At 57.1% G+C, this 57,671-nt stretch carries 49 protein-coding genes and 1 riboswitch (1 of these 50 running past the window's edge); of the genes, 35 read left to right on the forward strand and 14 right to left on the reverse strand.

The window, feature by feature from the left end; all coding sequences use genetic code 11:
• Nucleotides 1-182: 182 nt before the first annotated feature.
• The 5 genes from RQI55_RS14110 (at nucleotide 183) to RQI55_RS14130 (ending at nucleotide 7,887) form a co-directional block, all read left to right on the forward strand.
• Nucleotides 183-1,133 (forward strand): phosphoribosylaminoimidazolesuccinocarboxamide synthase, encoded by a 951-nt coding sequence (locus RQI55_RS14110; RefSeq protein WP_243257981.1) that lies wholly within the window; start codon nucleotides 183-185, stop codon nucleotides 1,131-1,133.
• Nucleotides 1,134-1,243: 110 nt separating this feature from the next.
• A complete protein-coding gene (locus tag RQI55_RS14115; protein WP_243258185.1) occupies nucleotides 1,244-1,795 on the forward strand; it encodes a TetR family transcriptional regulator in 552 nt (183 codons plus the stop codon).
• Nucleotides 1,796-1,940: 145 nt separating this feature from the next.
• Nucleotides 1,941-3,161: an efflux RND transporter periplasmic adaptor subunit gene (locus RQI55_RS14120; protein WP_243257982.1), complete on the forward strand. Its 1,221-nt coding sequence runs from the start codon at nucleotides 1,941-1,943 to the stop codon at nucleotides 3,159-3,161.
• Between the two features lie 43 nt (nucleotides 3,162-3,204).
• Complete coding sequence (locus tag RQI55_RS14125) at nucleotides 3,205-6,294, forward strand: efflux RND transporter permease subunit (RefSeq protein ID WP_042620120.1); 3,090 nt, start codon at nucleotides 3,205-3,207, stop codon at nucleotides 6,292-6,294.
• A gap of 141 nt (nucleotides 6,295-6,435) precedes the next feature.
• Nucleotides 6,436-7,887 carry an efflux transporter outer membrane subunit gene (locus RQI55_RS14130; RefSeq protein ID WP_243257983.1) on the forward strand — a complete coding sequence of 484 codons (1,452 nt, stop codon included), beginning with the start codon at nucleotides 6,436-6,438 and terminating at the stop codon, nucleotides 7,885-7,887.
• 130 nt (nucleotides 7,888-8,017) lie between these two features.
• Here the strand turns inward: RQI55_RS14130 and efp are convergent, their stop codons facing one another.
• Complete coding sequence (gene efp / locus RQI55_RS14135) at nucleotides 8,018-8,587, reverse strand: elongation factor P (protein ID WP_042620118.1); 570 nt, start codon at nucleotides 8,585-8,587, stop codon at nucleotides 8,018-8,020.
• A 248-nt stretch (nucleotides 8,588-8,835) separates the two neighbouring features.
• Here efp and epmA point away from each other — a divergent pair, with 248 nt between their 5' ends.
• The 3 genes from epmA to RQI55_RS14150 all read left to right on the forward strand — a co-directional run bounded on the left by epmA (nucleotide 8,836) and on the right by RQI55_RS14150 (nucleotide 11,521).
• Nucleotides 8,836-9,900 carry an EF-P lysine aminoacylase EpmA gene (epmA, locus tag RQI55_RS14140; RefSeq protein ID WP_243257984.1) on the forward strand — a complete coding sequence of 355 codons (1,065 nt, stop codon included), beginning with the start codon at nucleotides 8,836-8,838 and terminating at the stop codon, nucleotides 9,898-9,900.
• The gene (locus tag RQI55_RS14145; protein ID WP_243257985.1) at nucleotides 9,897-10,949 is read left to right on the forward strand and encodes a lysine-2,3-aminomutase-like protein; all 1,053 of its coding nucleotides are present in this window, start codon (nucleotides 9,897-9,899) and stop codon (nucleotides 10,947-10,949) included. Before epmA ends, RQI55_RS14145 begins: the two co-directional genes overlap by 4 nt.
• A 380-nt stretch (nucleotides 10,950-11,329) precedes the next feature.
• The gene (locus tag RQI55_RS14150; protein ID WP_243257986.1) at nucleotides 11,330-11,521 is read left to right on the forward strand and encodes a hypothetical protein; all 192 of its coding nucleotides are present in this window, start codon (nucleotides 11,330-11,332) and stop codon (nucleotides 11,519-11,521) included.
• Between the two features lie 65 nt (nucleotides 11,522-11,586).
• Here the strand turns inward: RQI55_RS14150 and RQI55_RS14155 are convergent, their stop codons facing one another.
• Nucleotides 11,587-11,823, reverse strand: coding sequence for an Lrp/AsnC ligand binding domain-containing protein (locus tag RQI55_RS14155; RefSeq protein WP_042620128.1), 237 nt, complete (start codon nucleotides 11,821-11,823; stop codon nucleotides 11,587-11,589).
• A 238-nt stretch (nucleotides 11,824-12,061) separates the two neighbouring features.
• Between RQI55_RS14155 and RQI55_RS14160 the strand changes: the two genes are divergently transcribed.
• The 4 genes from RQI55_RS14160 (at nucleotide 12,062) to modC (ending at nucleotide 16,091) form a co-directional block, all read left to right on the forward strand.
• Nucleotides 12,062-13,345 carry an FAD-binding oxidoreductase gene (locus RQI55_RS14160; protein WP_243257987.1) on the forward strand — a complete coding sequence of 428 codons (1,284 nt, stop codon included), beginning with the start codon at nucleotides 12,062-12,064 and terminating at the stop codon, nucleotides 13,343-13,345.
• 128 nt (nucleotides 13,346-13,473) lie between these two features.
• On the forward strand, nucleotides 13,474-14,262 hold the full coding sequence (gene modA / locus RQI55_RS14165) for a molybdate ABC transporter substrate-binding protein (protein WP_279290553.1): 789 nt from the start codon (nucleotides 13,474-13,476) through the stop codon (nucleotides 14,260-14,262).
• Between the two features lie 54 nt (nucleotides 14,263-14,316).
• Nucleotides 14,317-15,018, forward strand: a complete 702-nt coding sequence (modB, locus tag RQI55_RS14170) for a molybdate ABC transporter permease subunit (RefSeq protein ID WP_311273106.1) — start codon at nucleotides 14,317-14,319, stop codon at nucleotides 15,016-15,018.
• A complete protein-coding gene (gene modC, locus RQI55_RS14175; RefSeq protein ID WP_311273107.1) occupies nucleotides 15,015-16,091 on the forward strand; it encodes a molybdenum ABC transporter ATP-binding protein in 1,077 nt (358 codons plus the stop codon). The genes modB and modC overlap by 4 nt, the downstream gene beginning before the upstream one ends.
• On the opposite strand, the gene RQI55_RS14180 is transcribed toward modC, so the two are convergent.
• The 6 genes from RQI55_RS14180 to thiC are packed head-to-tail and all read right to left on the reverse strand — an operon-like array spanning nucleotide 16,085 to nucleotide 21,267.
• Complete coding sequence (locus RQI55_RS14180) at nucleotides 16,085-16,450, reverse strand: winged helix-turn-helix domain-containing protein (RefSeq protein ID WP_311273108.1); 366 nt, start codon at nucleotides 16,448-16,450, stop codon at nucleotides 16,085-16,087. The two genes, modC and RQI55_RS14180, sit on opposite strands and share 7 nt — an antisense overlap.
• The gene (locus RQI55_RS14185) at nucleotides 16,447-17,460 is read right to left on the reverse strand and encodes a P1 family peptidase (RefSeq protein ID WP_311273109.1); all 1,014 of its coding nucleotides are present in this window, start codon (nucleotides 17,458-17,460) and stop codon (nucleotides 16,447-16,449) included. The genes RQI55_RS14180 and RQI55_RS14185 overlap by 4 nt, the downstream gene beginning before the upstream one ends.
• Nucleotides 17,461-17,503: 43 nt before the next feature.
• The gene (locus tag RQI55_RS14190) at nucleotides 17,504-18,277 is read right to left on the reverse strand and encodes a thiazole synthase (RefSeq protein WP_311273110.1); all 774 of its coding nucleotides are present in this window, start codon (nucleotides 18,275-18,277) and stop codon (nucleotides 17,504-17,506) included.
• A 3-nt stretch (nucleotides 18,278-18,280) separates the two neighbouring features.
• Nucleotides 18,281-18,478, reverse strand: coding sequence for a sulfur carrier protein ThiS (gene thiS, locus RQI55_RS14195; protein WP_311273111.1), 198 nt, complete (start codon nucleotides 18,476-18,478; stop codon nucleotides 18,281-18,283).
• On the reverse strand, nucleotides 18,447-19,442 hold the full coding sequence (gene thiO / locus RQI55_RS14200) for a glycine oxidase ThiO (protein ID WP_311273112.1): 996 nt from the start codon (nucleotides 19,440-19,442) through the stop codon (nucleotides 18,447-18,449). The genes thiS and thiO overlap by 32 nt, the downstream gene beginning before the upstream one ends.
• 1 nt (nucleotide 19,443) lies before the next feature.
• Nucleotides 19,444-21,267, reverse strand: coding sequence for a phosphomethylpyrimidine synthase ThiC (gene thiC / locus RQI55_RS14205; protein ID WP_311273113.1), 1,824 nt, complete (start codon nucleotides 21,265-21,267; stop codon nucleotides 19,444-19,446).
• Nucleotides 21,268-21,371: 104 nt separating this feature from the next.
• A riboswitch (TPP riboswitch) is annotated at nucleotides 21,372-21,483 on the reverse strand.
• Nucleotides 21,484-21,650: 167 nt separating this feature from the next.
• Here thiC and RQI55_RS14210 point away from each other — a divergent pair.
• The 9 genes from RQI55_RS14210 to RQI55_RS14250 all read left to right on the forward strand — a co-directional run bounded on the left by RQI55_RS14210 (nucleotide 21,651) and on the right by RQI55_RS14250 (nucleotide 33,662).
• Nucleotides 21,651-21,902, forward strand: a complete 252-nt coding sequence (locus RQI55_RS14210) for an acyl carrier protein (protein ID WP_042620105.1) — start codon at nucleotides 21,651-21,653, stop codon at nucleotides 21,900-21,902.
• Nucleotides 21,902-23,083, forward strand: a complete 1,182-nt coding sequence (locus RQI55_RS14215; protein ID WP_311273114.1) for an acyl-CoA dehydrogenase family protein — start codon at nucleotides 21,902-21,904, stop codon at nucleotides 23,081-23,083. Before RQI55_RS14210 ends, RQI55_RS14215 begins: the two co-directional genes overlap by 1 nt.
• Before the next feature lie 4 nt (nucleotides 23,084-23,087).
• On the forward strand, nucleotides 23,088-23,996 hold the full coding sequence (locus RQI55_RS14220) for an amino acid--[acyl-carrier-protein] ligase (RefSeq protein ID WP_243257995.1): 909 nt from the start codon (nucleotides 23,088-23,090) through the stop codon (nucleotides 23,994-23,996).
• A gap of 7 nt (nucleotides 23,997-24,003) precedes the next feature.
• Nucleotides 24,004-24,990, forward strand: coding sequence for a DUF1839 family protein (locus RQI55_RS14225; RefSeq protein WP_243257996.1), 987 nt, complete (start codon nucleotides 24,004-24,006; stop codon nucleotides 24,988-24,990).
• Between the two features lie 14 nt (nucleotides 24,991-25,004).
• Complete coding sequence (locus RQI55_RS14230) at nucleotides 25,005-27,452, forward strand: glycoside hydrolase family 2 protein (RefSeq protein WP_243258187.1); 2,448 nt, start codon at nucleotides 25,005-25,007, stop codon at nucleotides 27,450-27,452.
• A gap of 200 nt (nucleotides 27,453-27,652) precedes the next feature.
• Complete coding sequence (locus tag RQI55_RS14235; protein ID WP_243257997.1) at nucleotides 27,653-30,370, forward strand: ABC transporter transmembrane domain-containing protein; 2,718 nt, start codon at nucleotides 27,653-27,655, stop codon at nucleotides 30,368-30,370.
• Between the two features lie 42 nt (nucleotides 30,371-30,412).
• Nucleotides 30,413-30,868 (forward strand): cyclic nucleotide-binding domain-containing protein, encoded by a 456-nt coding sequence (locus tag RQI55_RS14240; RefSeq protein ID WP_042620125.1) that lies wholly within the window; start codon nucleotides 30,413-30,415, stop codon nucleotides 30,866-30,868.
• A 190-nt stretch (nucleotides 30,869-31,058) separates the two neighbouring features.
• Nucleotides 31,059-31,919: an MBL fold metallo-hydrolase gene (locus RQI55_RS14245; protein ID WP_409233735.1), complete on the forward strand. Its 861-nt coding sequence runs from the start codon at nucleotides 31,059-31,061 to the stop codon at nucleotides 31,917-31,919.
• An 84-nt stretch (nucleotides 31,920-32,003) separates the two neighbouring features.
• Complete coding sequence (locus RQI55_RS14250) at nucleotides 32,004-33,662, forward strand: adenylate/guanylate cyclase domain-containing protein (protein ID WP_311273115.1); 1,659 nt, start codon at nucleotides 32,004-32,006, stop codon at nucleotides 33,660-33,662.
• Between the two features lie 3 nt (nucleotides 33,663-33,665).
• Here the strand turns inward: RQI55_RS14250 and RQI55_RS14255 are convergent, their stop codons facing one another.
• Both RQI55_RS14255 and RQI55_RS14260 read right to left on the reverse strand, forming a co-directional pair.
• Nucleotides 33,666-34,145 (reverse strand): class I SAM-dependent methyltransferase, encoded by a 480-nt coding sequence (locus RQI55_RS14255; RefSeq protein WP_192065434.1) that lies wholly within the window; start codon nucleotides 34,143-34,145, stop codon nucleotides 33,666-33,668.
• A 13-nt stretch (nucleotides 34,146-34,158) separates the two neighbouring features.
• On the reverse strand, nucleotides 34,159-35,499 hold the full coding sequence (locus RQI55_RS14260) for a nucleotide sugar dehydrogenase (protein ID WP_311273116.1): 1,341 nt from the start codon (nucleotides 35,497-35,499) through the stop codon (nucleotides 34,159-34,161).
• Between the two features lie 127 nt (nucleotides 35,500-35,626).
• Between RQI55_RS14260 and RQI55_RS14265 the strand changes: the two genes are divergently transcribed.
• Nucleotides 35,627-36,718 (forward strand): glycosyltransferase family 4 protein, encoded by a 1,092-nt coding sequence (locus RQI55_RS14265; protein ID WP_311273117.1) that lies wholly within the window; start codon nucleotides 35,627-35,629, stop codon nucleotides 36,716-36,718.
• Nucleotides 36,715-37,455, forward strand: a complete 741-nt coding sequence (locus RQI55_RS14270; protein ID WP_311273118.1) for a polysaccharide deacetylase family protein — start codon at nucleotides 36,715-36,717, stop codon at nucleotides 37,453-37,455. Before RQI55_RS14265 ends, RQI55_RS14270 begins: the two co-directional genes overlap by 4 nt.
• Here RQI55_RS14270 and RQI55_RS14275 read toward each other — a convergent pair.
• The gene (locus tag RQI55_RS14275) at nucleotides 37,447-38,409 is read right to left on the reverse strand and encodes a glycosyltransferase (RefSeq protein WP_311273119.1); all 963 of its coding nucleotides are present in this window, start codon (nucleotides 38,407-38,409) and stop codon (nucleotides 37,447-37,449) included. The two genes, RQI55_RS14270 and RQI55_RS14275, sit on opposite strands and share 9 nt — an antisense overlap.
• Before the next feature lie 195 nt (nucleotides 38,410-38,604).
• Here RQI55_RS14275 and RQI55_RS14280 point away from each other — a divergent pair, with 195 nt between their 5' ends.
• From RQI55_RS14280 to RQI55_RS14310, 7 genes are all read left to right on the forward strand, one after another.
• The gene (locus RQI55_RS14280; RefSeq protein ID WP_243258004.1) at nucleotides 38,605-40,497 is read left to right on the forward strand and encodes an ABC transporter ATP-binding protein; all 1,893 of its coding nucleotides are present in this window, start codon (nucleotides 38,605-38,607) and stop codon (nucleotides 40,495-40,497) included.
• Entirely contained in the window at nucleotides 40,494-42,395 is a 1,902-nt protein-coding gene (locus RQI55_RS14285; protein WP_243258005.1) for an ABC transporter substrate-binding protein, read from the forward strand. The genes RQI55_RS14280 and RQI55_RS14285 overlap by 4 nt, the downstream gene beginning before the upstream one ends.
• 1 nt (nucleotide 42,396) lies before the next feature.
• Nucleotides 42,397-43,395: an ABC transporter permease gene (locus tag RQI55_RS14290; RefSeq protein ID WP_192065422.1), complete on the forward strand. Its 999-nt coding sequence runs from the start codon at nucleotides 42,397-42,399 to the stop codon at nucleotides 43,393-43,395.
• Nucleotides 43,392-44,567 carry an ABC transporter permease gene (locus tag RQI55_RS14295; protein ID WP_243258006.1) on the forward strand — a complete coding sequence of 392 codons (1,176 nt, stop codon included), beginning with the start codon at nucleotides 43,392-43,394 and terminating at the stop codon, nucleotides 44,565-44,567. The genes RQI55_RS14290 and RQI55_RS14295 overlap by 4 nt, the downstream gene beginning before the upstream one ends.
• A gap of 70 nt (nucleotides 44,568-44,637) precedes the next feature.
• Nucleotides 44,638-45,840, forward strand: coding sequence for a glycosyltransferase family protein (locus tag RQI55_RS14300; RefSeq protein ID WP_311273120.1), 1,203 nt, complete (start codon nucleotides 44,638-44,640; stop codon nucleotides 45,838-45,840).
• 35 nt (nucleotides 45,841-45,875) lie between these two features.
• Nucleotides 45,876-47,123 (forward strand): glycosyltransferase, encoded by a 1,248-nt coding sequence (locus RQI55_RS14305; protein ID WP_243258008.1) that lies wholly within the window; start codon nucleotides 45,876-45,878, stop codon nucleotides 47,121-47,123.
• Complete coding sequence (locus RQI55_RS14310) at nucleotides 47,105-48,292, forward strand: glycosyltransferase family protein (protein ID WP_409233736.1); 1,188 nt, start codon at nucleotides 47,105-47,107, stop codon at nucleotides 48,290-48,292. The genes RQI55_RS14305 and RQI55_RS14310 overlap by 19 nt, the downstream gene beginning before the upstream one ends.
• Here RQI55_RS14310 and RQI55_RS14315 read toward each other — a convergent pair.
• Both RQI55_RS14315 and RQI55_RS14320 read right to left on the reverse strand, forming a co-directional pair.
• Entirely contained in the window at nucleotides 48,282-49,514 is a 1,233-nt protein-coding gene (locus RQI55_RS14315) for an FAD-dependent oxidoreductase (RefSeq protein WP_243258010.1), read from the reverse strand. The genes RQI55_RS14310 and RQI55_RS14315 overlap by 11 nt on opposite strands.
• Nucleotides 49,515-49,532: 18 nt before the next feature.
• On the reverse strand, nucleotides 49,533-50,225 hold the full coding sequence (locus RQI55_RS14320) for a phosphatase PAP2 family protein (protein WP_243258011.1): 693 nt from the start codon (nucleotides 50,223-50,225) through the stop codon (nucleotides 49,533-49,535).
• Nucleotides 50,226-50,359: 134 nt separating this feature from the next.
• On the opposite strand from RQI55_RS14320, the gene dxr reads away from it, so the two are divergent.
• A complete protein-coding gene (gene dxr, locus RQI55_RS14325) occupies nucleotides 50,360-51,559 on the forward strand; it encodes a 1-deoxy-D-xylulose-5-phosphate reductoisomerase (protein ID WP_311273121.1) in 1,200 nt (399 codons plus the stop codon).
• Between the two features lie 183 nt (nucleotides 51,560-51,742).
• Nucleotides 51,743-52,399: a metal-binding protein ZinT gene (locus RQI55_RS14330; protein ID WP_243258013.1), complete on the forward strand. Its 657-nt coding sequence runs from the start codon at nucleotides 51,743-51,745 to the stop codon at nucleotides 52,397-52,399.
• 70 nt (nucleotides 52,400-52,469) lie between these two features.
• Here the strand turns inward: RQI55_RS14330 and hemA are convergent, their stop codons facing one another.
• Nucleotides 52,470-53,687, reverse strand: coding sequence for a 5-aminolevulinate synthase (gene hemA / locus RQI55_RS14335; protein WP_192065407.1), 1,218 nt, complete (start codon nucleotides 53,685-53,687; stop codon nucleotides 52,470-52,472).
• Between the two features lie 375 nt (nucleotides 53,688-54,062).
• Between hemA and RQI55_RS14340 the strand changes: the two genes are divergently transcribed.
• The 3 genes from RQI55_RS14340 to RQI55_RS14350 all read left to right on the forward strand — a co-directional run.
• Nucleotides 54,063-54,314, forward strand: coding sequence for a YMGG-like glycine zipper-containing protein (locus RQI55_RS14340; protein WP_042620082.1), 252 nt, complete (start codon nucleotides 54,063-54,065; stop codon nucleotides 54,312-54,314).
• A 172-nt stretch (nucleotides 54,315-54,486) separates the two neighbouring features.
• Nucleotides 54,487-56,412, forward strand: coding sequence for an autotransporter assembly complex family protein (locus RQI55_RS14345; RefSeq protein WP_243258014.1), 1,926 nt, complete (start codon nucleotides 54,487-54,489; stop codon nucleotides 56,410-56,412).
• A gap of 40 nt (nucleotides 56,413-56,452) precedes the next feature.
• Nucleotides 56,453-57,671: the 5' end (the start) of a translocation/assembly module TamB domain-containing protein gene (locus RQI55_RS14350; RefSeq protein WP_311273122.1), read on the forward strand. It continues 2,942 nt past the right edge of the window; the window shows 1,219 of its 4,161 coding nt (coding positions 1-1,219); it begins with the start codon at nucleotides 56,453-56,455; the stop codon falls past the right edge of the window.

The following is a 57,671-nucleotide window of genomic DNA, read 5'->3' on the forward strand; positions in this document are numbered from 1 at the left end:
TACAGAAAAGTGGTAAGTGTCTGTTTTAATAAGATTATTTGATATCGTTTGGCTGACCGCCCCTCGAAACCCACAAAAAGCCAATACTGGTCCTTCCCTCTAAAACATGCGATAGGGTGATCCACGCTCTCAGGCTCGCCTGAGATAGTTATCGCCCTTATATAGAGAGATTGGACAATCCCGTGCGTGTTCTTGCCGAAGCCGTCATTTCCGAACTTCCCCAATATTACCGAGGCAAGGTGCGCGAGAATTACGACCTGCCAGATGGCAACCGCATCATTATATCCACCGATCGTCTCAGCGCCTTTGACCGCATTCTCACTTGCATACCATATAAGGGACAGGTTCTGACCCAGACGGCACGCTACTGGTTCGAACACACAGGCGATATCTGCCCCAACCATGTCGTCTCCTATCCTGACCCCAATGTGGTAGTCGGCAAGCGGCTCGACATTCTGCCTGTTGAGATCGTTGTGCGCGGATATCTGGCAGGCACCACCGGCACCTCCATTCTCACACTCTATAAGAAGGGCGTGCGGGACATGTATGGCGTGACCTTCCCTGAAGGCATGAAAGACAATCAGGCTTTGCCGACGCCGATCATCACGCCGACCAGCAAAGAGTTCGATGGCGGCCATGACGAACCACTGACGCCAGCCGAAATTATTGAGAAGGGACTGCTGACGCCGGATCAATGGGAGACCCTGTCACGATACGCTCTGGCCCTGTTCCAGCGCGGGCAGGAGATGGCTGCCAAGCATGGGCTTATTCTGGTCGATACAAAATATGAGTTCGGTACCGATGAAAACGGGACCATCATTCTTGCCGACGAAATCCACACACCAGACAGCAGCCGCTATTGGATGGCTGACACCTATGAGCAGGCCTTCCAAGAAGGCAGCCGCCCCCATAGCTTCGACAAGGACTTTGTCCGCTCCTGGGTGGCAGAACGCTGCGACCCCTATGCGGACAATATTCCAGAAATTCCTGAAGAGCTGCGGCTGCAGACCTCGAAGGTGTATATAGAGGCATATGAACGCATCACCGGTCACACATTCGTTCCCGATGATAGCGGCGCAACTCCCTTTGAGCGCGTGCGGCAGAACCTCCAGCGCTATATTCAGGAAACATGAGCGTGACGAAAGCGAGCGTCCCGACCTCATCAACGGTCAAAAACGAAACGACCGGTCGTAAAGCACGACCGCGTCGTTCAGCTGAAGAGACACGACGCGATATTCTCGCCATGACGGAGACATTGTTTCGCGACCGTGGCTTCGGCGCGGTCTCGATTGCGGATATCGCAGCGGCGCTCGGCATGTCGCCTGCCAATGTATTCAAGCATTTTCACTCGAAGAATGCATTGGTGGACGCAATATTCGTTCAGCAGATCCGACTGCTTGAACAAAAGATCCATCTGCTGGACGCCAGCCACGCGCCGATTGAACGCCTGCAGCATCTTGCACGCAAGCTTATGGAAAATCATAGGGGTGACCTGAATGATAATCCCTACATATTCGAAATGGTGTTGATGACTGCCAAGCGGGAGCTTGCATGTGGCCGCTATTATGAGAAAGTGGTCACTCAGAAGCTTGCAGACATTATCAACGACGGCGTTAATGCCGGTGTATATCAGCAGACCGACATCGAACATTCGGCCAGAACCGCTCTTTACGCCCTGACATGCGTATTGCACCCGGCTCTGATCGCCCAGGAAGATGTCGACATTTTAGCAACACGTTGTGAAGAACTCGTCAGATTTATTGATAGCGCCTTGAGATACGGGATTGCTAGGTGACGATAGGCTCTATACGTCACTTACCTATTCTATTTGTATCGTGGCTTCGCCATGAAAACCTTATACGCCTGATCGCACCACATTTTAGGTGCTTGCCTTCGACATCGGACAAACCGGGATTCGACCGCTGAACATGAGAAAAACGATGAAAAGACGTCTAGCCCCTCTATTCACCATCATGCTCATGGCAGGCGTCGTGGTCGGCTGCAGCGACAGTGAGGAAGCCAAGAAGGCTCCTGCACAGGGCGCGCAGCGTCCCCCTGCCCCGGTGAGCGTCGTTTCCATGAAAAAGAGCGACTATCCGCTGACTACATTGCTCGCGGGCCGGGCCGAAGCGTTCCAGAGAGCCGACATTCGCCCACGTGTAGGCGGCATCATCAAGCAGATTGCCTTCAAGGAAGGCAGCTTCGTAAAGTCCGGCGATATCCTCTACAAAATCGACGACGACACCTATCAGGCATCCTTCGCGGAAGCGCAGGCCGCGCTAGACCGCGCAGAGGTCAGTGTCCCGGCGGCTGAAGCGAATTTGCAGCGCTATGAGCGCCTTGCCAACAGCGGCGCATCCCAGAAAGAATTTGAAGATGCGCGCACCACATTGCTGCAGGCAAGAGCCTCCGTTGCACAGGCGCGTGCCACCTTGCAGACCGCGCAGATCAATCTGTCGCTGACGGAAGTTCGTGCCCCCTTCGACGGCGTGACCTCCGCCACCAACTTTTCAATAGGAAACGTGGTCACGGCCAGTCAGGCAGATTCGCTCGTCACCCTGCGCCAGATCAACCCAATCTACATTCAGCTGAACGAATCCAGCGTCAACCTGCTGCGCCTGCAGTCTGCGATCAAGGCCGGCAAGCTGGAGCGCAGCGACAATAGCGAAACGACGGATATTCGTCTGACGCTGGAAGACGGGTCCGAGTACCCCGGCGTGGGCAAGCTCGACATGTCGGAAATGGCCGTCAGCACAACGACAGGCACCGTTTCCATCCGCACCCTGTTCGACAATCCTGACAACGTCATTCTTCCGGGCATGTATGTGCGTGCCACGATCACGGTGGGTAAGGAAATCGGCTACCTTATTCCCCAGCGCGCGGCTGGCCGCAACGCCAATGGCGAGCTGACTGCAAAGTTCGTGACCGGTGAAAACAAGGTTGAGACCCGGACATTCACCACAAGCCAGCTCTCTGGAAACAACTGGCTTGTGACGGACAATGTTGCGGATGGCGACAAGCTGATTGCTGACGGTTTTCAATGGATAACAGACAATGCCGTGGTCGATCCCATACCGGTCGAGATCGATGAAAAGGGCTCCATCGTAGAAAAGCAGGCGGCACAGCCTGCCCCGGCTCCAGCTCCGGCGCCGAAATCATGATGTCTGAAGACATGCTCGGCAACATCGTGATCAGGAACTAGATATGTCAAAATTTTTCATTCGGCGACCGATCTTTGCTTGGGTCATCTCCATTGTCATCATGCTGGGTGGCGCGCTGGCCATCAGCACCTTGTCAATCTCGCAATATCCGGAAATTGCGCCGCCAACGATCCGGATCAGCGCAACGTACACCGGCGCCAGTGCCGATACGGTCCGCAAGACCGTCACGCAGATCATCGAAGACGGGATGACCGGTCTTGACGGCCTGACCTACATGAACTCGTCGTCCACCACAGGATCGGCAAGCATCACCCTGACATTCGATAACAGCGTCAATGGCGACATTGCCCAGGTTCAGGTCCAGAACAAGCTCCAGCTTGTGACCTCGCAGCTGCCGGCAGTGGTTCAAAATCTGGGTATCCAGGTCACCAAGTCGACGTCGAGTATCCTGCTCGTTGGTGCCCTTGTGTCTACGGATGGCAAGCGCTCTTCGGCTGATCTCGGCGACATTTTTTCGACGCAGATATCAGATCAGGTGAAGCGCCTGGAAGGCGTCGGCAATATCAATGCCTTCGGCTCCGCTTATTCGATGCGCATCTGGCTCGACCCTTTCAAGCTGAAGAAATTCCAGCTGACACCAGCTGATGTCACCTCGGCCATTCAATCACAAAACACGCAGGTGTCGGTCGGCTCGGTTGGCGGACTGCCTTCCGTTGAAGGTCAGCAGATCAACGTGACGATGACGGCCCAAAGCCAGTTGACGACCGTTTCCGATTTCGAGCGGATCATCCTCAAAGTCGACACGACAGCTGCCAATGTCCGCCTGAGTGACGTGGCCCGGGTTGAAATCGGCCAGGAAAGCTATTCCTCCACTTCACGCTCGAACCGCCAGCCCGCGTCCGGCTTTGCGGTCAACCTTGCCACCGGCGCCAATGCGCTGGATACCGCAGCTCTCGTCAAAGCCAAGCTGGCGCAGATTGCACCTGCCCTGCCGCAAAACGTCAAGGTCATCTACCCTTACGACACCACGCCGTTCGTTTCGCTCTCCATCGAGAAAGTCGTTCACACGCTGATCGAAGCCATCGTACTGGTCTTCGTTGTTCTCCTGGTCTTCTTGCAGAACCTGCGTGCCACATTCATTCCGATGATTGCTGTTCCCGTGGTGCTTCTGGGCACCTTCGGCATTCTTGCGCTCACCGGGTATTCGATCAATACGCTGACGATGTTTGCCATGGTTCTTGCCATCGGTCTGCTTGTCGATGATGCGATCGTGGTTGTTGAAAACGTTGAGCGCATCATGACCGAGGAGGGCTTGAGCCCGCTGGAAGCCACGGAGAAATCCATGGGCGAAATCACCGGCGCCATTGTCGGCATCGCCCTTGTGCTGACGGCTGTGTTCATTCCCATGGCGTTCTTCGGTGGCTCGACAGGCATCATCTACCGTCAGTTCTCCGTCACCATCGTGTCTGCCATGCTGCTCTCGGCCGTCGTCGCCATCGTGCTGACACCGGCACTTTGCGCCACGATGCTGAAGCCGGTTGATCATCATAAGAAGACCCGTGGTCCCGGCGCATGGTTCAACCGCAACTTCGACCGGACAACCACGGGATATGTGAATTCCGTAGGCTATCTGCTGAAGCGGCCATTGCGCGTGCTTCTCATGTTCGCAATCATCATCGGTGGTTGTGCATGGTTCTTCACACGGCTGCCATCGTCCTTCCTGCCTCAGGAAGACCAGGGCGTTCTGATGACGATCATTCAGTTGCCAAACGGCTCGACGAGCGCGCAGACCGCAAAGGTCATCGAAAAAGTCGAGAACTTTTATCTCGACAAGGAAAAAGACACGATCGACAGCATTTTTGCTGTGAACGGCTTCAGCTTCACCGGTAGCGGACAAAGCTATGCTCTCGTCTTTGCCAAGCTGAAGGACTTCGATCAGCGTACAGCGCCAAACATGGCCGCCTCTGCCATCGTGCAACGCGCAATGGGAACCTTCATGACTTTCCGCGAAGCGCAGGTCTTCCCGATCCTGCCTCCCGCCATTCAGGGTCTGGGCAATTCCAGCGGCTTCTCCATGTACCTTGTCGATAGTGGTAACCGGGGTTCGGAAGCACTGGTCAACGCGTCGAAACAGTTGATCCAGACCGCCAATGCCAGCGGCAAGGTCACAGCGATGCGCGCCAATGACCGCGATCAGGAAAGCCAGGTCAAGCTTGAGCTTGATCAGGAGAAGCTGGGCTCGATGGGCCTCAACGTTGCCGAAGTCAACACCATGCTGACGACGATCTTTGCGGGCAGCCGGGTCAATGACTTCACGCTGAACAACAAGATCAAGAAGGTCTATGTGCAGTCGGACGCGCCATACCGCATGCAGGCAGAAGACCTGAAATACTGGAATGCGCGCAATTCGAGCAATGAGATGGTGCCGTTCACCGCGTTCACCACTGCAAAATGGGTCAATGGTCTGCCATCCGTTTCCGCTTACAACGCTGCCAGTGCATTCTCGCTGGAAGGCGCCGCCCCTCCTGGCCTCAGCTCGGGCGATGCCTTGAACGAGGTGGAACGAATCGTATCTGAAATGGACGGCGGATATTCGGTGGCCTGGACGGGACTTTCCTATCAGGAACGGCTATCGGGATCACAGGCACCACTTCTCTACGGTCTTTCTGTTCTGATCGTCTTCCTGTGCCTTTCAGCCCTGTATGAAAGCTGGTCGATCCCCTTCTCCGTCATCATGGCCGTGCCGGTCGGTGTGCTCGGCGCCTTGCTGGCGGCACACTTCTTTGGTCAATCGAACGACGTCTACTTCAAGGTAGGCCTGTTGACGACGATTGGCCTTGCCGCGAAAAACGCGATCCTGATCGTGGAGTTCGCTAAAGAGCGTCAGGAGCACGGATTGTCTCTGCTCGACGCAACACTGGAGGCCGCAAAGCTCAGATTGCGTCCCATCATCATGACCTCGCTTGCCTTCATTCTGGGTGTCGTGCCGCTTGCAATCGCCAGTGGTGCAGGCTCCGCAGCGCAGAATGCAATCGGTATCGGCGTTCTGGGTGGTATGCTTTCTGCAACACTGCTGGGAATTTTCTTCATTCCATCGTTCTTCGTCATCATAAGGCGAATATCTAATCGTTAACAAACCAAAAATAGGCTAGCAAAGCAGGAATAGGCTGTTAGGAATATTGCTTATTATAAGCCGCATTTTCTCTGCCAATAACTGCGCTACGCTCGTTTCGACTAAGGTGCCGTGTGCGCCGAAATAAATTGGGATCACTCCATGCTGTCCATTCGCGCTACCCTTCCTCTGACCTTGCTCCTTCTGTCCGGCTGTGTTGTCGGGCCAGACCACAAGGCACCAGAGGTTCAGCTTCCTGCCAAATTCGCCGAGGGCGGAAAAGCCAGCAATGGCGATGTCGCAACCGTGGCATGGTGGAATGCATTCAACGACAGCCGTCTCAATGGATATGTCGCAACAGGCATGGCGCAGAACCTGACCGTTCTCCAGGCCATCGAACGAATCAATCAGGCAGAGTCCCAGATCACCGTCGCCGGTGCTGGCGCTCTTCCAAGCCTGACAGGCTCCGCCAACCATATCACGTCGCAGACCAAGGGCAGCTTCCCGTCCACCAGTTCGTCTGTACGCAACAGCACGGCTGGTGCTCTTGACGCATCCTGGCTGCTGGATCTTTTTGGCCAGTACCGTCGCTCCAAGGAAAGCGCGAGTGCTTCTCTGGATGCAGCCTATTCAACGGCTGACGTTCAGCGCCTGACGCTGATCTCATCTGTTGTCGCAGCCTATATCGATGTTCGTTATTATCAGGAACGTCTGGCCATCGCCCGCGCCAACCTGAAGTCCCGCCGCGAAACGCTTGACCTGACGAAGCTTCAGCTTGAAGCCGGTGCTGCGTCGCGTCTCGACGTCGTTCAGTCCGAAGGTCTGGTCAACTCGACAATTGCAGACATGCCGGGTCTCGAAACTGCCTTCCGCCAGGCGGCACACCGCATTGCAACCCTGCTCGGCATGCCGGCATCGTCGCTGGTTGTCGAATTGCAGCGCGGCGCGCGTCAGCCTGTCGCCCGCAAGGCACCGCTCACCGGTATCCCGGCTGACCTGATCCGCAACCGTCCCGATATCCGCGTTGCAGAGCGCAATCTCGCCGCGGCCGTTGCACAGATCGGCGTCGCCGAATCGCGCCTCTATCCAAGCATCACGCTGAGCGGCTCCATTTCTCCAAGCCTCGTGAACATTGCCAACAATGGCGCGCGCGGAACTTCGAACTCATGGTCCTTCGGACCAAGCCTCAACCTTCCGATCTTCGACGGTGGCAGCCTGCGCGCCAATGTCGACATCGCCAATTCGTCGGCCCGCGAGCAGTATCTCGTATGGAAGGCGACCGTGCTGAACGGTATCGAGGAAGTTGAAAACGCCCTTGCCGCCGTAACCCGCGACAAGCAGACGGAAGATGCCCTGCGCAAGACCGTCAACTCCTATCAGGAAGCTCTGTCGCTCGCGACCGCAAGCTACCGCGATGGTGCTTCGTCTCTGCTCGACGTTCTGGATGCGCAGCGTCAGGTTTCGACAGCCCAGGCAAACCTGGCAACAGCCGTTCAGAAAACCGCTCAGGACTATGTATCGCTCAGCGTTGCATTGGGTGGCGGTTACGCGGTCGGCGCGCCAACCACGTCTTCTAACGCACGCATTGCAGCCACCACTCCAAAGGGAATGTAAAGGCAGCAAACTGCGTCTGGTCACCATCAATCCCGTAACGAAAGTTGCGGGATTTTTTGTGCGCCATACAACAACAAAAAGCCCCGGATCGCTCCGGGGCTTTTGTAGAACAGAGTGATTGCTGCGAAGATCAGTTCTTCGCGCGCTCGACGTAGGAATTGTCTTCAGTCGCGATGACAACGCGAATGCCAGCGTCGATATGCGGTGGCACCATGGTGCGGATGCCGTTGGACAGCATGGCGGGCTTGTAGGACGACGATGCCGTCTGGCCCTTGACAACAGGTTCGGTCTCCATGATTTCAAGCGTCACGTGGCGCGGCAGGATGACGGCCAGAGGAATGCCTTCATGGATGGACAGAACGCAGGTCATGCCTTCCTGAAGATAGGCCTTCTGCTCGCCCATTGTCTCGGTATCCACGACGACCTGATCGTAGTTTTCAGGGTTCATGAAGTGGAACCCCTCGCCATCCTCATAAAGGAACTGGAAGTTCAGGTCTTCAACGAAAGCGCGCTCGACCTGCTCGGTGGTGCGCCAGCGTTCGGCAACCTTCACACCGTCGGAGATGCGGCGCATATCGACCTGCGTCACCGGTGTACCCTTACCAGGGTGGAAGTTATTGGCGTTGAGAACGACGTAAAGCTTGCCATCAACGTCGATGACATTGCCCTTGCGCACGGATGAGGCGATAACCTTGACCATAGGATTTCCTTGTAACTCAATGAAATGCGTCGTAAAGGACCGCGCGGCTGCATCGACCCGATGGACGTTTTGTGTGTTTTATGGGGCGCAACTACCCTAAATTCGGGACAAAGGCCAGCCTTCTAGAGCATTCAAGCGAAACTGCGGTGCGGTTTTCCGATGATTCAAGAGAACCGAGGCCACCGAAGTGCCGCAACAGCGCATTTTCCTCTGCTCCGCAAAAGAAACAACCGTGAAGAAGACCGCGAATGGGTAACAGCCTCCACACGACCTCTCCCTGGTGGACACCTGATGTTCATAGGGATCGCCGGCCCTTCCTGCTTGGCCGCAACGCCATACAGGCCGCATTCCGCGGATTCTTCGCCGCCCATGATTTTATCGAGGTCGATACGGCCACGTTGCAGGTTTCTCCCGGCAACGAAGCGCACCTCCACGCTTTCGCAACAACCGGGATAACGACCAGCGCAGAACACGCTCCTCTTTATTTGCATACATCGCCTGAATTTGCCTGCAAGAAACTGCTGGCAGCGGGCGAACCGCGCATCGCCTCTTTTGCCCATGTTTACCGCAACCGCGAACGTGGCCCCCTCCACCACCCGGAATTTACCATGCTGGAATGGTATCGGGCTGGCGAAACCTATGAAACATTGATGCGGGATAGCGCCCAATTGCTGGGCCTTGCCGCCGAGACCGCAAAGACGAAAACATTTCGCTATCGCAATGGCGAAGTCGATCCGTTTCTCGAGCCCGAACGTGTCAGTGTTGCCGAGGCCTTTTCCCGTTATGCGCAGATTGATCTTCTGGCCACGGTCGCGGCATCGGGCGAAACCGACCGTGATCATTTGGCGGCACTTGCGGTAGCCTCCGGCATCCGCATTTCCCATGATGATAGCTGGGCGGACATCTTCAGCCGGGTGATTGTTGAGCGGGTAGAGCCGCAGCTTGGCTTTGGCCGGGCGACAATTCTTGACGAATACCCCACCAGCGAAGCAGCACTTGCTCGCCGCTCTCCAAGCGATAGCCGCGTGGCAGAGCGTTTCGAACTCTATGCCTGCGGCGTGGAACTGGCAAACGCCTTTGGTGAACTGACCGATGCTGCCGAACAACGCCTGCGCTTTGAAGCCGAGATGCGCGAAAAACAACGCATCTATGGTGAAACATACCCAATAGACGAAGACTTCCTGGCCGCCCTGGCCGTGATGCCGCAGGCGAGCGGCATCGCGCTTGGTTTCGACCGGCTGGTCATGCTGGCCACGGGCGCGCCACGCATCGATCTCGTCATGTGGGCACCCGTTGCGGCCTACGGCTCATGACGGTGCGCAGCCTCAAATCGACAGCCGATCTGCTGGCCGCCGGTCTGGTGGACGAGGTGGAGCTTGAACGCATTCGCCCGGTCGCGGAACGTTACGCCATAGCGGTCACACCCGACATGGCGGCACTGATTGACAAGGCGGACAAGCTTGATCCGATCGGACTGCAGTTCATTCCAAGCGAAAAGGAGCTTCACAGCACCCCGGAAGAACGTGCTGACCCGATTGGTGATGAAGCCCACAGCCCCGTCCACGGCATTGTGCATCGTTACCCCGACCGCGTGCTGTTGAAGGCTGTCCATATCTGCCCGGTCTATTGCCGCTTCTGCTTCCGCCGCGAAATGGTGGGGCCGCAGGGCAATGGCACCATGACGAGCGATGAGATGGACGCGGCTCTGTCTTACATTGCAGCGCATGAGGAAATCTGGGAGGTGATTCTCACAGGTGGCGACCCGCTGGTGCTCTCACCCCGCAGGCTTGCCACCATCATGGAAGGCCTGAGGGCGATCAGCCATGTCAAGATCGTGCGCTTTCACACACGTGTTCCCGTGGTCGATCCCAACCGCATCGATGCGGAGCTGGTCGAAGCGTTGAAATCCAGTGGCAAGACGACCTATGTCGCGCTTCACGCCAACCATGCACGTGAATTCACGGCAGATGCACGCGCTGCCTGCGCACGGCTGGTCGATGCAGGCATTGCCATGATCAGCCAAACCGTTCTGCTCAAAGGCATCAATGACGACCCTGCTGTTCTGGCAGATCTCATGCGGGCCTTCGTGGAAGCGCGCGTCAAACCCTATTATCTCCACCATCCCGATCTTGCGCCGGGCACCAGCCACTTCCGGCTGGATGTGGAAGAGGGGCAGAGAATCGTCGCTGCGCTGCGCGGGCGCATATCAGGCCTGTGCCAGCCAACCTATGTTCTGGATATTCCCGGCGGCCACGGAAAAACCGTCATCAGCCAGACTGCGGTCGCGAAACATGCCGATGGTTGCTACACGGTTTCCGATTTCAACGGAAACGATCATGCCTATCCGCCGCAAGGCGCGTGATGACATCCGAAAATCACGGTTTTCCGGGGCCTTGACCAAATGGGCCAAAAGAAACAAAAATTTCACAATTCCGCCCCCGTCCTGTCATCATAAAGAAAAATATTCTACCTATATTGATCTTCATTGATTACGCTACTGATCTGGAGTATCAGTTCTTTCTGTTGGAGAGTGATTCTCCACCATGTCCAGATCAGCATCAGAGCAGGGAGAGTGTCATGTCTTACTTGAAACGCATCGCCGCAATCCTTGACCTAGGGTTTGCCTGGTCCGGCCGCACAGTGATGTGTTCCCGCTGCTGTCGAATGTGACCTAACAGTCATCCACTCTTAAAAATTCGATTCGACGAAATGCTGTGACGAGCCACAGCGGGAGTATGTATTATGCAAAGACAAGTTATTGAATTCGCGGGTGAGCCGGTTGGCATTGTTGTACCGGATGAGAACCGCCTGAAGTTTATCGCTGTAAAATTCCACGTGCATGACCTTGACGATCAACGTTTCGACAGCGCCGATGACGTGCGTCTTGCCATCCGCAACCTCGTGCGCAACCGCACAGTCGCGGCAATGATCTGAAAAAGCCACCTCAGTTGATGCAAAAAAGGCGTTGCTCCCCAGGGGAGCAACGCCTTTTTTCGTCGTCAGAACGCAGTGAAAGTCAGCGTCGTCAGCGAGCGCACAATGCCCGGAATGCTGACGATGTTCTCATTGATGAACTTGCCGGGATCCTGTTCCGGCGATAGGTAAATCTTCAACAGAAGATCATACTCCCCGCTGGTGGAGTACAGCTCGGAAACCAGTTCCGTCTTGTAGATGGCATCGGCAACTTCGTAAGTCTTGCCGGGTGTGCACTGAAGCTGAACGAAAATGGGCTTCATGATTTCTATCCCGTCATCAGTTGATGTGAGCGCTTAAGCGCGATCCTTCATGTGGGTGCACTATTGGCCGAGCTGGGCGCAGGATTCAAGCCTGACCGTCATTCCCATTGCAATCTCGCCTTCATATTCGTGCCCGGCATGACATGATGACGAGATGTCGGTTTTCACAGTGTCGCGGCGACTGTAAGCTGACCGTTGCGACATGCGCTTAAACCATCTGCTTCCTTGGGGCACTTCAATGTACAATGATCCTCGCTCTCATGGCCTTTGGGAAAAGACAGCGCCTGAGCCACCGATGACTAGCCCGCTTAAGACGCACGAGACAGCCGATGTCGTTGTGGTGGGCGCAGGCTTTACCGGCCTCTCCGCTGCCCTGCATCTGGCAGAATGCGGCATCCGCGTCATCGTTGTCGAGGCCAAGTCCATCGGCTTTGGCGGTGCGGGCCGCAATGTCGGCCTGATCAATGGCGGAATGTGGGTCATGCCCAAGGAGCTGCCGGATGTTCTGGGCCCCGTTTATGGCGAGCGATTGCTCGACCTTCTGGGCAACGCGCCCTTTGTTGTCAGAGACGTCATCGGCAAGCACGGCATTGCCTGCGAACTTGAAACGAATGGAACGCTGCACTGCGCCGTGGGCGAAAAGGGGCTGGCCGAGGTGCGCGAACGTTGCGCCCAGTGGGCGGCAAGAGGCGCTCCCGTGCGGGTTCTGGATGCGCAGGAAACAGCGGCCCGTATCGGCTCAAACGCCTATAGCGGCGCTTTGCTGGACGAGCGCGCCGGCACGTTGCAGCCGCTCGCCTATGTACGTGGCCTGGCAATGGCCGCGCAGAAAGCAGGCGTGACGATCTATACAGAAAGCCCCGTCATTGCCTGTGATGCAGATGGCGATGGCTGGGCGGTCAAGACGGCGCAAGGAAGCGTGCGGGCGGATTGGGTTATCGTTGCGACCGAGGCTTACAGCACCGGGCCGTGGAACATCATCCGCGAGGAACAGGTATATCTGCCCTATTTCAACTTCGCCACACGTCCCCTTGGCGACAACATGCGAAAGACCATTCTGCCGAACCGGGAAGGCTGCTGGGATACCAAGGAGATCCTGTCATCCTTCCGCATGGATCAGGCAGGGCGGCTTGTGTTTGGCAGCGTTGGATCCTTGCGCAACACCGGAACCGCCGTGCACCGCGCATGGGCCAAGCGGTCTCTCGCACGGCTGTTTCCGCAATTGGGCGATATGGATTTCGAATGCGAATGGTATGGCCAGATCGGCATGACCGACAATGCCGTGCCACGCTTCCACACATTCGCAAAAAATATCGTTGGCTTCTGTGGCTATAATGGGCGCGGAATTGCTCCCGGCACTGTTTTCGGCAAGACGCTGGCGGCCCATGTCACGGGTGACATCATCGAGGGCGATCTGCCCCTGCCGGTCACCGTTCCAAAGGCACAGAGCCTGCGGGTTCTGAAAGAAGCCTATTACGAAGCGGGCGCTCAGGTTGCACATTTCACCGGGGAGCGGTTTTAGAGCCTGCTTTTACAGCGTAAAATGATCCACATTCTTTCCCGATGATCGATATATCCTTGAAAACATAACGGGTGGCGCTTAAGTAGCTTATCCAGCGTTTCTTGAAAACAGGGTATATGGCCATGGGAATGTCCCGGCGTGTTCTCGCCAGAAAAACACTCGCGACCCTTTTTAGCGCGTGGCTCATCGCTGCTGGGCTTTCAGGCACGGCGATGGCGCAGGAAAAGCTCACTGTCTTTGCCGCAGCCAGCATGAAGAATGCGCTCGATGCTGCCAATGCTGAGTGGACAAAAAAGACCGGCATCCCGGTCACGGCATCCTATGCAGCAAGCTCAGCGCTGGCAAAACAGATTGAAGCGGGCGCTCCTGCCGATCTTTTCATCTCAGCTGATTTGGCGTGGATGGATTATGTGGAAGGTAAAAAGCTGATCCGTGCGGACAGCCGGACCAATCTTTTCGGCAACCAACTGGTGCTGATCGCACCATCCGATCAGGCGACACAGGTGAAGATCGAACCGGGTTTCGATCTTGGCCAGCGTCTGGGTGAAAACAAGCTGGCCATGGGGGCGGTTGAAACGGTTCCTGCCGGAAAATATGGCAAGGCTGCGCTTGAAAAGCTCGGCATATGGCCTTCCGTCGAGAACAAAGTCGCAGGCGCCGAAAGCGTCCGCGCCGCCCTCCTCCTCGTTTCACGCGGCGAAGCACCCTATGGCATTGTCTACCAGACCGATGCCGCCGCCGATCCCGGCGTTGCCATCGTCGGCACGTTTCCGGAGGATAGCCACGATCCCATCATTTATCCCGCAGCCATTCTGGCAGACTCGAAAAAACCCGCCGCACAGGCCTATCTCGATTTTCTGAAATCCTCAGCCGCTGCACCATTCTTTGAACAGCAGGGCTTTACGATTTTGAAGTAAGGTCTGAGATCAGGGTCGTTTGAGCGGGACCATAGAACCAGCAGGAATGGCAGAGTGGACTTGATATCGCTTACCCCGGAAGAATGGACGGCCATTCGTTTGAGCCTCTGGGTCTCAACCATTGCCATGCTGGCCAGCCTTCCATTCGGGATTGCAACAGCCTATGCGCTGGCGCGCGGACGGTTCTGGGGAAAATCCATTCTGAACGGCATTGTCCACCTACCGCTTATCCTGCCGCCTGTCGTCACAGGCTTTGTTCTTCTCATTCTATTTGGGCGCAGGGGCGTGATCGGCCAGTTTCTCGATCAGTCGTTCGGCATCGTCTTTTCCTTTCGCTGGACGGGTGCCGCACTCGCCTGCGCCGTCATGGCTTTTCCACTGATGGTCCGCTCAATCCGCCTCTCGATTGAAGCCGTGGATCGCAAACTGGAGGAAGCCGCCGGAACGCTCGGCGCAAGTCCACTCTGGGTGTTTCTGACGGTGACATTGCCGCTGACGCTGCCCGGCATCATCGCGGGAATGATCCTTGCCTTTGCCAAGGCGATGGGGGAATTCGGCGCGACCATTACCTTCGTGTCCAACATCCCCGGTGAAACACAGACATTGTCTGCCGCCATCTACACCTTCACGCAGGTGCCGGGCGGTGATGCGGGCGCGCTGCGGCTGACAGTCGTCGCCATCGCAATTTCCATGCTTGCCTTGCTGGCCTCTGAATTTCTGGCGCGATGGATCGGCAAGAAGGTCAGCGCCGAATGACCCTTCACCTCGACATCGAACACAGGTTTGGCGCCTTTACCTTGGAAGCAAAGCTCAGCGCTGGAACCGGCGTTACCGCCCTGTTTGGCCGTTCCGGATCCGGCAAGACCTCTCTTGTCAGGATCATAGCGGGCTTGACCAAACCACAACGCGGGCTGGTGGAACTGGATGGCGAAGTGCTGGCCGATAGCGCGCGACACATATGCATTCCCTGCCACAAGCGCCGCTTCGGCTATGTCTTTCAGGAAGCACGACTGTTTCCGCATCTCACTGTCGAGCAAAACCTGCATTATGGCCGCTGGTTTTCCGGTGCGTCGGCAAAGCCTGCTGAAAGTGCAGACATCGTAGAGATGCTGGGCATCGGCAGCCTGTTGAAGCGCCGTCCGGAAAACCTCTCGGGTGGCGAAAAGCAGCGGGTCTCCATTGGCCGCGCACTTCTCTGCGCGCCGCGCCTGTTGTTGATGGACGAACCACTGGCGGCGCTTGATGAAGCTCGCAAGGCGGAGATCATTCCCTATCTGGAGCGATTGCGGGACGAAATGAAAATCCCGATCATCTATGTCAGCCATTCCATCAACGAAGTCTCGCGTCTGGCAGACCGGATTGTCGTGCTGAAGAACGGGCAGGTGGAGATCAATGGTCCCGCCGCAGCCATTCTTTCCCGCCCGGCCTTCAGCACCCACCTTGAGCGCCGCGAAGCTGGCAGCATTCTCTCAGGCACCATCGAGGCTTTCGACAGGGAGCACGGTCTTGCAACCCTTCGCCTCACCAGCAAGGCCTTGCAGGTGCCGACCCAATGGGCTGAGGTTGGCCGGGCAGTTCGTGTTCACATTCCAGCGCGGGACGTGATGCTGGCAACTGTGAGGCCGGAGGGCCTGAGCGCCCTCAACATATTGGAAGGCTCCATCGCAGAGATCATGCCCGCATCCGACGGCATGGTCATGGTCCAGACGGATTGCGGCGGCGATATCATCCAGTCGCGCATCACGCAGCTTTCGGTGGAACGGCTGCGGCTTGAAGCCGGGATGCCGATCTTTGTCATCGTCAAGTCGGCGGCCTTCGATCCCTATTGAGGGGTCTGGCGGCGATTGGCTTCCAGCCACTCCATATCACCTTTCAATGCCTCAACGACACGCTGCTCCATAACCCGGCAGCGGGCCAAGAGCTCTTCGCCAAAAGGGGTCAACCCCGCGCCACCGCCCTGCTTGCCGCCCCGTTGTGATTCGATGACGGGCTGATGGAACATGTGGTTCAGCGCATCCACCAGCAGCCACGCACGGCGGTAGGACATGTCCATGGCGCGGCCAGCGGCGGAAATCGAACCCGTTGATACAATGAGTTCCATCAGCTGAATCTTGCCGCGTCCGAGCCGGTCATCAGGCGGAAAATCGATGCGCAAGACGGGTTTGAGTGGAGCCTTCATTTCGCTCATCTTGGATCAGCTCCGAAGCGGTCCTTCCAGGATCTTTGCGCACCGTCATGAGGCAGTGCCGTGGCTTCAAACACACCACGTGCGATGGCGCGCGCCATGACGAGGGTTGCCAGATGGCACAATTCAAGAAAATCTGCTGGCCCGGTCAGGGCCTCGCGGCCTGTAGCCGCCGCAAACATGGTGTCGCCATCGCTGGACAGATGCGATGGCAGAACGGCCCGCGCCAGACCGGTATGGGCCATGATGGAGAGGCGATGCGCCTGCGCTTTTGAGATGACGGCATCGGTCACCACAGCGCCAATCGTGGTGGCGGTTAGTGTCACGCCTTTGATCTGCATGGCCACATCGGCATCCGTAAAGGCTGGCGGCATGCCAAGCCCGCCAAACTCCTCACCCCTCTCAAAAGGTGCCGCCCAGAAATGATGGCCGCTTCCAACAGTGGCTGATCCCAGCGCATTGACGGCGACGATGGCCGCAATTCTATGGCCGGATGAGGTGACCGCGCTGGCAGAACCCAATCCACCCTTGACCGTCGCGGTGGTCGCGCCGGTTCCTGCGCCAATGGTGCCGAGCGCAAAGGGCGCCTTTGATGCCGCCTTGAAGGCCGAATAGCCCATGTCGCGGTAAGGGGAATGCAGACCCCAATCCTTGTTTCCGCCATTCAGAAGATCCATCAGGATGGCTTGCGGCACGATGGGAACACGGGTTGGGCCGACCGCAAAACCCCGGCCAAGCTCCCGCAATCCGGATTGAACACCGCCCGCCGCATCCAGCCCGAAAGCGGACCCGCCGGACAGAACGAAAGCATCCACGGTCTCAACCGTCATAGAAGGATCGAGAAGTGCTGTATCCCGACCGCCGGGCGCACCACCCAGAATGGAGCCGGATGCAATGGCCGGTTCATCGAAGACAATGGCGGTGACGCCAGATCCCAGAGCAAGATCCGTTGCATGACCAACGGCCACGCCATCAATATCAGTCAAAAGATTGTGCAAGAGCGGGCCCTCCATGGTTCTCCCGGTATCCCGCCCTTGGGCCCTGCTTGTCAACGCATCACGAAAACACAGCTGTTCCAATAACGGGCGTCGATGGAACAGCCATGTCACGCGGCTCAAGCAGACCTGACAGAAACCCTTCCCGACCCGCCGCAACGGCCTTTGCAAATGCACCAGCCATGATGACCGGGTTTCCGGCACCCGCCACCGCCGTGTTGAGAAGCACGGCATCGTAACCCAGCTCCATCACGGCAGTTGCATGTGAAGGGCGACCGAGCCCTGCATCCACAATCATCGGCACGTCTGGAAAATGGGCCCGCATGGAGCGCAGCGCGGTGATATTCAGCGGTCCCATCGCACTGCCTATCGGGGCGCACCATGGCATCAGCACCTTGCATCCCGCGTCAACAAGCTTTTCGGCCACGACGAGATCGTCCGTGGTGTAAGGGAACACATCAAACCCGTCATCCACCAGAATGCGCGCCGCCTCGACCAAGGCGAAGACATCCGGTTGCAGCGTATCGTGATGGCCGATCACTTCGAGCTTGATCCAGTTCGTCTTGAAGACCTCGCGTGCCATTTTCGCCGTCAGTACCGCTTCCTTGGCCGTATGGCATCCGGCCGTGTTGGGCAGAACGAGGCGGTCCAGCTCGCGGATCATCTCGAAAAACTGCCCGCCGGTCTTTCCACCCGCCGTTTCCCGGCGCAGCGAAATGGTCAGAATATCCGTTCGGCTGGCGCGGACGGCATCCGCCAGAACCGAAGGTGACGGATAGCGCGCGGTGCCCAGAAGCAGTCTTGAGCTGACCTCACGTCCATAAAGCGTCAACATGTTTTATCCTCCCTGCATGGGTGAGAGAATTTCGATCCGGTCGAAATCCTTGAGATGGAAGCCGTGCCTGTCTTCGGCATGGACCAGATCGCCATTAACGGCTGTCGCCAGCCAATCGCCTTCATAATCGAGGCTTGCCAGAAGCTGAGACAGGGTGTCGGCGCTGAGATCATGCTCTTGCCCATTGACGAGAATTTTCATGGGAAACCTCCTTATCTCCGAGAATATTTGCGGCCTGGATGGCCATGGCCGGTGAAAGCAGAAAGCCGTGGCGGTGCGCACCATTGATGAACAGCGTATTTCCGCTGCGGGTGACGGACGGCAGATTGTCCGGAAAGGCGGGGCGGATGCCGGTGCCCGTCTCGACAATCTTGGCTTCCGCGAACGAGGGATGGAGCGCATAGGCGGCGTTGAGAAACTCCATCATCGACCGCGCCGAGATCGGCCCGGCATCCTCGGTTTCAATCATGGTCGCACCCACCATGAAACGCCCCGGCTCACGCGGCACGACATAGAGGGGGATGCGGGGATGCAGCAGACGCACGGGCCGGGAAAGCGCGATATCGGGAGTGGAAAGATAGAGCATTTCACCCCTGACACCGCGAAGCTTTGCCAGCGAACCGAGCTTGGCATGGCCCGTGCAATCGACAATCCTGTCAAAGCCGGTTTCAGCGATGGCGTCTCCACCCAGATGAAAAGCAACACCCATCGACATCAGCCGCTGTTGCAACGCCACGATGGCCAGCCTTGGATCAAGATGACCTTCGCGCTCGAAGAAAAGCCCATGGCGGAAGCGCCCGCCAAGATCGGGCTCCAATGCGGCAATCTCCTCCTCGTTGACGCTGCGATGCTGGCTCGTGCGCGCGGCAAACCGGGCAAGCTCCGATTTGTCGCGTGCGGGGGCTACGACCAGCGTGCCGTTTCGCACAACAAGACCCGGCGTTGCCTCATCCCACCAGTCCAGCGCTGAACACCCAAGCCGGACAACGGCCTCATCGGCGCTTTCCCGCTCGCACCAGGGCGCCAGCATGCCACCGGCATACCAGGACGCTCCATGCCCCACCTTCGCTGCGGTGTCATGGATATCAACCGAAAGACCACGCCTGGCTATTTCCAGAGCGGCCGTCAGCCCCATGACGCCCGCCCCTTTGACGAGAATACGCATCTCACTCACCGGCAACGGGCGTATCGAGCGGCATATAGAGGCTGCCGCCCTGCTTGAATTTTTCCGCCATGGCCTCCAGCCCTTCCTTCTGTGCCTCGGCCCTGATGTCATGGGAGATGCGCATCGAACAGAATTTGGGACCGCACATGGAGCAGAAATGCGCAACCTTATGCGCTTCCTTGGGCAAGGTCTCATCATGGAAGGACCGGGCCGTTTCCGGGTCCAGCGACAGGTTGAACTGATCCTCCCAGCGAAATTCAAACCGCGCGCGAGACAGCGCATTGTCGCGGATCTGGGCCGCAGGATGGCCCTTGGCAAGATCGGCGGCATGGGCGGCAATCTTGTAGGTAATCACACCCACCTTCACGTCGTTACGATCAGGCAGGCCCAGATGCTCCTTCGGCGTAACATAGCAAAGCATGGCGGTGCCGAACCAGCCGATCATCGCTGCCCCGATGCCTGACGTGATGTGGTCATAACCCGGCGCGATATCGGTCGTCAGCGGTCCAAGCGTGTAGAAGGGCGCTTCTCCGCAGACCTTCAGCTGCTTATCCATGTTTTCCTTGATCTTGTGCATCGGCACATGACCCGGACCTTCGATCATCACCTGACAATCCTTCGCCCATGCGATCTGCGTCAGTTCGCCCAGCGTTTCCAGCTCGGCAAATTGCGCGGCGTCATTGGCATCGGCAATCGAGCCCGGACGAAGACCATCACCCAGCGAGAAGGACACATCATAGGCGCGGCAAATGTCGCAAATCTCTTCGAAATGCTCGTAGAGAAAGGATTCTTTGTGGTGATGCAGACACCACTTGGCCATGATCGAGCCGCCGCGCGAGACGATGCCGGTCACGCGGTTGACGGTCAGCGGAATGTAGTGCAACCTCACCCCGGCATGGATGGTAAAGTAATCCACCCCCTGCTCGGCCTGCTCGATCAGCGTATCGCGGAAAACCTCCCAGGTCAGGTCTTCGGCAATGCCACCAACCTTTTCCAGCGCCTGATAGAGCGGAACCGTTCCAATTGGAACAGGAGCGTTGCGGATGATCCATTCGCGGATGTTATGAATATTGCGACCGGTCGAGAGGTCCATCACCGTATCGCCACCCCAACGGATCGCCCAGACCATCTTGTCGACCTCATCCGCCATGGATGACGTCACGGCGGAATTGCCGATATTGGCGTTGATCTTGACGAGGAAATTGCGACCGATAATCATCGGCTCGGCTTCCGGGTGGTTGATATTGGCGGGAATGATGGCCCTGCCTGCCGCCACTTCCTGCCGCACGAATTCCGGCGTCACGTAATCGGGAATATGGGCGCCGAAACTTTCGCCGTCTCGAGCCAGCTTTTCCTTTACGGCTTCGCGGCCAAGGTTTTCGCGGATCGCGACGAACTCCATCTCTGGCGTGATGATGCCTGCCCGGGCATAGGCCAATTGCGTCACGGCCTTGCCGTCTTTCGCCCGCAGCGGCTGGTTTCGCACGGGAAACTCGGGCGTCAGCCTTTCGCCAGTGGCAAAGCCGTTATCTTCCGGTTTGACGTGTCTGCCCTCATAGGCCTCCACGTCACCCCGTGCCACGGCCCAGGCGTGGCGAAGGCGCGGCAAACCACCCTCGATGTCGAGCTTATGTTTGGGATCGGTGTAGGGACCGGAAGCGTCATAGACCGTGACAGCTGGCTCACCGGCTGTGGGGTGAAGGGCAATTTCGCGCATGGGAACGCGGATATCAGGGTAAAGCACGCCTGCCCTGTGAACCTTGGTCGAGGCAGGAAGCGGACCGGTGGTGACTGTGGGGGTGATGGTCTTGGCAACAATGTTCATCGTGAGGCTCCAAAGCAAAAGAGTTGGAGACCCAGTTCGAGCATGAAAGACGAAAAACCACGGGCAAACGGATGTATGACGTGATCCGTAGCAGCCAGGCTGCTGTCTGCGCGTGTGCACCGTCCCTACGCCAGTATGAACTGGATCAGGTTCAACGGGTCACTGCGCATCGTAGCAGTATCTCAGCCCCTTGACGGGACACCCCTGGTGAATGCGCCAATGAGAAACCCGTGAGCATGATTTGTCAAGGCGTTACCAAACCTGCGCCGAAATCAAACCTAGTCACGACAAATTAACCTAGCCGTTTATTCCAATTTTATTTTTTAAAGCGTAATTCCGATATTGAGCTATGATCGTGCTTACTCGACTGGAGACTACTTGAAATGAATTCAACTATTCGTGAAATACTCTCGAAATTCGGCCAACTTCCTGTTCCCGTTGATACAATTGCAGATGAAGCAGATCTTTACGCTGCGGGACTTTCTTCCTTTGCCTCGGTGCAGCTGATGCTCGGACTGGAAGATGCTTTTGATATCGAGTTTCCAGACAGCATGTTGAACCGCAAATCTTTCGCCAGCATTTCCGCAATCGAAGCGACCGTTAAAACCATTCTTGATGGGAAAGAGGCTGCCTGATGGACCTGTCCGTGGCCACAAGCGATGCAACGCTGTCCGTTAGAGCAACGCGCGTGGCCGCGATCGCTGCGCGCCACGCAGACGATGTCGACGCGGCAGGGCGCTTCCCAAAGGAAGGAATCGCAGCGCTTCGACAAGAGCGCTTGCTTGGCATTCAGGTTCCCGTCCATCTGGGCGGCGAAGGCGCAAGCCCAAGCGAAATCACCGATATCTGCTGCACGCTGGGGCAGGCCTGCTCCGCGACAGCAATGATTTTTGCCATGCATCAGATCAAGGCATCGAGCCTTGTCGAGCATGGGGAAGACAGTGAATGGCACAGCGCCTTCATGCGCCGCATGGCCGATGAGCAATTGTTGCTGGGTTCAGCCACAACAGAAGGCGGCATTGGCGGAAATCTGCGCAACTCGATCTGCGCGATTGAGGTGGATGGCGAAGTTTGCCGTCTTGAGAAAGATGCAACGGTCATTTCCTACGGCAGCGAAGCCGATGCAATCCTGATCACCTCTCGGGCCCATGCCGATGCTGCGCCAACAGACCAGGTGATGACGGTGTTCCTGAAGCACCAGTACAGCCTTGAAAGAACCCATATCTGGAACACGCTCGGCATGCGTGGCACCTGCTCGGATGGCTTTCTGTTCAAGGGGCAAGCCCCGTCGCAGCAGATTTTCCAGAAACCCTTTGCCGAAATTGCGGCGCAGTCCATGCTGGCTACATCGCATCTTTTCTGGAGCGGTGTGTGGTACGGCATTGCGGCTGATGCTGTTGCCCGTGCGCAGGCCTTCGTTCGCGCTGCTGCCCGCAAATCGCCTGGTGTCGCGCCTCCGGGTGCCATTCGTCTGGCAGAGGTTTCCAACAAGCTGCAAATCGTCAAATCGAACATCATCGCTGGCCTCAAGGCCTACGACCAGACCAAGGACGACCCTGAGACACTCATGTCTATGGCTTTTGCCATCGCCATGAACAATGTGAAGATATGCTCGTCCGAAACCATTCTGGAAATCATCAACCATGCCATGCTGATCTGCGGCATCATGGGATACAAAAACGGGACGCCTTATAGTCTCGGCAGACATTTACGCGATGCGCATTCAGCGCAGCTCATGATTTCAAACGACCGCATATTGGGCAATTCTGCCAATCTCCTGCTCGTTCAGAAGCAGGACATCAGCCTTTTGGGATAAGACCATGGACATGCAGACTTCCTTTCTCGATCGCCTGTTCGACAAAGGGCTTTTGATCGATACCGGCGTGGACGGCCTTTATGGTCGAAGCGGCCAGTTCGAAGACGTCATCGTTGCTTTCGAGCGCTTGATCGACAGGGTCGGTGGCCCGGATAAGGCCGAAGCCATTCGCTTCCCGCCCGGCATCAACCGCGCCTATTTCGAAAAAAGCGGCTACATGAAGAGCTTTCCGCAGCTGGCGGGAACCGTGCATTCCTTTTGCGGCTGCGAGCTGGACCATGTCAGCCTGCTGAAAAGCATGGATGACGGCACCGACTGGACCAAGGACCAGAAGGCAACGGACATCGTTCTGACACCGGCGGCCTGCTATCCGCTCTATCCGACGATTGCCAAGCGCGGCGCCCTTCCCGCAGCCGGTGGCCTTTACGACATCCAGTCCTACTGCTTCCGCCATGAACCCTCCAAGGACCCTGCCCGCCAGCAGCTTTTCCGCATGCGTGAATATGTTCGCATGGGCACGGAAAGCGACGTCACGGAATTCCGCCAGTTGTGGATGGATCGCGGCGTGGAGATGATGGAGAAGGTAGGCCTCGACGTGAAAATCGACATTGCCAACGACCCGTTCTTCGGACGCGCAGGCAAGATGCTGGCCAACAACCAGCGCGACCAGAACCTGAAATTCGAGCTGTTGATTCCGGTCACCTCAACCGAGAACCTGACAGCCTGCATGAGCTTCAACTACCATCAGGATGCGTTCGGCGCGAAATGGGGCCTCAACCTCAGCGATGGCGCGGTGGCACACACGGCCTGCGTAGGCTTTGGCCTTGAACGCATTGCGCTGGCGCTGTTTGCAAAACACGGTCTGGATGTGGACGCATGGCCGCAGCCGGTGCGCGATACGCTTTGGGGCTAAGGCTGGCATGACAAGCATTTTTCCGGCTCTGGACGCTGCACATTATGGTCCCCATCCGCTTCACTCACTGGAGCGGATGTGGCCGGAAACGAACTGCTATGTCGACGTGTGGATCGAGCTTCTGGCCGCCAGCGGATATGCGCCGGAAGCCATGCTCGGCTTCACCCTGACCCAGGATTTTGAAGGAGACCAGTTCACCTTCTTCAAGGTACCGCTGGAAGATCTCGACGCGCTCTACGGCATCCGCGTGACGGAGCTTGCGATTTTCGACAGGCTCGAAAACCACATTGCAGCACAGTTGCAGCGGGGCCGCATCTGCCTCATCGAGATGGACAGCTTCTACATGCCCGATACAAAGGGTGTGGGATATCGCCATGACCATGGCAAGACGACGGTTGCCATCAACCGGATGGATCTTGAGAACCGCAAGCTCGAATATTTTCACAATGGCGGCTATTTCGCGCTTCAGGATGAAGATTTTTCGGGCATCTTCCAACAGCATCTTGGGGATACCGACCTGCCTTTCCTGCCCTACACAGAATTTGCCAAATTTCCCGAACACCGTGTTTCAGAGGGAGAAACCCGCAAGGCCGCTGAACGCCTGCTAGCCCACCATTTCGCACGGCGTCCCAGACACAATCCCATCAAGGCGTTCGCGGCTGTCTTCCCCGCACAGGTGGAAGAAGTCGCTGATCGGCCTTTCGGCTTTTTCCACAAATACGCCTTCAACACGCTGCGCCAGTTTGGTGCCAATTTTGAACTGGCGGCCAGCCATCTGGAGTGGATGGGGGGGGAATCGCGGTTTGGCAAGGCGGGAAGCCACGCATTACGTATATCCGAAGTGGCAAAGTCGGTACAGTTCCAGCTTGCGCGGGCCATTGCGCGCCGCAAGTTCGAACCCCTTGCCACCGCGCTCGACCCCGCTATTGCCGCCTGGGACGAGCTGATGGGCGCATTGGAGACATCTCTTGCCACGACAAGCGAGGCGGCGTGACAGCGCCATCCGCCATGGTCCAGCCCACTGAGGAGCTGCTGAGCGAGGGCTGGACCCTGACGCTGAGCGACAGTGGTGCCTTTGAAACGCCCGCCGATATTCCACCTGATATCGAGACCATGTCAGCGCCCGTTCCCGGAACCGTCGCGCAGGCGCTGGAAAATATCGGGCAATTCGACAGGGACAAGCCAAGACCACTCAACGGCCATGACGCTTGGTACCGGCTGACCTTGATCTGCGATCAAGCTGGCCCCGCCATTCTGCGCTTCCACGGTCTGGCAACCATTGCCGAGATTTTTATCAACGGCGAACGCGTCGCGCAGTCCGTCAGCATGTTCGAAGCGCTGGATGTTCCCTTCGCACTGACCGGCACCGATGAAATCGCGGTCTGTTTCCGGGCTCTTGCGCCCCGTCTGGATAAGGCCGGGCCGCGTGCTCGCTGGCGTCCGCAAATGATGAGCTCTCAAGGCCTGCGGCTGATCAGAACAACGGCGCTGGGCTACATGCCCGGCTGGTGCCCGGAGATCCACACTGTCGGCCCCTGGCGCGCCATCAGTCTGATAAGAGAGCCTGCTTTCGAACTGCTGTCGCTAAATACAGAGCTGAATGCCGATGGCACCGGTCTGCTGCGGGCAGCACTGCGCATCAACACACCAGCGTCAGCCGCCACCGTAACATGCAACAGCGTTGCAACGACGCTCAATTCCCGTGAAGAGAACGTTTTTGAGGGCACCCTCAGCCTTCCCGATATCGCGCCATGGTGGCCCGCCACCCATGGCAACCCCACCCTTTTCGATGTCCAGCTGAACCTTGACGGGCAAACATATTCACTCGGCAAGACGGGCTTTCGCCGGGTCGAGATCGACAAGGGCGAGGACGGCAAGGGCTTTGGCCTGAAAATCAATGGCCAGCCGGTGTTTTGTCGCGGTGCTGTCTGGACAAACGCCGATATCGTGCGACTGCCGGGCAGCCGAAAAGATTATGAGCCCTGGCTTCGGCTTGCCGCGCGAGCGGGCATGAACATGATCCGCATTGGCGGCACCATGGCCTATGAGACCCCCGAATTCTTTCAACTTTGTGATGAACTCGGCCTGATGGTCTGGCAGGACATGATGCTGGCCAACTTCGATTACCCGGCAAAGGATGATGCTTTCCTTGCCCATATAGAGGGCGAAGTCAGCCAGCTGATGCGTGCGACCAGCCTGTCACCGTCTCTTGTCGTCCTGTGCGGCGGCAGTGAAATGTACCAGCAAGCGGCCATGCTCGGCCTTTCCGAACAGTTCTGGAAAGGGCCGCTGACGGAAGAGATCTTGCCAGGCCATGTTGCGCGCCTGCGCCCCGATATCGTCTACGTTCCCAATTCGCCCTTCGGTGGAGCGCTGCCGTTTTTCCCGAATGCGGAGGTTGGCCACTATTACGGTGTGGGTGCCTATTGCAGACCGCTGGAGGATGCGCGCCGCGCAGATGTGCGGTTTGCGGCAGAGTGCCTGGCTTTCTCCAACGTTCCCCAGCAGCCCACACTGGAAAAACACCTGCCCGCAAAACCTGTTCACGATCCCCTGTGGAAATCTCGCGTTCCGAGAGACCGGGGTGCCTCCTGGGATTTCGAGGATGTGCGCGACCATTATCTCAAGCTCCTCTACGATGTCGATCCGGCAACGATCCGCCGCGAGAACGTCGACCTCTATCTCGATCTGTCGCGGGCAGTGACTGCGGAAGTCATGGAAGCGACATTTGCGGAATGGCGACGCGTGGGTTCGCGGTGCAAGGGCGCGCTGGTCTGGACGTTGCAGGACCTGATGCCCGGTGCCGGATGGGGTGTAATCGACCAGACGGGAGAGCCGAAATCGGCATGGTACGGTCTCAAACGCGCATTCCGGCCCGTGCAGATCAGTCTCCTCGATGAAGGCACCAATGGGCTTGATATCCACCTTATCAATGAACGCCCTGAGAGCATCGATGTCGACGTTGAGATCATCTGTCTGCGCGATGGAGTTCAGCCCGTCGTGACCGGCAAACGCAGCCTCTCGCTTGCCTCCCGCGACAGCACAGTCATCCCCGCGACCGACCTGTTCGGTGCGTTTTTCGACACGACCTATGCCTACCGTTTCGGCCCTCCATCCCACGACGTGACAGTCGCCAGATTGTTTGATCGCTCGTCAGGTGCGTTGATTGCGGATGCGTTTCACTTTCCGTTGGGCAGGCGACGTGCCCAGTATCAGCCAGTGCTTCAGGCAACGGTGATAGAAGACGGCAATCGGCTTATGCTTCATGTTACCACTGACCGGTTTGCCCAATCGGTCCACATTGAAGCGGATGGCTTTCGTCCAGCAGATGAAGGGTTTCACCTAAGCCCCGGACCGGGGCGCCACATCGAACTGGTGCGATTGGATCCTGCACGGGAAGACATGGCCCACGGTGAAATTCGCTCTCTCGGCAGCAGCCACGTATTCCGTTTCTAGGGAATTGCGCTATAACGCGCTTATTCGAAAATACTTCTGCCTCGACGGGTCGCGCCCACCGGGGCAATATGCCTCGTCTTTCTCTGCAAATACGCGCATATCCCATATTTGACCTGATACTATACCCAATCCAACAGCTGCTTTGACGCAACCCAAAACATCCAGTACCGTCCCGTTTCGGCAAGGCGCAGAAGTCCTACATGGAAAAAAATCTAACCCGCTACATCTGGAATCATACGCGGCGGCAGCAGCTTTACATTTTGCTGATCGTCGCCCTGTCGATGATCCCCTATTTCCTTGCCTTTGATCTGCCAAAGCAGATCGTCAATGGACCGATCCAGGGCGATGGTTTCGAGGGCGTCAACTCCACGCAGCTCTTCATGCACCTGACGCTGGATTTGCCAGTCGTCGGTACAATCACCCTTTTCCCCGGTATCGAGCTATCAAGGCTCGGCATGTTGATGGGGCTGAGCCTGACCTTTCTGGCGCTCGTCATCATCAATGGCCTGTTTAAATTCTACATCAATACCTACAAGGGCCGCCTTGGCGAGCGCCTGCTGCGCCGCATCCGATTCCAGCTCATTGAACGCGTTCTGCTCTTTCCGCCGTCCCATTTCAAGCGTGTGAAGGGCTCGGAAATATCGAGCATGATCAAGGATGAGGTGGAGCCCCTTGGCGGCTTTACCGGCGACGCCTTCGTTCAGCCCGCGCTGCTTGGCGGCCAGGCATTGGCAGCCCTTTTCTTCATTCTCGTGCAGAATTTCTGGCTCGGCCTGATTGCCGCCTTCATGGCCGCAATCCAGGTCGGCATCATCCCGAAAATGCGCCGTCGCCTGATCGACCTTGGCAGACAGCGCCAGCTCAGCGCCCGCCAACTGGCGGGCCGTATCGGTGAAATGGTGGATGGCATCAGCACGATCCACGCCTATGATACATCGAATTACGAACGGGCGGATGCCGCCCACCGATTGGGCGAAATCTTCAAGATCCGCTACGATCTTTACCAGTGGAAGTTCATCGTCAAGTTTATCAATAACTTCCTGGCGCAGCTCACGCCGTTCTTCTTCTACGCGCTGGGCGGTTATCTCACGCTCAGGGGCAGTCTTGATGTGGGCCAGCTGGTTGCGGTCATCAACGCCTATAAGGAACTTCCCGGCCCCTTGAAGGAACTGATCGACTGGGATCAGGCGCGTCAGGACGTTCAGGTCAAATATGAGCAGGTGTTCGAGCAGTTCGATTCGCCATCCATGCTCGACGCCAAGATTCAGACACTGTCGCCGGAAGCGGCTGCGGCCATCACCGGACCTCTGGTCGTATCAGCGCTTTCACTGGATGATGATAGCGGAACCCGCCTGCTGGATCAGGCCACCTTGACCATCAATCCCGGCGAAACCATTGCCATTGTCGGCGGCTCCGGTGCCGAAGCGCTGGCCGATGCGCTGGGCCGCACATTATGGCCGACCTCAGGAAAAATCACTTTCGGGGACAAGGATCTCCTTGAATTGCCGGAATCGGTGACCGGCCGGCGTATTTCCTATGTCTCCGCCGACACCTATTTCTTCCATGCAAGCCTGAAGGACAATCTTGTCTATGGCCTCAAACACGCACCTCTGAAGCCGAAAGAATATGCCGGCGCCGCGCTTGAGCATCGAAAGTGGGAAATACGCGAAGCCAAGCTGGCTCAAAATCCCGATATCGACATCAACAGCGACTGGATCGATTATAAGTCCAGCCCCGCAGGCAGCGACGAGGAAGAGCAATTCCTGAAATCCATGCTGACGGTTCTCGATACGGTTCAGCTATCGCCGGATATTCTGGAATTTGCGCTGCGCTCCTCGATTGACCCGTTGGCGGATCTGCATCTCGCGGCCCGCATCGTTGAACTCAGGCAGGCCCTGCGTGCCGAACTGGACGCAGAGAACCTGAGCGGCCTTATCGTGCCATTCGAACCCAGCAGTTACAATGCTGAGGCAACGGTTGGCGAAAACATCATGTTCGGCACCTTGCGCGACGCCGATGCCTCCAGCCTGAAAATCATCAACAGCGATTACTTCCGCTCCCTCATGCGTGGCAGCGGTCTGTCCAACACCCTGTTCGACATGGGCTACACCATCGCCGAAAACGTCGTTGAAATCTTCAGTGATCTTCCCCCTGACCACCCGTTCTTCCAGCAACTGACCTTCATGACCGCGGACGACATTCCCGGTTACCAGCAGATGCTGCAGCGCCTTCAGGGCAAGAGCTACGCCGATGCGACGGAGACCGAGCAGCGGGCGATGATAAGGCTGGCTTTCTTCTATATCGAACCACGGCAGCGCTTCGGCCTGTTGACGCAGGAGGTGATGGACAAGATCATCGAGGTGCGGCACATGTTCCACGAGAAACTGCCGAATGATCTGCGCAGCTGGATCGAGCCCTATGATCCCGAGCGATACGCGACATCAACGAGCCTTCTCGACAATATTCTCTTCGGTAAGATCAGCCACAGATACCCGGATGCCTCACGGCGCATCACGCGGATTGTCGCTGACGCCATGAAGAAGCAGGGTCTTTACGAGAAAGTGCTGGCAGTCGGTCTCGAATTCAATCTGGGCGCAGGCGGCAAACGGCTGGGACCATTGCAGCGGCAGAAGCTCAATCTGGCCAGAGCCCTGATGCGCAAGTCGGATTATTACGTTCTGAACCGTCCGCTTCCTGGCCTCGATCACCGGCTCCAGCAAGAAATCGTCGATAACGTCATCACCTTTCTCAAAAAGGATGGCGCGGACCCGGCCGTATTGTGGGTTCTATCCAACCCTTCCCTGTCGAAAATGTTTGATCGTGTCATCGTCATCAACCAGTCGTCGGTTGTCGCAGATGGAACATACGAGACTCTTGTGGAAGAAAACGGTACATTTAAGGAAATGATTGCAGCATAGTTTGCAAGAATGCTCAAACAGGAACACGAACAGGACAAGGCAATGCTTTTCAAAGACGAAATTCAGATGCTGAAACGCGTTCCCTTCTTCAGCGGAATGGAGCCCTCCAAGCTGAAGTTGCTGGCTTTTGCATCAGACCGTGTTTCCTACCACGCCGGAGATGAGCTTTTCCGGCAGGGTGATCTGGGCGATGCGGCCTATGTATTGTTGACCGGCAAGGTTGATGTCCTGATCGATTCCCCTTCCGGCGAGATAAAGCTGACCGAGATGAGCGGAAACGCCATCGTCGGTGAGATTGCCATTCTGTGCGACAGCGTAAGAACGGCAACGGTGCGTGCATCGACATCGGTGGAGGCCCTGCGCATTGGCAAGGAACAGTTTTTCAAGTTGATGTCAGATTTTCCGGACATTACCATCAAGGTCATGCGCGTGCTGGCCGAACGCTTGACGCAAACAACGAGCGAGCTGAGCAAGGCCAAATCGGGTTCGGGTGCCTAACGGGAACATCATCCTCAAGCACCAGCGAACAAAAGAAAAATAAAAGTGGTACTCTTGTAATAAAACTGAAATGCTGAACGTACTAAAGCCAGAGCTCGTTATGTCTTCCGAGACCAACAGCTAAGCAAGAGGGATAACACGGCACCTATCGGAGGATAGCAAGGGTGTGCGTGGTAAATTGGAGTATACCATGGCGTTGCATTCCGACGATCTTCGTCGGGACGATAAACAAGAATTTCGGGTCAAGATTTGGGGAGCACGGGGAACACTACCCGTCTCGGGGGACAAATTCCGGAAGTATGGCGGCAACACGATCTGCATCGAGGTAAGGTGCGGAAAACACGTGCTTTTGTTTGACGCGGGGTCAGGGCTTTTGCCCGCTGGCCAGGCTCTGAAGGCCGAGGGCGTGTGCGACGTCAACATGTTCTTTTCGCACTGTCATTACGACCACATTATCGGCTTTCCCTATTTCAAACCGTTCTTCAATCGCGATAACGACGTCTGTATCTGGTCCGGCCATCTGGCGGGACAAAAAACCACGCGCGAAATGGTCGGTGAGTTCATGAGCCCGCCATGGTTCCCAGCGCCGCTGGACATTTGCTGTGCGCAGATCATCACCAAGGACTTCAAGGCCGGCGATGTGCTGGCCGTGCACCCTGAACTGAACATCACCACCGGCATGTTGAGACATCCCGGAAACGCCATCGGTTATCGCATCGAATGGCAAGGCCGCAGCTTTGCTATTATTACAGATACCGAGCATGAAGATGGCAAACTGGATAAAGCCGTGTTGAAGCTCATCGACGGTGTGGACCTCTTCCTCTACGACGCAAGCTTTACCGACGCTGAGATGGACACCTATCGCGGCTATGGCCACTCATCCTGGCAGCATGCGATCCTTCTGGCCAAGGAAGCGAAGGCCAAAAGCGTTGGCCTTATTCACCACGCACCTTTCCGCACCGATGATGATCTTGATATCATCGACACCGATGCAAAGAGGGAATTTGCAGGTGCGTTTGCCGCGCGCGATGGCCAGACGATTGATCTTTGATCGTGGCGTTTAGCAGGAGGTGGTAAACGTCTCCCCCCGCCATTGCCGAATGCGGATAACAGACGCCAACAGGAAACGGAAAGCATGATCCATATCGTGTCGGAAACGTCGCTCAGACGTGCGCGATTGCTGTCCGGCCTGATCATGCTGCTTTTTGTCTTCAGCCATCTGTCAAACCACGCATTGGCGCTTATCTCAATACAAACGGCTGAACAGGGTCGCTGGTGGTTCACTCTCATCTGGCTCAACCCCGTTAGCAGCGTGCTCCTCTACGGCTCGGTTCTTATTCACATCGGGCTTGTTCTGCGCGCAATCTATATCAGGCGCTCGCTGAAAATGCCTGCGCGCGAAGCTCTGCAAATCATCATCGGGCTTGTCATCCCCTATATGATCATCGATCACGCCAGCGGTATTCGCCTGTCGCGCATGCTCTATGATATCGACACTGGTTACGAGATCGTCATTCGAAATTACTGGGTGCGTAATCCCAGCCTGGGTCTTTGGCACAGTATCGCGCTCGTCCTGATATGGGCGCATGGATGCCTCGGCGTATTTTTCTGGTTGCGTTACCGGGAATGGTACAAGCGCATCTCACCCTACCTGCTCACCATTGCCGTGCTGGTGCCCATTCTGGCGCTTCTGGGTTTTGCCGATGCGGGCAGGATCATGGAATACGTGCCGCCACCGCCGCGGGTCATCCATCCCCATCAGGCGGACCTCGAAACGATCATCGATAGATTTAGAGTTTCCGCCAAGGTGCTATTCGGCGGGGCCGTGGTGCTGGTTTTCGCGCTTCGTGGCGTGCGCAGTTGGCGTCAACGATTAAATTCGTTTGAAATTCGCTATGACCACGGGGCTGTGGTGAAAGCCCCGGCCGGGCTCAGCATATTGGAGGCAAGCCGGACGGGTGAAGTACCACACTTTTCGGCCTGTGGCGGAAAAGGGCGGTGCTCTACATGCCGCGTGCGTATCATCAGCAGCGATGGCACCCTGCCGGAACCATCCAGCATGGAAAAAGCCACTTTGCAGCGTATCCATGCTGATACCGATGTGCGGCTCGGGTGCCAGCTTCGTCCCAAGCACAATCTGAGTGTAGCCCTGCTTCTGACATCAAGGCAAACGGACGATATTCCAGCCGATGGCGAGCCCATCCGCCCCGGACGTGAAGAGGACATCGCGGTGATGTTCTGCGATCTGCGCAACTTCACAGCTCTTTCGGAAGCGCGCTTGCCCTATGACATGGTCTTCCTGCTCAACCGATACTTCACCGTTGTCGGCCAGGCGGTGGAACAGGCAGGCGGCAGGCTGGACAAATTCATCGGCGATGGTGCCATGGCACTTTTCGGTCTCGAAGGTAACGCCGAAACCGCGAGCAGAAACGCACTCAAGGCCGCAGCGCTCATCCTGCAAAATATCGAGGCACTGAACGAGGAGCTGGAAAAACAGTTCGCGGTCAAATTGCGCATTGTCGTCGGCATTCACGCAGGCCCGTCCATTGTCGGCGTCATGGGCTACGGCTCTGCGAAAACCCTGACCGCCATTGGCGATACGGTCAATGTGGCAAGCCGACTTGAAACGGCCGCCAAGGAATTCGACACCGCCATCGTGATTTCCGAGCCGGTTCTTCAGCAGTCGGGACACGCAGCGGAGGACCTCCAGAGCCGCACTATTCCTATCAGGGGAAAAAGCGCGCAGATGAAGGTTTTCCTGATCTCCGACAGCGAAAGCCGACGCTTTCTCTAAGGCCTAGATTTTGCGGTAGAGGAAGTAGCGGTCTGTCGGTACGGATGCCGGTACGGGAAGAGGATTGAGCGTCTTTTCCTCAAGCGGCAGCCCGCTGATTGCCACGCCACCTTCAGCCAGCATTCCGGCAACAAGCTGCGGCAGCCATGTCAGCGTGACCGCGTCCTTCTCAGGATAGCCCGTGCCAATATCGGCATGGACCAGCGCCGCTTCGATGCCGAGATAGGCCTGCGCTGTCTGCGCGATCTCACCGATCACCATATCCTTCTCATCCGGCACGGACGATGCATGCGCGCCCATGGCCCGATCGAAGGCTACGATCCGGCGATCTGGAAACAGCTCGCGCAGGTGATTGAACGTGCGCCCATTGCCAAGCCCAATTTCCATGATGGGGCCAGCGGGGAGGCCCATATCGGCATGGACGTGGTTGAGGATATCGCGCTGCGCGCTCAGGCGGCGAATGAAGCTGTCTAGTCTGCTCATATCTTTTCCTGCCTCAGGCTTTGATAATGTGGCTTGCCACGATGCCACGCTTGGCAAAGGCATTGCGCGTATCGATGATCAACGGCGCCCATTCGCTGAGGCTCTGGTAATCGACATTGTCATGATCCGTGGCGATGAGAACCGCATCAAAACCGCTGATCGTCTGTTTGTCCCACGTCACCGACTTCATACCGAGAAGGTCGCCATATTCACGGGTTTTCGGTATCTCCGCGACGTAGGGGTCGAAATAGGACGGCTGACCGTGGCGCTCGGCAATCAGCTCGATCAGCTTCAGAGACGGGCTTTCGCGAATATCAGGAACATTCTTCTTGTAGGACAGGCCCACAATCAAAACGCGGGAACGGCTGAGCGCCTTTCCACTATGCACATCAAGCGCCTCGGCAAGGCGGCTGACGATATGGCGCGGCATGCCCGTGTTGATCTGCCCGGCAAGCTCGATAAAGCGTGTCGGCAGGTCATATTCCCGCGACTTCCACGTCAGATAGAACGGGTCGATCGGAATACAGTGGCCGCCGAGACCCGGACCGGGGTAAAACGGCATATAGCCAAATGGCTTCGTCTTGGCCGCATCGATGACTTCCCAGATATCGATACCCATCGCTTCGTAGACGACCTTCAACTCATTGACGAGCGCGATATTGACGGCACGAAACACGTTTTCCGTGATCTTCACGGCCTCAGCCGTGGCATTGGTGGAGACAGGAACAACGGTTTTGACGACCGCGCCATAAAAGGCGATCATCAGTTCCGCGGCCTCGGCGCCTTCGCCTGAAACCACCTTTGGAATGGTCGAAGTCTGGAATTCACGATTGCCGGGATCTTCGCGCTCAGGCGAGAAGCCAAGGAAGAAATCCACGCCCGACTTCAGGCCCGTCTTTTCCAGAATGGTCTTCACGATCCCGTCCGTCGTGCCGGGATAGGTCGTGGATTCTAGCACCACAAGCTGTCCGGGACGAAGCGTCTTCGCGATTTCAAGACAGGTCTTTTCGACATAGGAAAGGTCGGGGTCGCGATATTTCGTCAGCGGCGTCGGCACGCAGATGGCAATGACATCGCAATCGGCCAGCTGCGAAAAATCGCAGGTCGCGACAAAGCCACTATCAGCACGCGCAGCATTCAAAACATCGTGTGGCACGGCCTCGATGTAGCTTTCACCGGCATCGATAGCCACGATCTTGGAAGGATCAATATCGAAACCCACCACTTTGAAACCGGAATTGGCGATTGTCATGGCCAGAGGCAGGCCGACATAACCAAGGCCAATGACCCCGGCTTTCGCCTTTTTAGACCGGATGAGCTCAAGAAGCTGCTGTGCGTTTGAAGAGGAAGTCAAAGCTGATTGCGCTCCGCGCATGAAGAAAACATGCCCATCAGTTGGGTGAGAACAGACGCAGTGTCAAGGTTTGCCCTTCTCAAATCCCCCATTGACGAAGCCCCTGATCGCAAAGCAGAACTAGCTGATGAAAATCGCCTTCTATGCCCCCCTGAAATCTCCAGACCACCCCGTACCCTCGGGCGACCGGCTGATGGCGCGACTGTTGATGCAGGCCATGCGTATCAGTGGGCATGAGGTGGAGGTGGTATCGGAGCTTCGCAGTTTTCAGCGCGAGCCAGATGGCCTTGATACCGTGAAAGCAGCAGCCGAAGCGGAAAAACAACGGATCGGCACCAACTGGCATCGCGATGGCAAACCGGATGTCTGGTTCTGCTACCACCCGTACTACAAAGCGCGGGACCTTCTCGGACCCGAACTGTGCCAGCGTTTCGGCCTTGCCTATGTCACGGCCGAGGCCTCCTACTCTCCCAAACGAAACAGCATGGGCTGGGCGCAAACGCAGGACGCACTTCTCGCTGATCTCAGTTTCGCCGCCACCAACATCTGCTTCACAACAAGAGATTTCGACGGGCTTTCAAAGGCGGATCAAGGCCTGCGCCTTGCGATGCTGCCACCCTTTATCGATGCCGCAACATTTGGGAAACAGGCGCCCTCCCCCACCCGCTACCGCCTCGCAACCGTCGCAATGATGCGCCCCGGCGACAAGATGAGCAGCTACGCAGCGCTGGCCGAGGCGCTCAAGCTGCTGCCATCAGATTTGCCATGGACGCTCGACATCATTGGCGATGGCCCCCAGCGGGAAAAGGCCCAAGACCTGTTTGGCGAGATTGATGCTGGCCGCCTCATCTGGCACGGCGAGAAGACACCTGAAGCCATCGCCGACATTCTCTCACATGCCTCCATCTATGTCTGGCCGGGCCATGGAGAAGCCTATGGGCTGGCCTATCTGGAGGCCCAGGCGGCGGGGTTGCCTGTTATTGCCGAGAGGATCGCAGGCGTGCCGGAAGTCGTGAAAGACGGTCAAACCGGCATTTTGACACAACCCGGCAATGTCAACTCCTATGCCGATGCGATGGTGAAATTGATGACCGAAGAGGCACTGCGACACGAAATGGCCCTCAAAGCGCGCCACTTCGCCTGTGTCGATCGCTCTATTGAACAGGCCGCCATCATGTTGAATTCCATTCTCGAAAACCTGCCGGGCCAGCCATCATGACCGTCAAACTGCTTATCGAAACTATGGATGATTTCGCCAGGAAGAATATCGTCGCAGATCTCTGGCTGCGCGATGACGATGCCACGCAGCCAAGTCCCGCCTTGGATCGGTTGCTGGAGCTTTCGCAACGCCATTCCGCACCGATGACACTCGCCGTCATACCGCATCCCACGGGTGAGGAACTTGCAAGACGGCTTGAAGGCACGAGCGCAATCGACGTAGCTGTCCACGGTTGGGCGCACCAGAACCATGCCGGATCAGACGAAAAAAAACGGGAACTTGGCCTGCACAGACCGCTGGAAACCGTTGTCGGTGAACTGGAGGCCGGGCTGCAGAAACTCCGGTCTCTGCATGAACAGCGTCTCGTGCCGGTGCTGGTGCCGCCGTGGAACCGCATCGATCAGGCCGTTATCGAACATTTGCCGCAGGTGGGGTACAAAGCGCTTTCGGTCTACGGCCCCGAAATGCCTGACAGGCTTCCCCTTGTCAACACCCACGTCGATGTCATCGACTGGCGCGGGACACGCGGCGGCAAAGACCATGATGTGCTCTTCGCAGAAACTGCCGCACGCATGCGCCAGGCCCATGCAACCGGCGGCATGACGGGAATCCTGACCCACCATTTGGATCATGACGAAAGCGTCTGGGCTTTCCTGCAATCGCTATTGAGTGTCACGACCAGCCACCCCGCTTGCCGCTGGCGGTCATCACGGCAATGGCTTGCTGAATTACCATGATTTCCAGGCAATTAGCAGACCATCGCCATCCGCACCGACGCGCGATCGAACCGCTTCGACAGCACTGAACGGTGCCCGATCCGGCAAGGTCGCCACAACGAAATCCGCCGCCGCCAACGTTACCGAGCCAGCCCTTGCCACGACGGTAAAGATCAAGGGGCCGGTCGCCCACCACGCAGGCGCTTTCGGCAGCCTCATCAGTATTTCGGGGAAGGCGTCCAGCATCCGGCTAAAGACCGGATGGCCGGGCGGCGTGGCGATGAAGGAATTGGCCAGAAGCAGGCTGCCCTGCCCGGTCTTGCGCGGCACCTCTTCGCCAAATGCCGTCAGGCCAATCATCGGCAATGTGTCGAAGAAGCTCACATCGTCCCGCGCGGGATAAAAATCGCAGTCGAGATAGATGCCGCCCATCCTTGATAAAATGACGTAGCGCGCCACATCCACGGCACCGGGATAGTCGCCATCGTCGAGCATTCTGGAAAATTGCGGGTTGGAAGTAATGCCCTCACGCTCGAGATCGGCTTCACGCCACAGTCGATAGTCCAGCCCGTTGCGTGTGGCGTGCGAGGCCCATGCCTGCGTTGATGCGGGAACCGGCTTGCTGCCGATCCATATCTGGTGAAGGATTTTCGGCACCGGTTTGCGGTTCACAGCGGCGATCATGCGGCGATTGTCCACCGAAAAGCGGCTATAAGGCGCCAGAACTTCCGGCGGCGGCACCAGAAGATATTGATAGCCGGTGCGGCTCACCTCATCACCGAGCGCCTTGGCCAACCGCAGATGCACCGAGTGAAGCCTGCGGGGCAAGTCGAACGCAGTGTCTTCACCCATCAGGTGGCGCTCTTGCTCACCTGCCAGCAGGTCGAGGGCCGCACGGGCCTGCGCAAATTCACCCGCCGCCACCATATCGCGCGCCTCAGCCAGTTTTTTATCAAAATACGCCTTGTCTCGCATCTCGGCTTCCTCGGGTTTAATAACTCGGACACATCTTCGATCTACATGGTTTTACGCGACACGCGATAGAAAGAGCGAGCTGATATTTTCGCTGTTTCAGGAGCATAGACAGAACTACAGCCCTAAGATAACGTAAGTTTTATGGCCCTTAAATAACTGCCACAGGCACAATAAGACGGTGAGGAAACCCTTGGCATGAGTTCAGGCGCCGATTTGCTTCGTATCGAGAATCTCGAGGTTTCCTTTTCTTTGATGGGCGGCAAGATCGATGCCGTCAGAAATGCCAGCCTGCGTATTTTGCCGGGCAAGGTCACCGCGCTGGTCGGCGAATCCGGCTCGGGAAAATCCGTCATCGGGCAGACCATCATGGGCATCCAGCCCCGCACGGCACGGGTCAAGGGTCGCGTGCTATTTTCAGATCCTGATCGTTCCGAAAAAGGCGCTATCGATCTGTTGCAACTGGAGCCCGATGGCAAGCCCATGCGGGCCATCAGGGGAAACCGTATCGGCTTGATCTTTCAGGAACCGATGACCTCGTTTTCGCCGCTGCACACAATCGGCAATCAGGTCGATGAAGCCTTGCGGATCCACTCTGTACTGACGCCTGCGGAACGGCAGGAAAAGATGGAGGAAACGCTTGATCTTGTCGGCTTTTCCGACCCGAAAAAAATCTGCAACATGTATCCCTTCGAGCTTTCAGGCGGCATGCGCCAGCGCGCCATGATCGCCATGGCGCTGATCTGTCGCCCGGCACTTCTGATCGCCGATGAGCCAACGACGGCCCTTGACGTGACCATACAGGCGCAGATCCTGAAGCTGCTGCGCGATCTGCAAAGCCGCCTCAACATGAGCATGCTGCTGATCACCCATGATCTCGGCGTCGTTGCCAACATAGCCGACGAAGTGGCCGTGATCTATCAGGGCGAAATCATGGAATCAGGCCCGGTCGATGATATCTTCCGCGCGCCCTCCCACCCTTATCTCAAGGGCCTGATGGCCGCCGTTCCGCATTTCAACATGAAGCCAGGCGAAAGGCTGAAAGCGCTTCGTGATGTCGTCATCGACAAGGAAAGCCTGATCGGCAAGAAGACCGAGGCCGTGGACAAGACCAAGGGTGTCCTGCTCAGCGTCAACAATGTGAGCAAGACCTTCTCTACCCGCAAATCAAGCTGGTTCAGCTCGGGCAAATCCACCGCGACCAGGGCAGTCGATGGTGTGAGTTTCGATATTTATCGCGGCGAGTGCCTTGGACTTGTGGGCGAGAGCGGCAGCGGCAAGACGACTGTCAGCAAGATATTGATGCGTGCCGTGCGTCCTGATGAAGGGTCTCTCACCTTTCACAGCAAAACAGGCGATATCGACGTTCTCAACGCCCGGGATGACGACCTGCGGGAACTGCGCACCAAGATACAGATGGTGTTTCAGGACCCCATTTCCTCGCTTTCACCACGCATGACGATCAGCAACATCTTAAGCGAACCTCTTGAGATTCACGGACGCGGAGATGCGAAATCCCGCGCCGAAAAGGTTCGCAACCTGCTCAAAGCCATCGGGCTTGGTGAAAGCGCGCTCAACCGCTACCCCCATAGTTTTTCCGGTGGCCAGCGCCAGCGCATCGGCATTGCCAGAGCCCTGACGCTGGGCCCGGAACTGTTGATTTGCGACGAGCCCGTCTCGGCGCTCGATGTTTCGGTTCAGGCACAAATCCTCAACCTTTTGAAGGATTTGCAGAAAGAGCTTGGCCTGACCTACCTGTTCATTTCCCACAATCTGGCCGTGGTGGATTATATGGCTGACCGCGTTGCCGTGATGTGTGAGGGAAAAATCGTGGAGCTTGCGCCACGCGAAGCATTGATGCGCAATCCGGTGCATCCCTATACGAAATCACTGCTGGCCGCCGTTCCATTCCCGGATCTCGACAGGCCGCTTGATTTCAACACCATCGCCAAGATCAGCGCCACCGGCAAATTCGATTGGGGCAAGCAATTCCGCCAAAGCGATGACAGCGATCTGATTACCGCCGATCTCGGCGGCGGTCACCTAGTGCTGGCAAACGGAAATGTTGATGTTGCGGAGTTACGCTCGTGATCACGCGTCGAACGACCCTCGCCCTCCTCGCATCCGTTTTCGCTCCGTGGAAGGCATTTGCCGCCTATACGGATTCGGCGTTTCTGAAGGAAAAGATCGATAAGGGTGAGTTGCCGCCGCTCGACCAGCGGCTACCAAAAACCCCGCGCGTGATGAACCTGAAAAGCCTTGGGCGCGAGCCGGGTAAACATGGCGGCTCGGTGCGCATGCTGATCGGTGGTCAGCGCGATATCCGCCTGATGCCAATCAACAGCTATGCGCGTCTGGTCGGCTATGATGAGAGCTTCAACTTCCAGCCGGATATTCTGGAAGGCTATACGGTCGATCAGGAACGCATCTTCACCCTGAAGCTGCGCGATGGCCATAAATGGTCTGACGGAAGCGACTTCACGACAGAAGATTTCCGCTATTTCTGGGAAGAGGTAGCGATGAACCGGGAGATTCATAAGGGCGGCCCCCCGATTGAATTGCTGGTCTATGAAAAGCCACCTTTGGTGGAGGTCATTGATCGCCTGACCGTGCGCTATACGTGGGAAGGTCCGAACCCGGACTTTCTGGCCAAGCTGGCCGGCGCGTCTCCTGCACGCCTGTGCCTGCCCGCTGCCTATATGAAGCAGTTTCACGCAAAATATCAGACCCCTGAAAATTTGGCCAAGCTGGCAAAAAAGAACAAGGTGGATGACTGGAGCAGCCTGCACATCAAGATGTCCCGGCAGGTGCGGCCTGAAAACCCGGATCTGCCGACGCTCGACGCCTGGCGCAACATCACCTATCCGCCCTCGGAACAGTTCATTTTCGAACGCAATCCCTACTATCACCGCGTCGATGAAAACGGCCTGCAACTGCCCTATCTCGACCGCTTCCTGCTGAATGTGACCTCGTCGGAAATCATTGCCGCCAAGACCGCATCCGGCGATAGCGACCTGCAATTCATGGGGCTCGATTTCAACGACTATACCTATCTGAAAGATGCGGAAGACCGCTTCCCGCTGAAGGTCAGTCTATGGACGCGCAGCCAGGGTTCGCGTGTCTGCCTGTTGCCGAACCTGAATTGCGGCGATGAAGTCTGGCGAACACTGTTCCGCGATGTGCGGATGCGCCGTGCCCTGTCGGTTGGTATCGACAGGCATGAGATCAACATGGTCTGCTTCTATGGGCTTGCCAAGGAAAGCGCCGACACCGTCCTACCGGAAAGCTCGCTGTTTCGCCCGGAATTTGCCAAGGCATGGGCTGACTTCAATCCTGCCATGGCAAATGCCTTGCTGGACGAGCTGGGGCTGACCAACCGCAATGACAAGGGCGTGCGCCTGCTGCCCGATGGACGCCCCGCCCACATCATCGTTGAAACGGCTGGCGAAAGCACGCTGGAAACAGATGTGATAGAGCTGGTAACAGACCATTGGCGCAAGCTCGGCATCTCCTTGTCCAGCCGCCCCACGCAGCGCGACGTTTTTCGCAAGCGCGCCATGGGCGGCGAGGTGATGATGTCGGTGTGGTTTGGCATGGACAATGCAGTCCCGACCCCGGATATGCTGCCTGCGGGCCTGGCACCGACTGGCGACGATCAGTTGCAGTGGCCGGTCTGGGGCGTCCATTATCTCTCCGGCGGGCGCGAGGGCACGGCACCGGATCTTGCCGCGGCGTCCGATCTTCTGGCTCTGTTGAAGAAATGGCGCGTCAGCATCACCGAGGAAGAGCGGCGGGCCATCTGGTTGGAAATGCTGGAAATCTATTCGCAGCAGGTCTTTTCCATCGGCATCGTCAACAGCGCGCTGCAGCCCATCGTGCATGCAGCCAGAATGCGCAACGTGCCGGAAAAGGCGCTCTACGGTTTCGAGCCCACCTCCTATCTCGGTGTCTACATGCCAGATGCGTTCTGGTACGACGGAGACGCATGACATGCTCAGATATATTCTAGGGCGCCTTCTGGTAATGATCCCCACCCTCATCCTGATTTCGATGCTGGTCTTCACCATCATCGAATTGCCACCGGGTGACTATTTCGAGAGCTATGTCTCGGAAATGCGGGCCATGGGTGAAACGGCCAATATGGCCGAGATTGAAGAGTTGCGGGTCCGCTACGGCTTCGATCAGCCAGCCCCTATCCGGTATTTCCGCTGGGCGACCGGCATGCTGGTCGGCGACTTTGGATACTCCTTCGAATACCAGCTTCCGGTCAACGAAGTCGTCGGCGACCGCCTGTGGCTGACCATGCTGGTGTCTTTCGTGACCATCATCGTCACCTGGATCATCGCCTTTCCAATCGGCATCTATTCCGCCACGCATAAATACAGCTGGGGTGATTACGGCCTGACATTCATCGGGCTTTTGGGCATCGCCATTCCCAATTTCATGCTGGCGCTGATCCTCATGTATTTTGCCAATATCTGGTTCGGCACCTCCATCGGCCACCTGATGGACCGTGAATTTCTGAACCAGGATATGAGCTGGGCCAAGTTCAAGTCCATTCTGGAGCATCTGTGGATACCGGTTCTCATCATCGGCACGGCGGGCACGGCTGGAATGATCCGCCGGTTGCGCGCCAATCTGCTGGATGAGCTGCAAAAACAATATGTGGTCACGGCCCGCGCCAAGGGTCTGCACCCCTTCAAGGTCCTGACGAAATATCCGCTCCGCATGGCGCTGAACTTCTTCATCTCAGATATCGGCTCGATTTTGCCAGCGATCATCTCTGGCGCTGAAATCACGGCCATCGTTCTATCGCTGGAAACGACCGGCCCGATGCTGATCCGCGCCCTGCAAAGTCAGGACATGTATCTGGCCGGTTCCTTCCTGATGTTCCTCGCATTCCTAACGGTGATTGGCGTGCTCGTCTCTGATATCGCACTGGCCATTCTCGATCCGCGCATCCGCTTTGGAGGTGGTAACCTGAAATGACCTCCTCCCTTCCAAAGCCCGGCGAGCCATTGCCGCATTTCGTCTCCACGGCACCGTTTGATCCCAGTCTCGTAGAGCCCACGACATCAGGCATGGCCGCCTTCAATAAAGCCTCGCAATTCAGGCTGATGTGGTGGCAGTTTCGACAGCACAAGCTGGCCCTCTATTCCGGCGCCTTTCTGCTGTTCGTCTATCTGTCGATCATGATCTGCGAATTTCTGGCGCCCTATAATCTGCACACCCGCAATGTGGAGAATATTCACGCGCCCCCGCAAGCCGTCCATCTTTTCCATGATGGTGAATTCATCGGCCCCTTCGTCTACGGACGAACCATGAGCCTCGACATGGAAAACCTGCGGCGCGTCTACAGCGACGTGCCGACGGATGTGCAGAAGCTGCGCTTCTTCTGCCGGGGTGATGACTACAGGTTCTGGGGTCTGTTCGATAGCAACGTGCATCTGGTCTGCCCTGCGCAAGATGGCCAGATGTATCTGCTCGGCACCGACCGTCTTGGCCGCGATGTGCTGTCGCGCATCATCTATGGCGCCCGCATTTCGCTGACAATCGGCTTGCTGGGTGTCGCCATGAGCTTCGTGCTCGGCATTGTGATTGGTGGTCTCGCAGGCTATCGCGGCGGTGTGTTCGATTTGATCGTCCAGCGCATCATCGAAGTGCTGCAATCCATTCCCAGCATTCCGCTGTGGCTGGCACTGGCTGCCATCATGCCGGTCACATGGAGCCCCATCCTCGTCTATCTGGGCATCACCCTCATTCTGGGGCTTCTGGACTGGACCGGGCTTGCCCGTGCCGTGCGCTCCAAGCTTCTGGCGCTGCGCGAGGAAGATTATGTTCTTGCCGCACAGCTCATGGGTGCCAGCACCCCGCGCATCATCGGCAGGCACCTCATTCCCGGCTTCATGTCCCACCTCATCGCATCCGCAACGCTTACAATACCGGGCATGATTCTGGGTGAAACCGCCCTCAGCTTCTTGGGGCTAGGCCTTCGCCCACCGATCACAAGTTGGGGCATTCTGCTCACAGAAGCGAGAAGTGTGAGCGTGATTGCCCTTTATCCATGGCTTCTTCTGCCGACAGTACCGGTAGTCCTCGTCATCTTGGCCTTTAATTTCTTTGGCGATGGACTACGTGATGCGGCTGACCCTTTTAAATAACCACGGACTGTCCAGTGCCCCATCCAACCAACAAGACCCGTCATGCGAACCGCAACAAGAGGTGCTGTCCATGAGCACTCGCCTGAAAGACGTGCGCATCTTGATGTATAGCCATGACTCATTCGGTCTCGGCCATTTGCGCCGTTGCCGAACCATCGCCCATGCGCTGGTCGAGGATTATCGTGGTCTGAACGTTCTGATCATATCAGGCGCGACAATCGCCGGTGCCTTCGACTACCGCGCCCGGGTGGATTTCGTCAAAATCCCGAGCGTCATCAAGTTGCGAAACGGCGAATACACCTCGCTCGACCGCCATATCGATCTTCAGGAAACCCTGAAGATGCGCCGCTCGATTATCTACCACACCGCCGAAAGCTTCCAGCCGGATATCTTCATCGTTGACAAGGAACCTATGGGGCTGCGTGGAGAGGTGGAGGAAACGCTCGCCTATCTCAAGGAAAAAGGCACCAAGCTCGTCATTGGCCTGCGCGACGTGATGGACGCTCCGCAATTGCTCGAAGCCGAGTGGAAGCGCAATGATATTCTCCCCAAGATAGAGCGTTATTACGATCACGTCTGGGTCTATGGTCCACCTGATTTCCATGATCCGCTCATGGGGCTGGATGTGCCCCCAAAAGTGCGCGACAAGATGGATTTCGTCGGTTTCCTGCAACGCTCGAAGACCCAATCGGAAAGCACATCGCATCGCACTGAAGGCGATTACATTCTGGTGACGACGGGCGGCGGCGGCGATGGCAGCGAGTTGATCGACGACGTGATCAATGCCTACAAGGCAGACCCGGAGCTGACGCACAAAGCCCTGATCGTTCTCGGCCCCTATATGCCGGGCGAGCAGCGCCTGCGCTTCATGCAGAACACATCCGATATTCCCTATATCGAGATCATCGAATTCGATAATCGCATGGAAGACATTGTTGCGGGCGCCAAGGCCGTCGTTTCCATGGGTGGCTACAATACCGTGTGCGAAATCCTCTCCTTCGACAAGCCCGCCCTCATCGTGCCGCGCATCGTACCGCGTGAAGAGCAGTTGATCCGTGCCAGCCGCGCATCGGAACTGGGCCTGTTTGACATGCTTCTGCCTGAAGATGCAGAGAACCCGTTGCTCATGGCGCAGGCGCTCAAGGACCTGCTTAAGCGCGCGCCTCCCTCAGCCAATGGCCGCAACCTCAAACTTGATGGGCTGGAAAACATTTCCAAACGGATTGCGGAATGGCTTCAACCTGAAGACACCGCCAAAACCGCCAATGCCTGAGCCTGGGTCTGCACCCAGAAAGAGACGCTGATATCGTGACCGGCAACAAGAAAATCATGGTTCTGCTGAAAGGCTACCCGCGCCTTTCAGAAACTTTCATCGCGCAGGAACTGCTGGGCCTTGAAAAGGCAGGGCTGGAGCTGGAACTTGTGTCCATGCGCCGCCCGACAGATAAGAAACGGCACCCAGTGCATGATGAAATCCGCGCCAAGGTAACTTACCTGCCGGAATATCTGCATGAGGAGCCGGTGCGTGTGCTGAAAGCCCTGTGGGCTTGCCGCAGCAAGCCCGGTTTCGGACAGGCGCTGCGGCGTTTCTTGCAGGACCTTCGCCATGATTTCTCGCGCAATCGCTTTCGCCGTTTCGGACAGGCCGCTGTGCTGGCGCATGAATGGCCTGCCGACGCTGGCTGGCTGCATGTTCATTTCATCCACACACCCGCATCCGTCGCCGCTTACACACACTTGATAACAGGTATACCTTGGACGATTTCCGCCCACGCCAAGGACATCTGGACATCGAGCGATCGGGATCTCGCCGCCAAGCTGGACAGCGCCCGCTGGGCGGTGACCTGTACCGCCAGCGGCTTCCGGCACCTGCAAAATCTTTCCGGCAAAAAAGCCAATGTGCATCTGAGCTATCACGGCCTCGATCTCACGCGCTTTCCACACAATGACACCCCGCGACTGCCTCGCAATGGCTCCAATCCGGATGATCCTGTCCGTATCTTGAGCGTTGGCCGGGCCGTGAAGAAAAAGGGCATCGATATTCTCTTGCGCGCGCTGGCAGCGCTGCCACCATCGCTGCACTGGCAATTCACCCATATCGGCGGTGGAGACGAGCTGGCCACACTCAAGGCGCTGGCATCCGAACTCGGGCTTTCGGAGCGGATCACCTGGACAGGGGCGATGGACCAGAAACAGGTCCTGGAGCATTATCGGGCAGCGGATCTCTTCGCGCTCGCCTGCCGCATCACCAGCGATGGTGATCGCGATGGACTTCCCAACGTGCTGGTGGAAGCAGCAAGCCAGAGCCTTGCCTGCATTTCCACCAACATCTCAGGCATACCGGAATTCTTCGTGGATGGTGAAAACGGATTGCTGACAGCGCCCGATGATCCCGCAGCCTTTTCGCAGGCGCTGCAAAGCGCTATCATCGACCCGGATCTTCGCTCCCGGCTGGGAATGGCGGCAGAGAGCCGCGTTCGCACGGCATTTGACCACCGCAACAGCATTGCCGAGTTGAAGGCACTGTTCGAGCAGGAATGGGAGAAGCCCCTGTGACCGCAAAGAAACCCGCACCCCGCGTCTTTTTCTATGTGCAACATCTGCTCGGCATCGGCCACATTGCCCGCGCCAGCCGCGTTGCCCGAACTCTCGCCGAAGACGGTTTCGATGTGACGCTGGTGACGGGTGGAACGCCTGTTCCGGGCTTTCCGGGCGAAGGTATACGCCACATCGAACTGCCACCCATCGCCGTCAGCGACGGCAGTTTCTCCGGTCTTGTCGATGCCACCGGGCAGCCGGTGGATGACATGTTCAAGGATAGCCGTACCAGCATGCTACTGGGCGCCTATCACGGCACCAGACCCGATATCGTCATCATCGAGGCTTTTCCCTTCGGGCGGCGGCAGGTGCGTTTCGAGCTCATGCCACTTTTGAGCGCCATCGAGCGCAGCATCGAACGTCCGCTCGTGATGACATCATTGCGTGACATCTTGCAGGAACGTGCCAAACCCGGCCGCGACGAAGAAACGATTGCGCTCGTCAAAAAGCATTTCGATACCGTTCTCGTGCATGGAGACCCCAAATTCGTGCGGCTGGAAGAGACATTCCCGCTGGCAGACCAGATCAGCCAACGCATCGTCTATACCGGCCTTGTCGCAGCACCAAGGCAGGAGCCGCCGCAAGAGAGGTTCGATGTCGTCGTTTCCGCAGGTGGCGGCGCTGTCGGGGCGGCCCTCATCCGCGCAGCACTCGACGCAGCACCCATGATCAATGATCTCAAGAGCTGGTGCCTCATCACGGGTCCAAACATGCCGAAAGCGGATTTCGATGCTATTTCAGCGCAGGCTGGTGAGGGCATCTCGGTCTTCCGGTTCCGCAAGGATTTCGCAAGTCTTTTGTCAGGCGCGAAGCTCTCCATTTCGCAGGCAGGTTACAACACCGTTTGCGACATCTTGCAGGCCAAGTGCCGCTCGCTCCTCATTCCCTTCGCCGCCGGTGGCGAAACGGAACAAGGCGCGCGCGCATCGCGACTGGCAAAACTGGGGCTTGCCCATGTGCTGGAAGAAAGCGCCATATCACCCCAATCCATGGCAGATGCCATCCAGCAGGCGTTGAAGCTGCCGGAACCTGATGAGATCGATCTCGATCTGGAAGGGGCGGCGGGCACGGCAAAAATATTGCGTCGTCTCTATGACGAGCGGGAATTCGACAAGCTCAATAATTGATCTTTTCGCGCCGGAAGCCCAGACCAATCAGCCTGCCCGCCAGATGGGCGAGCAGCGGAAAGCGCATGATGGCCAGCACGAAGGCGGGTGGTCCCTTCGCCTTTTTGGCATCGGCCTGATCCTTCTTGTTCCTGCTGCGCATCATCAGCTGCAAACGCTGCGTCGCCTTTGTCGGGAAGGTCCGACGCTTCTCGATGGCCGCCAGATCGGTATCGGCAATCGCACGTCGGGCCGATAGGATCGGGATGAGCACATTGGCCGCTGCCACCGCATCCTGAATGGCAAGATTGACACCCACGCCGCCAATCGGCGACATGGCATGGGCTGCATCACCGATGCAGATCACACCCGGCTTCCACCATTGTTTCAAACGGTCGATGCGCACCGTCAGCAGCCAAGCATCGTCCCAGCTTCCAATTTCCGACAGACGTTCACGCGGCAGCGGGCATACTTCGGCAACGCGCTCCCTAAATGCCTCCAGCCCCTGTTCCTTGAATTCGGCATAGGAGCCTTTGCGCACCACATAGCCGCACTGCCAATAATCGCCGCGATCAATCAGCACGAAGCCCTGTCGCGGACCCGCATGTCCCATCGTCTCATCAGGATCCCCATCCTGTTTTGACAGGCGCATCCAGACCACTTCGGTTGGAACACCAAAGCTCTCGATTTCCAGACCGGCCTTTTCCCTGACGACTGAATTGCGCCCGTCAGCTCCGATCACCAGATCGGCTTCGATGTTAAGCGGGCCCTCTGGGGTCTCGACCACAAGTCCGCGCACCCTGCCCTCATCCTGGATCAACTCTTCGACCGGCGCGTTCATCAGCAATCGAAAGTTTTCGAATTGCCCAGCCTTCCCGGCGATGAAATTCAGGAAATCCCATTGCGGCATGAAGGCGATGAAGCGGTTTTTGACCGGTAACCACGAGAAATCAGCGATGGCTATCTTCTTGCCCCCAATTTCGGCGTGCAGCTTTTCCGCCCGGGTGTGCGGCAGCGCCAGAAACTCCCTGATGAAGCCGAGTTGCGCAATGATCTCAAGCGTCGAGGGGTGAATAGTATCGCCACGAAAATCCCGCAGAAAATCGGCGTGTTTTTCGATGACGGTGACATCGACATTGGCACGCGCCAGCAAAAGCCCCAGCATCATGCCGGCTGGCCCGCCGCCTGCAATCACCACCGTGGTCTTGATAGAGCGAACGGCTTGCGTTTCAGCGTGATCCATTGACGTCCCTCTTCTCGATCATCCAGCGGAACTGACTGCGTTTTTCGGATGCGGCCAGCCATTTGTGTCGAAACGGAAAATCCATTCGGAACGGGCGAAAATGAAAGCAAATGCCATCGCCGTCCATGTTCCCAGAAGGAGACCTGCTGCCACGTCGCTTGGATAATGCGCACCGACGATAACCCTGGACACACCGATAACAAGGGCCAGACCGATAAACACGAAGCGAAAGCGCGGTATCAGCATCATGAAGGCTCCGAAGAAAGAGCCTGCGGCAGTTGAATGTCCTGATGGAAAGCTCTCATAGATATGGTCGCCGGTAAACGGCGTCAGGCTGTAAGCACCCATTTCCAGCAACAGTTCAGGCCTTGCCCGTCCGATCAGGAATTTAAAGAGATGGACGAGAATGCTTGCCGTACCGATCGTCAGGAAAAAATAGAGCAGCAATCGCCACGCCTTTCCAATCCGTGTGGCATAGGCAGAGCGCGTCAGGACACGCGAAACGACATAGGCGAGAATGGCCAGAGGCCCTGTGCTGTAAAGCATCCAGCGAAATGTTCCGAAATCGGTGATGGCATTGTTGAAGCCGACGACCGGGGCGGGAAGCGCTTGCGCCCGCTGCGAGATAACGGGATCAAACGGAATGAGGACCAGCACCAGAACGAAGGTCGCCGCCAAAATCCAGCCACTGGAAACAAAAAAACGTCGCATGCTACTTCTCTTGATGAACAGTCCTGGACTATGCGTTTGGTGTCCCCCAAAGACAAGAGTGCCTTTCCTTCTTGTTATACCCACCTTTCGCTTGTAGACGCTTGAGAGACAGAGTTGAGAAAAGCCGGATAACTATGACGCATTCCAATGGCCCGACCTCCCCCGAAAAGCTGACCATACTGGGCTCCACCGGTTCCATCGGCACGAACACGGTTGATGTCGTCAATCAACTTGGCGGACGCGACCGGTTCGATATCATGGCGCTGACCGGCGCTGGCAACATTGCGCTGCTGGCCGAGCAATCCCGTGCGCTGGGTGCCAAGCTGGCGGTCACGTCAGACGAGGGGAATTATCAGGCCTTGAAAGACGCGCTTGCTGGCACTGATATCAAGGTTGCGGCTGGCAAAAGCGGCTTGCAGGAAGCAGCCAGCATGGATGCTGACTGGGTCATGGCAGCCATTGCCGGAACGCCGGGGCTTGAGCCGACGCTGACGGCGGCGCAGCGGGGTGCCAATATTGCGCTGGCCAACAAGGAGTGCCTCGTTTCGGCGGGCGACGTTTTCATCCGCATCATGAAACAGGGCGGCGGCACGCTCATACCCGTCGATAGCGAACACAGCGCCATTTTCCAGTGCCTTGAGCCTTCAAACAAGGCCAATGTCGAGCGCATTATCCTGACCGCATCCGGCGGTCCGTTTCGCACCTTCAGCCGCGAACAGATGGCGGGCGTCACGGCAGACATCGCTCGCGCCCATCCCAACTGGTCGATGGGCCTCAAGGTTTCCATCGGCAGCGCCTCCATGTTCAACAAGGCGCTTGAGATGATCGAGGCAAAACACCTGTTCGATCTTCGCCCCGACCAGATCGAGGTGATCGTCCATCCGCAATCGATCATTCATTCCATGGTGGCCTATACGGATGGATCAGTCATTGCCCAGCTTGGCTGCCCGGATATGCGCACGGCCATTGCTTACGCGCTGACCTATCCCGCACGCGGTGAGATCGATGTGGAACGGCTGGATTTTACCAAGCTCGCCCGACTGGATTTTGAAGCTCCCGATGAAGTTCGCTTCCCCGCTTTGCGACTGGCCAGAACCGCACTGGAACGTGGCGGTGCGCAGGGCGCGATACTGAATGCCGCTGACGAAACCGCGTTCCACGCCTTTGTGGACGGCCAGATCGGCTTTCTCGATATGGCCGACATCGTCGAAATCGTCATGGATCGTCTTGATAACGGACAATCGGCCCAGACGATGGATGATGTGCTGGCAGCAGACGCCGAGGCCCGCATCCATGCGCGCGAAGCCATTCTGCACAGGCAACAGGCGGCCTGAAACCACCATTACACTGATAAAGATGGGTGCGCTGCCATGATCGGCAGCGACATGGCAAAGCTGCGCCAAATCTCCATAATCGCAAATGCAGCATTGCCTGCCTGAGAAAAATTGGCTAAGCGGGACGTGTAATGTAATTACATTACCTAAGATGATGACCATGAACGATTTGAGGAACCCCTAATGATCAGCAGACACGCCATAGCGCTATCGATCGGAACCACGTTGCTTTTGACCACGGCTGCCATGGCAGACAACCACAAGGGACATTCCCACAACCACGCGCATGACCATTCCAAGGCCGCGAACGATATCTACAAGGGCTATTTCGAAGATGGTCAGGTTAAGCCACGCGATCTTTCCGATTGGGAAGGCGACTGGCAGTCCGTTTACCCCTATCTGCTTGATGGCTCGCTGGACCCGGTTATGGCGCACAAGGCTGAGCATGGTACCAAGACCGCCAAGGAACATCGCGACGACTACGCCATCGGTTACAAGACCGACGTAGAGCGCATTGTTATCAAGGGTGAAGATGTCACCTTCTATCGTGACGGCAAGCCGCTAGAGGCCAAATACGCATCGGACGGGCTGGAAATCCTGAAGTACAAGAAGGGTAATCGCGGGGTCCGGTACATTTTCAAGAAGACCACCGGCGACGCTTCCGCTCCGCAGTTCATACAGTTCAGCGATCACACAATCGCTCCGCAAAAAGCGGGCCATTACCATCTTTTCTGGGGCAACGACCGCAGCACCGTTCTGGCCGAGCTCACCAACTGGCCGACCTATTATCCTGCCACGCTGAATGCAGAGCAGATCGTTGATGAGATGCTGGAACACTAACATCTGAAAGAAGAAAGGCCGCGACTTGGATCAGTCGCGGCCTTTGCTCAATCTATCATTTCAGCAGGTATCAGGCGACGGCTCTTGCAAGCGCGCAACGCGACCAGAGCTGATGCAACGCACCCACAAGACGCTCCAGATCAGCATCGCTGTGCAGCGGCGTCGGCGTGATGCGCAGGCGTTCTGTCTTGCGCGGTACCGTCGGATAGTTAATCGGCTGCACGTAAACGCCGTGATCATCAAGAAGAATATCCGAAATCCATTTGCACTTGGCCGCATCGCCCACCATCACAGGCACGATGTGGCTTGGATTGTGAATGTGTGGAATGCCGCTGGAATCCAGCATCTGCCGCAGGGTACGCACCCGCTCCTGATGGCGAACCCGTTCAAAGGGGCTAGCCTTCAAATGCCGGATCGAGGCAACAGCACCGGCAGCAAGAGACGGCGGAAGTGCGGTTGTAAAGATAAAGCCTGAGGCGAAAGACCGGATGAAATCACACAGCGCATGAGAGGCTGCGATGTAGCCACCCATGACGCCGAAAGCTTTGCCGAGTGTGCCTTCGATAATCGTGAGGCGATCCATCAGACCTTCACGTTCAGCAATGCCACCGCCGCGTGGGCCGTACATGCCAACGGCATGCACTTCATCCAGATAGGTCATCGCGCCATATTGGTCAGCCAGATCGCAGATTTCCTTGATCGGCGAAATATCGCCGTCCATGGAGTAGACCGATTCGAAGGCAATCAGCTTCGGCGCTGCCGGATCGGCAGCCTTGAGCTTGGCCTCAAGGTCCTGAAGATCGTTGTGCTTCCAGATGACCTTCTCACAACGGCCGTACCGGATGCCTTCAATCATGGAGGCATGGTTCAGGGCGTCGGAAAAAATGATCAGGCCTGGAATCTTCTGGCCAAGTGTGCCGAGCGTCGCCCAGTTGGAAATGTAGCCGGAAGTAAAGACAAGCGCCGATTCTTTTCCATGCAGGTCCGCGAGCTCGCGCTCAAGCTGAACATGATGGTGGTTGGTGCCCGAGATATTCCGGGTGCCTCCCGCACCCGCGCCACAGTGGTCGATGGCGGCTTTCATCGCCTCCACGACTTTGGGGTTCTGGCCCATGCCGAGATAGTCGTTTGAGCACCAGACTGTCACGTCCTGCTTGTCGCCACTGGCGGTATAGCGCGTTGCCCGAGGGAAATTTCCCTGCTGCCGTTCAAGATCGGCAAACACGCGGTATCGACCCTCCGAATGCAAACCATCCAGCTCGGTCTTGAAATATGCCTCGAAGTCCATTCCATGCTCCAGAATTCTTAACGTACGTTGTCGGCTCACCTCCTTGAACCGTCAACCCCATCGACGCTGTTTGTCGAAAACTGCGTCAATTCGCCCCTACATTTGAACCATTCTAAGCATAACTATAAGATAATTGGTAAACCGCAAAATTGATTCACATCAAACCAGCGGCAAAATGGAACTTTTTTCGCCGCACCCCGTTCAGCAGTCACAATCGATTGGGGATGGGGAGCGTTGCCTGCCAAGGGGGCTTCCATAAGAACATTCGAGTTGTTAGATATCTGTTGCGGTCGGAGGTAGCAGTCGCCGCAGATAACCCATGGGACGCCTACCAAAAGAGCTAGAAAAGCTCGAATGTAACGTTGGAGAGAGTTCATGAAAAAGGCTATTATTTTCGCCGTCATCGGTTTGACGCTTGCAGGCTGCACGCAGACTGAAAAGGGCGCATCGATTGGTGCAGTTTCCGGCGCAGTCATCGGCGGCGCAGTCACCGGCAACGTACGCGGCGCAGCCGTCGGCGCTGCAATCGGTGGCGTTGGTGGTGCGTTGATCGGCAATGCTTCCGAGCCAGGCTATTGCTACTACCGCGACCAGTACGGTCAGCGTTACACGGCTCGTTGCCGCTAATTACGCCTTTATTGGCACAGAAAGAAGCCCCGGTTCGCCGGGGCTTTTGCGTTTGCAGGGCCCAAAATGTGCTTTTTCAGGTGCCATATCATTAAGTTTATGATTAAACTTGAATATTAACGGACGGGAAACCACTGGCTTCGATAGTACATGCTCAACCATAAAGAAGCGTATGCCAAAACGACGGACTGACCCAAAGATGAGTATTGCGTTCTGGAAGGCTGGCACCGCGATGGCGGTTGCGGCGTCAATCGTGATGTATCCGGGCTTCGCTCGTAACGCCTACGCTTTCAAGATATTTGGCATCACGCTTTTCGGCTCTGACGAGGAAGAGCAACAGGTTCTCGATCCGGTCACCTTCGCGGTAACCCTGAATGCGCCGGGTGCCGACACGAAGCTTGAGCAGAGCCTTAACAACAGTTCCCTTCTGGCAGCCGAACCGGAAAAACCGGCATCGGGCGATCTTGGTCTTCTGATTCGCGCGCGTGATGACCGGGAGCGCCTGGTCGCAGCACTTTATGAAAACGCCCGCTATGGCGGAACCGTCAAGATTACCGTCGCCGGACAGGATATCGACTCCATACCGCCTAACCCCACATTCAACCGCTCCGCACCCGTGCCTGTGGTCATCGACGTGACGCCCGGCCCGGTGTTTACGCTGGGCAATGTCAGGCTGGAGGGGGATGTTGCAGGACGGGATCTGGAGCAATACGGCCTTGTCACGGGCGGTGATGCGGGATCGCTCGCCATCATCAAAGCGGGCAACAAACTGGTCGAAGACCTGAAGGCTGAAGGTCGCCCACTTGCGGCGCTGACCACCCGGCAGGCCGTCGCCAACCATGCTAATAATTCGGTAGATCTGACCATGGCCGCTGAAGGCGGGCCTATCGCACCGCTTGGCGATGTCTCCATCAAAGGCCCACGCACTGTGGATGCAGACTTCATACGGCGCTATTCGCGGCTCAACGGCGGTGAAGCTTATTCACCGGAGAAATTGCGGAAGGCAGCAGACCGTCTGCGCAAGCTCAGCGTCTTTTCCAGCGTCAGCATCAAGGAAGCGTCTGCTCTCGCGCCCAACGGATCAATACCACTGACAATTGAAGTGTCGGAGGGAAAGCACCGCTATCTGGGCGTCGGCGCTCAATACTCGACCACCGAAGGCATTGGCCTGCAAGGCTATTGGGGCCATCGCAATCTGTTCGGACGGGCCGAATCACTGCGCATCGAAGGTGCGGTATCGCGTCTGGGTGAGGCCTCCAACGCAAAGGATATGGATTATTCCGCAGGGATAATCTTCACCAAGCCCGGCGTCATCACGCCGGAAACGACGTTTACGGCAAGCCTGAAGGCCAAGACCGAGCATCCCGATAGCTATGACGCCCGATCCGTCACCGGCTATGCGGGCTTTTCCTATGAGTTCAACGATTACGACACTGCATCCGCCGGATTTGAAGTGGAATGGACGGATACCGAGGATGCGTTCGGCACCAACCAGTATCTGACAACATCCGTTCCGATGGAATTCGTGCGCGACATGCGTGACGACAAGCTGAACCCGACCGAGGGCTTCAGGGCTGCGGTGTCAGCCAAGCCCAGTTTTGAAGCCTTGAACGGCACGATCTTCTCGACGTTTGAAGGCTCCACGACCGGATATAAGGGGCTGGGATCAGACGATCAGGTGGTGCTGGCCGGCAAAATCGCAGGCGGCGTGCTGATTGGGGCAAGTTCGCTGGAAGATGTGCCAGCCACACGGCGCTTTTATGCCGGCGGCGGCGGCTCGGTTCGCGGCTACAGCTACCAGGAAATTTCGCCCTATAATGATGCGGGCGAGGCAACCGGCGGACGCTCTTACATCGTCAGCTCGGTGGAAGCGCGCATCAAAGTAACGGAAACCATCGGGCTCGTGCCGTTCGTTGATGCCGGTGTCGTCTCGTCGGATTTCGCACCTGATTTTTCCGACTTCCGCGCTGGCGCGGGTCTCGGCCTTCGATACGCAACGCCATTCGGACCCTTGCGTCTTGATGTCGCCATGCCGCTCAAGAAATATGAGGGCGGAAGCAGCTTTGGCATTTATGCCGGCATTGGCCAGTCCTTCTAAGGACAGCGGCCTTTCGCAACCAGCAGAGTGATAACGCTTGATGACCGCATTGATCCGATTGTTGACCTCAATCATCTACGTCACCCTTGGCGTCGTGGGTCTGCTGTTGGTGGCCGTCCTCCTCGTCGGCCTGACACCGACAGGCGCGCAATTTGCGGCATCACGGGTCTCAACGCTCATTTCCTCGCCGGATCAAACCATCACCCTTTCCGCACCATCAGGCCTGCTAACGGGCAATCTGCGTCTGGCGCAGGTGACGATTGCAGACCGTGAAGGCACCTATGCGCAATTGAACGGCGTGGAGGTGGACTGGGCGCCTCTGGACCTGCTGCGCGGCACGTTTCACGCACACCGAATCAGCGCTGCGAATATCAGCCTCGACAGAGCGCCGCTTCCACCCAGCGAGCCGCAGCCAGAAAGTTCAGGCGGGTTTTCTCTCCCCGTCGAGATCGCCATTGATGATCTGGCATTGCCGGATATCAGGCTCGGCGAAACACTCGCTGGCCGCGCATTCGAACTGGCCGCCAAAGGTCAGGGGACCGCGACAAGCAGCAAGATCGCACTCCTTCTGACCGCCAATCGCAAGGATGAGCCGAACGCGCTGGTCAAGGCCGATATTGTTTTTGCGCCTGAAGACAATGTGCTGAAGCTTGATGCCTCTGTGAGTGAACCGCAAGGCGGCCTGCTGGCAACCATTCTGCGACTGCCGGACGCGCCAGCCGTTGCGCTGGACCTGAAGGGCCAGGGCGCACTTTCCGACTGGACAGGCACGCTGACTGGCAATGTTGCAGGCAACCCGGTGCTTGACGTGACGGGTCGCCATCAACTTTTGAGCGACAGCACACGGCGGCTCGAACTGCATGGCGGCGGACAGCCTGACATGCTGCTGCCACCACTTCTGCGCCAGCTGTTTGAAGGCCAGACGAAGCTTGACCTTGCAGCCAGCATCGCACCCGGCGGGCGGATCAGTGTTGAAAGTGGAAATCTTGAAACCGGCAAGCTTTTGCTGACAGCATCCGGTGCTATCGATCAGCAGGGCCAGAATGACCTCTCGGCCAATCTCATCGGCACGAATGGGCCGGTTGATATCCGTCTGCCGCTTGAAGGCGGTGAGATTGCTGCGCTCGTCAACGGCATCGACCTCTCCCTACGCGGCAATGCCACAGCCGCAAAGCTTGGCCTGTCCGCATCTCTGCGCTCGTTGGCTGCACCCCAGGGCCGCGTGGAAGACGTCAAGCTCACCGCAAGCAGTGAAGATC

The sequence above is a fragment of the Rhizobium sp. WCS2018Hpa-16 genome (assembly GCF_031843705.1).
GTDB lineage: Bacteria > Pseudomonadota > Alphaproteobacteria > Rhizobiales > Rhizobiaceae > Agrobacterium > Agrobacterium tumefaciens_C.

Bases quoted from the DNA above. Each gene is read 5' to 3' on its own strand.
- modC (WP_311273107.1), top strand. From the start codon at position 15,015: ATGACCCTTCACCTCGACATCGAACACAGGTTTGGCGCCTTTACCTTG.
- thiC (WP_311273113.1), bottom strand. From the start codon at position 21,267: ATGAACATTGTTGCCAAGACCATCACCCCCACAGTCACCACCGGTCCG.
- RQI55_RS14280 (WP_243258004.1), top strand. From the start codon at position 38,605: ATGAGTTCAGGCGCCGATTTGCTTCGTATCGAGAATCTCGAGGTTTCC.
- RQI55_RS14300 (WP_311273120.1), top strand. From the start codon at position 44,638: ATGAGCACTCGCCTGAAAGACGTGCGCATCTTGATGTATAGCCATGAC.
- RQI55_RS14270 (WP_311273118.1), top strand. From the start codon at position 36,715: ATGACCGTCAAACTGCTTATCGAAACTATGGATGATTTCGCCAGGAAG.
- RQI55_RS14310 (WP_409233736.1), top strand. From the start codon at position 47,105: ATGGGAGAAGCCCCTGTGACCGCAAAGAAACCCGCACCCCGCGTCTTT.
- RQI55_RS14215 (WP_311273114.1), top strand. From the start codon at position 21,902: ATGGACCTGTCCGTGGCCACAAGCGATGCAACGCTGTCCGTTAGAGCA.
- RQI55_RS14185 (WP_311273109.1), bottom strand. From the start codon at position 17,460: ATGGAGGGCCCGCTCTTGCACAATCTTTTGACTGATATTGATGGCGTG.
- RQI55_RS14120 (WP_243257982.1), top strand. From the start codon at position 1,941: ATGAAAAGACGTCTAGCCCCTCTATTCACCATCATGCTCATGGCAGGC.
- RQI55_RS14265 (WP_311273117.1), top strand. From the start codon at position 35,627: ATGAAAATCGCCTTCTATGCCCCCCTGAAATCTCCAGACCACCCCGTA.
- RQI55_RS14160 (WP_243257987.1), top strand. From the start codon at position 12,062: ATGTACAATGATCCTCGCTCTCATGGCCTTTGGGAAAAGACAGCGCCT.
- RQI55_RS14145 (WP_243257985.1), top strand. From the start codon at position 9,897: ATGACGGTGCGCAGCCTCAAATCGACAGCCGATCTGCTGGCCGCCGGT.
- RQI55_RS14150 (WP_243257986.1), top strand. From the start codon at position 11,330: ATGCAAAGACAAGTTATTGAATTCGCGGGTGAGCCGGTTGGCATTGTT.
- hemA (WP_192065407.1), bottom strand. From the start codon at position 53,687: ATGGACTTCGAGGCATATTTCAAGACCGAGCTGGATGGTTTGCATTCG.
- RQI55_RS14230 (WP_243258187.1), top strand. From the start codon at position 25,005: ATGGTCCAGCCCACTGAGGAGCTGCTGAGCGAGGGCTGGACCCTGACG.
- RQI55_RS14345 (WP_243258014.1), top strand. From the start codon at position 54,487: ATGCCAAAACGACGGACTGACCCAAAGATGAGTATTGCGTTCTGGAAG.
- RQI55_RS14225 (WP_243257996.1), top strand. From the start codon at position 24,004: ATGACAAGCATTTTTCCGGCTCTGGACGCTGCACATTATGGTCCCCAT.
- RQI55_RS14330 (WP_243258013.1), top strand. From the start codon at position 51,743: ATGATCAGCAGACACGCCATAGCGCTATCGATCGGAACCACGTTGCTT.
- epmA (WP_243257984.1), top strand. From the start codon at position 8,836: ATGGGTAACAGCCTCCACACGACCTCTCCCTGGTGGACACCTGATGTT.
- RQI55_RS14240 (WP_042620125.1), top strand. From the start codon at position 30,413: ATGCTTTTCAAAGACGAAATTCAGATGCTGAAACGCGTTCCCTTCTTC.
- RQI55_RS14155 (WP_042620128.1), bottom strand. From the start codon at position 11,823: ATGAAGCCCATTTTCGTTCAGCTTCAGTGCACACCCGGCAAGACTTAC.
- RQI55_RS14340 (WP_042620082.1), top strand. From the start codon at position 54,063: ATGAAAAAGGCTATTATTTTCGCCGTCATCGGTTTGACGCTTGCAGGC.
- modA (WP_279290553.1), top strand. From the start codon at position 13,474: ATGTCCCGGCGTGTTCTCGCCAGAAAAACACTCGCGACCCTTTTTAGC.
- efp (WP_042620118.1), bottom strand. From the start codon at position 8,587: ATGGTCAAGGTTATCGCCTCATCCGTGCGCAAGGGCAATGTCATCGAC.
- dxr (WP_311273121.1), top strand. From the start codon at position 50,360: ATGACGCATTCCAATGGCCCGACCTCCCCCGAAAAGCTGACCATACTG.
- RQI55_RS14245 (WP_409233735.1), top strand. From the start codon at position 31,059: ATGGCGTTGCATTCCGACGATCTTCGTCGGGACGATAAACAAGAATTT.
- RQI55_RS14125 (WP_042620120.1), top strand. From the start codon at position 3,205: ATGTCAAAATTTTTCATTCGGCGACCGATCTTTGCTTGGGTCATCTCC.
- RQI55_RS14255 (WP_192065434.1), bottom strand. From the start codon at position 34,145: ATGAGCAGACTAGACAGCTTCATTCGCCGCCTGAGCGCGCAGCGCGAT.
- RQI55_RS14130 (WP_243257983.1), top strand. From the start codon at position 6,436: ATGCTGTCCATTCGCGCTACCCTTCCTCTGACCTTGCTCCTTCTGTCC.
- RQI55_RS14315 (WP_243258010.1), bottom strand. From the start codon at position 49,514: ATGGATCACGCTGAAACGCAAGCCGTTCGCTCTATCAAGACCACGGTG.
- RQI55_RS14115 (WP_243258185.1), top strand. From the start codon at position 1,244: ATGACGGAGACATTGTTTCGCGACCGTGGCTTCGGCGCGGTCTCGATT.
- RQI55_RS14220 (WP_243257995.1), top strand. From the start codon at position 23,088: ATGGACATGCAGACTTCCTTTCTCGATCGCCTGTTCGACAAAGGGCTT.
- RQI55_RS14320 (WP_243258011.1), bottom strand. From the start codon at position 50,225: ATGCGACGTTTTTTTGTTTCCAGTGGCTGGATTTTGGCGGCGACCTTC.
- RQI55_RS14250 (WP_311273115.1), top strand. From the start codon at position 32,004: ATGATCCATATCGTGTCGGAAACGTCGCTCAGACGTGCGCGATTGCTG.
- RQI55_RS14180 (WP_311273108.1), bottom strand. From the start codon at position 16,450: ATGAGCGAAATGAAGGCTCCACTCAAACCCGTCTTGCGCATCGATTTT.
- thiS (WP_311273111.1), bottom strand. From the start codon at position 18,478: ATGAAAATTCTCGTCAATGGGCAAGAGCATGATCTCAGCGCCGACACC.
- RQI55_RS14290 (WP_192065422.1), top strand. From the start codon at position 42,397: ATGCTCAGATATATTCTAGGGCGCCTTCTGGTAATGATCCCCACCCTC.
- thiO (WP_311273112.1), bottom strand. From the start codon at position 19,442: ATGCGTATTCTCGTCAAAGGGGCGGGCGTCATGGGGCTGACGGCCGCT.
- RQI55_RS14210 (WP_042620105.1), top strand. From the start codon at position 21,651: ATGAATTCAACTATTCGTGAAATACTCTCGAAATTCGGCCAACTTCCT.
- RQI55_RS14190 (WP_311273110.1), bottom strand. From the start codon at position 18,277: ATGTTGACGCTTTATGGACGTGAGGTCAGCTCAAGACTGCTTCTGGGC.
- RQI55_RS14295 (WP_243258006.1), top strand. From the start codon at position 43,392: ATGACCTCCTCCCTTCCAAAGCCCGGCGAGCCATTGCCGCATTTCGTC.
- RQI55_RS14275 (WP_311273119.1), bottom strand. From the start codon at position 38,409: ATGCGAGACAAGGCGTATTTTGATAAAAAACTGGCTGAGGCGCGCGAT.
- RQI55_RS14235 (WP_243257997.1), top strand. From the start codon at position 27,653: ATGGAAAAAAATCTAACCCGCTACATCTGGAATCATACGCGGCGGCAG.